This is a genomic window from Methylobacterium sp. WL119, from assembly GCF_008039875.1.
Lineage (GTDB): Bacteria > Pseudomonadota > Alphaproteobacteria > Rhizobiales > Beijerinckiaceae > Methylobacterium.
Map to the genome: position 1 here is coordinate 1 of NZ_VRUU01000027.1, position 51,913 is coordinate 51,913.

General features: G+C 70.8%; 57 protein-coding genes. 28 read left to right on the forward strand and 29 right to left on the reverse strand.

Going from position 1 to position 51,913, the window contains the following annotated elements; all coding sequences use genetic code 11:
• Positions 1-5: 5 nt before the first annotated feature.
• Genes FV227_RS12115 through cobJ form a run of 4 tightly spaced genes read left to right on the forward strand, consistent with a single transcriptional unit; the run spans position 6 to position 2,834 of the window.
• Positions 6-659 carry a hypothetical protein gene (locus FV227_RS12115; RefSeq protein ID WP_281407517.1) on the forward strand — a complete coding sequence of 218 codons (654 nt, stop codon included), beginning with the start codon at positions 6-8 and terminating at the stop codon, positions 657-659.
• The gene (locus FV227_RS12120) at positions 656-1,288 is read left to right on the forward strand and encodes a precorrin-8X methylmutase (protein WP_147859007.1); all 633 of its coding nucleotides are present in this window, start codon (positions 656-658) and stop codon (positions 1,286-1,288) included. The genes FV227_RS12115 and FV227_RS12120 overlap by 4 nt, the downstream gene beginning before the upstream one ends.
• Positions 1,288-2,082, forward strand: coding sequence for a precorrin-2 C(20)-methyltransferase (locus FV227_RS12125; RefSeq protein ID WP_147728991.1), 795 nt, complete (start codon positions 1,288-1,290; stop codon positions 2,080-2,082). Before FV227_RS12120 ends, FV227_RS12125 begins: the two co-directional genes overlap by 1 nt.
• Positions 2,079-2,834 (forward strand): precorrin-3B C(17)-methyltransferase, encoded by a 756-nt coding sequence (gene cobJ, locus FV227_RS12130; protein WP_147728990.1) that lies wholly within the window; start codon positions 2,079-2,081, stop codon positions 2,832-2,834. The genes FV227_RS12125 and cobJ overlap by 4 nt, the downstream gene beginning before the upstream one ends.
• Here the strand turns inward: cobJ and FV227_RS12135 are convergent.
• Complete coding sequence (locus tag FV227_RS12135) at positions 2,810-3,574, reverse strand: cobalt-precorrin-6A reductase (protein WP_147728989.1); 765 nt, start codon at positions 3,572-3,574, stop codon at positions 2,810-2,812. The two genes, cobJ and FV227_RS12135, sit on opposite strands and share 25 nt — an antisense overlap.
• Here FV227_RS12135 and cbiE point away from each other — a divergent pair.
• From cbiE to FV227_RS12155, 4 genes are read left to right on the forward strand one after another with little or no spacing between them, the layout of a single operon-like run.
• A complete protein-coding gene (gene cbiE / locus FV227_RS12140; protein WP_147859008.1) occupies positions 3,573-4,817 on the forward strand; it encodes a precorrin-6y C5,15-methyltransferase (decarboxylating) subunit CbiE in 1,245 nt (414 codons plus the stop codon). The genes FV227_RS12135 and cbiE overlap by 2 nt on opposite strands.
• Positions 4,814-5,350 (forward strand): cobalamin biosynthesis protein, encoded by a 537-nt coding sequence (locus FV227_RS12145; protein ID WP_348642523.1) that lies wholly within the window; start codon positions 4,814-4,816, stop codon positions 5,348-5,350. Before cbiE ends, FV227_RS12145 begins: the two co-directional genes overlap by 4 nt.
• A complete protein-coding gene (gene cobM, locus FV227_RS12150; protein WP_147859010.1) occupies positions 5,347-6,147 on the forward strand; it encodes a precorrin-4 C(11)-methyltransferase in 801 nt (266 codons plus the stop codon). The genes FV227_RS12145 and cobM overlap by 4 nt, the downstream gene beginning before the upstream one ends.
• Positions 6,144-7,460, forward strand: coding sequence for a cobyrinate a,c-diamide synthase (locus FV227_RS12155; protein ID WP_147859011.1), 1,317 nt, complete (start codon positions 6,144-6,146; stop codon positions 7,458-7,460). The genes cobM and FV227_RS12155 overlap by 4 nt, the downstream gene beginning before the upstream one ends.
• 77 nt (positions 7,461-7,537) lie before the next feature.
• Here FV227_RS12155 and FV227_RS12160 read toward each other — a convergent pair whose 3' ends face one another.
• A complete protein-coding gene (locus FV227_RS12160; protein ID WP_147727032.1) occupies positions 7,538-7,951 on the reverse strand; it encodes a helix-turn-helix transcriptional regulator in 414 nt (137 codons plus the stop codon).
• A gap of 407 nt (positions 7,952-8,358) precedes the next feature.
• Here FV227_RS12160 and FV227_RS12165 point away from each other — a divergent pair, with 407 nt between their 5' ends.
• Entirely contained in the window at positions 8,359-8,697 is a 339-nt protein-coding gene (locus FV227_RS12165; protein ID WP_147842240.1) for an antibiotic biosynthesis monooxygenase, read from the forward strand.
• Between the two features lie 543 nt (positions 8,698-9,240).
• Positions 9,241-10,746: an undecaprenyl-phosphate glucose phosphotransferase gene (locus FV227_RS12170; protein WP_147842239.1), complete on the forward strand. Its 1,506-nt coding sequence runs from the start codon at positions 9,241-9,243 to the stop codon at positions 10,744-10,746.
• 29 nt (positions 10,747-10,775) lie between these two features.
• Here FV227_RS12170 and FV227_RS12175 read toward each other — a convergent pair whose 3' ends face one another.
• Entirely contained in the window at positions 10,776-11,276 is a 501-nt protein-coding gene (locus tag FV227_RS12175) for a Fur family transcriptional regulator (RefSeq protein ID WP_147727035.1), read from the reverse strand.
• Positions 11,277-11,414: 138 nt separating this feature from the next.
• Between FV227_RS12175 and FV227_RS30325 the strand changes: the two genes are divergently transcribed.
• Genes FV227_RS30325 through FV227_RS12185 form a run of 3 tightly spaced genes read left to right on the forward strand, consistent with a single transcriptional unit; the run spans position 11,415 to position 13,269 of the window.
• Complete coding sequence (locus FV227_RS30325) at positions 11,415-11,549, forward strand: hypothetical protein (protein ID WP_279592978.1); 135 nt, start codon at positions 11,415-11,417, stop codon at positions 11,547-11,549.
• On the forward strand, positions 11,546-12,409 hold the full coding sequence (locus FV227_RS12180; RefSeq protein ID WP_246686445.1) for an ABC transporter ATP-binding protein: 864 nt from the start codon (positions 11,546-11,548) through the stop codon (positions 12,407-12,409). Before FV227_RS30325 ends, FV227_RS12180 begins: the two co-directional genes overlap by 4 nt.
• Positions 12,406-13,269 carry a metal ABC transporter permease gene (locus FV227_RS12185; RefSeq protein ID WP_147727036.1) on the forward strand — a complete coding sequence of 288 codons (864 nt, stop codon included), beginning with the start codon at positions 12,406-12,408 and terminating at the stop codon, positions 13,267-13,269. The genes FV227_RS12180 and FV227_RS12185 overlap by 4 nt, the downstream gene beginning before the upstream one ends.
• Before the next feature lie 22 nt (positions 13,270-13,291).
• On the opposite strand, the gene FV227_RS12190 is transcribed toward FV227_RS12185, so the two are convergent.
• Positions 13,292-13,894 (reverse strand): exopolysaccharide biosynthesis protein, encoded by a 603-nt coding sequence (locus tag FV227_RS12190; RefSeq protein WP_147727042.1) that lies wholly within the window; start codon positions 13,892-13,894, stop codon positions 13,292-13,294.
• A 331-nt stretch (positions 13,895-14,225) separates the two neighbouring features.
• Between FV227_RS12190 and bcsS the strand changes: the two genes are divergently transcribed.
• The 3 genes from bcsS (at position 14,226) to FV227_RS12205 (ending at position 15,715) form a co-directional block, all read left to right on the forward strand.
• Complete coding sequence (gene bcsS / locus FV227_RS12195; protein WP_246686446.1) at positions 14,226-14,969, forward strand: cellulose biosynthesis protein BcsS; 744 nt, start codon at positions 14,226-14,228, stop codon at positions 14,967-14,969.
• Positions 14,970-15,062: 93 nt separating this feature from the next.
• Entirely contained in the window at positions 15,063-15,311 is a 249-nt protein-coding gene (locus FV227_RS12200; protein ID WP_187274776.1) for a type II toxin-antitoxin system Phd/YefM family antitoxin, read from the forward strand.
• Positions 15,308-15,715 (forward strand): type II toxin-antitoxin system VapC family toxin, encoded by a 408-nt coding sequence (locus FV227_RS12205; protein WP_147842235.1) that lies wholly within the window; start codon positions 15,308-15,310, stop codon positions 15,713-15,715. The genes FV227_RS12200 and FV227_RS12205 overlap by 4 nt, the downstream gene beginning before the upstream one ends.
• Here the strand turns inward: FV227_RS12205 and FV227_RS12210 are convergent.
• Positions 15,705-17,279, reverse strand: coding sequence for a cryptochrome/photolyase family protein (locus FV227_RS12210; RefSeq protein ID WP_147859012.1), 1,575 nt, complete (start codon positions 17,277-17,279; stop codon positions 15,705-15,707). The two genes, FV227_RS12205 and FV227_RS12210, sit on opposite strands and share 11 nt — an antisense overlap.
• 5 nt (positions 17,280-17,284) lie before the next feature.
• Positions 17,285-18,019 carry an SDR family oxidoreductase gene (locus tag FV227_RS12215; RefSeq protein ID WP_147859013.1) on the reverse strand — a complete coding sequence of 245 codons (735 nt, stop codon included), beginning with the start codon at positions 18,017-18,019 and terminating at the stop codon, positions 17,285-17,287.
• A 153-nt stretch (positions 18,020-18,172) separates the two neighbouring features.
• Here FV227_RS12215 and FV227_RS12220 point away from each other — a divergent pair, with 153 nt between their 5' ends.
• Both FV227_RS12220 and FV227_RS12225 read left to right on the forward strand, forming a co-directional pair.
• Positions 18,173-19,039: a formyltransferase family protein gene (locus FV227_RS12220; protein ID WP_147859014.1), complete on the forward strand. Its 867-nt coding sequence runs from the start codon at positions 18,173-18,175 to the stop codon at positions 19,037-19,039.
• Between the two features lie 64 nt (positions 19,040-19,103).
• The gene (locus FV227_RS12225; RefSeq protein ID WP_147728565.1) at positions 19,104-19,244 is read left to right on the forward strand and encodes a DUF2256 domain-containing protein; all 141 of its coding nucleotides are present in this window, start codon (positions 19,104-19,106) and stop codon (positions 19,242-19,244) included.
• A 4-nt stretch (positions 19,245-19,248) separates the two neighbouring features.
• Here the strand turns inward: FV227_RS12225 and FV227_RS12230 are convergent, their stop codons facing one another.
• The 8 genes from FV227_RS12230 to FV227_RS12265 all read right to left on the reverse strand — a co-directional run bounded on the left by FV227_RS12230 (position 19,249) and on the right by FV227_RS12265 (position 26,234).
• The gene (locus FV227_RS12230) at positions 19,249-19,839 is read right to left on the reverse strand and encodes a nucleotidyltransferase family protein (RefSeq protein WP_147859015.1); all 591 of its coding nucleotides are present in this window, start codon (positions 19,837-19,839) and stop codon (positions 19,249-19,251) included.
• Positions 19,832-20,857, reverse strand: coding sequence for a molybdopterin-binding protein (locus tag FV227_RS12235; protein WP_147859016.1), 1,026 nt, complete (start codon positions 20,855-20,857; stop codon positions 19,832-19,834). Before FV227_RS12235 ends, FV227_RS12230 begins: the two co-directional genes overlap by 8 nt.
• Complete coding sequence (locus tag FV227_RS12240) at positions 20,854-21,555, reverse strand: XdhC family protein (protein ID WP_147859017.1); 702 nt, start codon at positions 21,553-21,555, stop codon at positions 20,854-20,856. The genes FV227_RS12235 and FV227_RS12240 overlap by 4 nt, the downstream gene beginning before the upstream one ends.
• 1 nt (position 21,556) lies before the next feature.
• On the reverse strand, positions 21,557-21,880 hold the full coding sequence (locus FV227_RS12245) for an XdhC family protein (RefSeq protein ID WP_147859018.1): 324 nt from the start codon (positions 21,878-21,880) through the stop codon (positions 21,557-21,559).
• A 183-nt stretch (positions 21,881-22,063) separates the two neighbouring features.
• Positions 22,064-22,930, reverse strand: a complete 867-nt coding sequence (locus FV227_RS12250; protein WP_147859019.1) for an NAD(P)-dependent oxidoreductase — start codon at positions 22,928-22,930, stop codon at positions 22,064-22,066.
• 71 nt (positions 22,931-23,001) lie between these two features.
• Positions 23,002-24,387, reverse strand: coding sequence for an ATP-binding protein (locus FV227_RS12255; protein ID WP_147859020.1), 1,386 nt, complete (start codon positions 24,385-24,387; stop codon positions 23,002-23,004).
• Positions 24,384-25,103, reverse strand: coding sequence for a response regulator (locus tag FV227_RS12260; RefSeq protein ID WP_147859021.1), 720 nt, complete (start codon positions 25,101-25,103; stop codon positions 24,384-24,386). Before FV227_RS12260 ends, FV227_RS12255 begins: the two co-directional genes overlap by 4 nt.
• Positions 25,104-25,295: 192 nt before the next feature.
• Positions 25,296-26,234 carry a glyoxylate/hydroxypyruvate reductase A gene (locus tag FV227_RS12265; protein WP_147859022.1) on the reverse strand — a complete coding sequence of 313 codons (939 nt, stop codon included), beginning with the start codon at positions 26,232-26,234 and terminating at the stop codon, positions 25,296-25,298.
• Positions 26,235-26,412: 178 nt separating this feature from the next.
• On the opposite strand from FV227_RS12265, the gene FV227_RS12270 reads away from it, so the two are divergent.
• Positions 26,413-26,808 (forward strand): VOC family protein, encoded by a 396-nt coding sequence (locus FV227_RS12270; protein WP_147859023.1) that lies wholly within the window; start codon positions 26,413-26,415, stop codon positions 26,806-26,808.
• A gap of 23 nt (positions 26,809-26,831) precedes the next feature.
• Positions 26,832-27,428, forward strand: a complete 597-nt coding sequence (locus FV227_RS12275; RefSeq protein WP_147859024.1) for a histidine phosphatase family protein — start codon at positions 26,832-26,834, stop codon at positions 27,426-27,428.
• 20 nt (positions 27,429-27,448) lie between these two features.
• Here the strand turns inward: FV227_RS12275 and FV227_RS12280 are convergent, their stop codons facing one another.
• From FV227_RS12280 to FV227_RS12290, 3 genes are all read right to left on the reverse strand, one after another.
• Positions 27,449-28,162 carry a hypothetical protein gene (locus FV227_RS12280; RefSeq protein WP_147859025.1) on the reverse strand — a complete coding sequence of 238 codons (714 nt, stop codon included), beginning with the start codon at positions 28,160-28,162 and terminating at the stop codon, positions 27,449-27,451.
• A 73-nt stretch (positions 28,163-28,235) separates the two neighbouring features.
• Positions 28,236-29,243, reverse strand: coding sequence for a nickel transporter (locus FV227_RS12285; protein ID WP_147859026.1), 1,008 nt, complete (start codon positions 29,241-29,243; stop codon positions 28,236-28,238).
• On the reverse strand, positions 29,234-29,902 hold the full coding sequence (locus FV227_RS12290) for a DUF1007 family protein (protein ID WP_147842258.1): 669 nt from the start codon (positions 29,900-29,902) through the stop codon (positions 29,234-29,236). Before FV227_RS12290 ends, FV227_RS12285 begins: the two co-directional genes overlap by 10 nt.
• Positions 29,903-30,194: 292 nt before the next feature.
• Here FV227_RS12290 and FV227_RS12295 point away from each other — a divergent pair, with 292 nt between their 5' ends.
• The 3 genes from FV227_RS12295 (at position 30,195) to FV227_RS12305 (ending at position 34,446) form a co-directional block, all read left to right on the forward strand.
• Positions 30,195-32,552: an Orn/Lys/Arg decarboxylase N-terminal domain-containing protein gene (locus FV227_RS12295; protein ID WP_147842259.1), complete on the forward strand. Its 2,358-nt coding sequence runs from the start codon at positions 30,195-30,197 to the stop codon at positions 32,550-32,552.
• Positions 32,552-33,193: a GNAT family N-acetyltransferase gene (locus tag FV227_RS12300; RefSeq protein ID WP_147725906.1), complete on the forward strand. Its 642-nt coding sequence runs from the start codon at positions 32,552-32,554 to the stop codon at positions 33,191-33,193. Before FV227_RS12295 ends, FV227_RS12300 begins: the two co-directional genes overlap by 1 nt.
• Positions 33,194-33,327: 134 nt before the next feature.
• Positions 33,328-34,446 carry an alkene reductase gene (locus FV227_RS12305; protein WP_147859027.1) on the forward strand — a complete coding sequence of 373 codons (1,119 nt, stop codon included), beginning with the start codon at positions 33,328-33,330 and terminating at the stop codon, positions 34,444-34,446.
• 48 nt (positions 34,447-34,494) lie between these two features.
• Here FV227_RS12305 and FV227_RS12310 read toward each other — a convergent pair whose 3' ends face one another.
• The 10 genes from FV227_RS12310 to FV227_RS12355 all read right to left on the reverse strand — a co-directional run bounded on the left by FV227_RS12310 (position 34,495) and on the right by FV227_RS12355 (position 43,836).
• Positions 34,495-35,223 carry an amino acid ABC transporter ATP-binding protein gene (locus tag FV227_RS12310; RefSeq protein WP_147725919.1) on the reverse strand — a complete coding sequence of 243 codons (729 nt, stop codon included), beginning with the start codon at positions 35,221-35,223 and terminating at the stop codon, positions 34,495-34,497.
• Positions 35,224-35,376: 153 nt separating this feature from the next.
• Positions 35,377-36,069 carry an ABC transporter permease subunit gene (locus tag FV227_RS12315; protein WP_147725908.1) on the reverse strand — a complete coding sequence of 231 codons (693 nt, stop codon included), beginning with the start codon at positions 36,067-36,069 and terminating at the stop codon, positions 35,377-35,379.
• The gene (locus FV227_RS12320) at positions 36,069-36,791 is read right to left on the reverse strand and encodes an amino acid ABC transporter permease (RefSeq protein ID WP_147725909.1); all 723 of its coding nucleotides are present in this window, start codon (positions 36,789-36,791) and stop codon (positions 36,069-36,071) included. Before FV227_RS12320 ends, FV227_RS12315 begins: the two co-directional genes overlap by 1 nt.
• A gap of 84 nt (positions 36,792-36,875) precedes the next feature.
• Positions 36,876-37,802 (reverse strand): amino acid ABC transporter substrate-binding protein, encoded by a 927-nt coding sequence (locus tag FV227_RS12325; RefSeq protein WP_187274777.1) that lies wholly within the window; start codon positions 37,800-37,802, stop codon positions 36,876-36,878.
• Between the two features lie 471 nt (positions 37,803-38,273).
• Positions 38,274-39,395 carry a branched-chain amino acid ABC transporter substrate-binding protein gene (locus FV227_RS12330; RefSeq protein ID WP_147859028.1) on the reverse strand — a complete coding sequence of 374 codons (1,122 nt, stop codon included), beginning with the start codon at positions 39,393-39,395 and terminating at the stop codon, positions 38,274-38,276.
• A gap of 87 nt (positions 39,396-39,482) precedes the next feature.
• A complete protein-coding gene (locus FV227_RS12335) occupies positions 39,483-39,848 on the reverse strand; it encodes a DUF6867 family protein (protein WP_147842262.1) in 366 nt (121 codons plus the stop codon).
• A 4-nt stretch (positions 39,849-39,852) separates the two neighbouring features.
• Positions 39,853-40,656 (reverse strand): ABC transporter ATP-binding protein, encoded by an 804-nt coding sequence (locus FV227_RS12340; RefSeq protein WP_147859029.1) that lies wholly within the window; start codon positions 40,654-40,656, stop codon positions 39,853-39,855.
• A complete protein-coding gene (locus FV227_RS12345) occupies positions 40,653-41,531 on the reverse strand; it encodes an ABC transporter ATP-binding protein (RefSeq protein ID WP_147859030.1) in 879 nt (292 codons plus the stop codon). Before FV227_RS12345 ends, FV227_RS12340 begins: the two co-directional genes overlap by 4 nt.
• Positions 41,531-42,919: a high-affinity branched-chain amino acid ABC transporter permease LivM gene (gene livM / locus FV227_RS12350; protein ID WP_147859031.1), complete on the reverse strand. Its 1,389-nt coding sequence runs from the start codon at positions 42,917-42,919 to the stop codon at positions 41,531-41,533. Before livM ends, FV227_RS12345 begins: the two co-directional genes overlap by 1 nt.
• Entirely contained in the window at positions 42,919-43,836 is a 918-nt protein-coding gene (locus FV227_RS12355) for a branched-chain amino acid ABC transporter permease LivH (RefSeq protein WP_147842264.1), read from the reverse strand. Before FV227_RS12355 ends, livM begins: the two co-directional genes overlap by 1 nt.
• Before the next feature lie 348 nt (positions 43,837-44,184).
• Between FV227_RS12355 and FV227_RS12360 the strand changes: the two genes are divergently transcribed.
• Positions 44,185-45,462: a dicarboxylate/amino acid:cation symporter gene (locus tag FV227_RS12360; RefSeq protein ID WP_147725916.1), complete on the forward strand. Its 1,278-nt coding sequence runs from the start codon at positions 44,185-44,187 to the stop codon at positions 45,460-45,462.
• 69 nt (positions 45,463-45,531) lie between these two features.
• A complete protein-coding gene (locus tag FV227_RS12365; RefSeq protein ID WP_147859032.1) occupies positions 45,532-46,443 on the forward strand; it encodes an amino acid ABC transporter substrate-binding protein in 912 nt (303 codons plus the stop codon).
• Between the two features lie 403 nt (positions 46,444-46,846).
• Here the strand turns inward: FV227_RS12365 and FV227_RS12375 are convergent, their stop codons facing one another.
• Positions 46,847-47,866, reverse strand: coding sequence for a gamma carbonic anhydrase family protein (locus FV227_RS12375; RefSeq protein WP_147859034.1), 1,020 nt, complete (start codon positions 47,864-47,866; stop codon positions 46,847-46,849).
• A gap of 142 nt (positions 47,867-48,008) precedes the next feature.
• On the opposite strand from FV227_RS12375, the gene FV227_RS12380 reads away from it, so the two are divergent.
• Both FV227_RS12380 and FV227_RS12385 read left to right on the forward strand, forming a co-directional pair.
• The gene (locus FV227_RS12380) at positions 48,009-48,512 is read left to right on the forward strand and encodes a molybdenum cofactor biosynthesis protein MoaE (RefSeq protein ID WP_147859035.1); all 504 of its coding nucleotides are present in this window, start codon (positions 48,009-48,011) and stop codon (positions 48,510-48,512) included.
• Positions 48,513-48,570: 58 nt separating this feature from the next.
• Positions 48,571-49,737, forward strand: a complete 1,167-nt coding sequence (locus tag FV227_RS12385) for an AI-2E family transporter (protein WP_147859036.1) — start codon at positions 48,571-48,573, stop codon at positions 49,735-49,737.
• A 15-nt stretch (positions 49,738-49,752) separates the two neighbouring features.
• Here the strand turns inward: FV227_RS12385 and FV227_RS12390 are convergent, their stop codons facing one another.
• Positions 49,753-50,988 (reverse strand): amidase, encoded by a 1,236-nt coding sequence (locus tag FV227_RS12390; protein ID WP_147859037.1) that lies wholly within the window; start codon positions 50,986-50,988, stop codon positions 49,753-49,755.
• A 208-nt stretch (positions 50,989-51,196) separates the two neighbouring features.
• Here FV227_RS12390 and FV227_RS12395 point away from each other — a divergent pair.
• The coding region (locus FV227_RS12395; RefSeq protein ID WP_147859038.1) for an extensin family protein at positions 51,197-51,913 on the forward strand (717 nt) is incomplete at its 3' end.

The window sequence follows — 51,913 nt, forward strand, 5'->3', positions numbered from 1 at the left end:
CCTCCGTGGGGGAAAGTGGCCCACCCTCCCCCACGGAGGGGGGCGGGAAACCCGCTTTGTCCGACCGAGCATCTTCGTGCCTTGAGATCGCGGCACCCTTTGGCCGCAGCACGGCGGCGATGCTGGATCGGCTGGCGGAGGTCGCGGACGGTCTCGGCATCGACGAGGTCCGCGTCTCGCCGACGCGCGGCTTCGTGCTGCCGATGCGTGGCGTGCCGTCACATCGCCGCGGCGAGGCCCTTGCCGACCTCGCCGCCGCCGGCTTCGTCACCGCACCGGACGATCCGCGTCGGGCGGTGGCGACCTGCCCCGGCGCGCCGGCCTGCGCCTCGGGCTCGACGCCGACGGGCACGGATGCCGCACGGCTCGCCGAGGCATTCCGGCCGTTCGCCGCGAGCGGGATGACCGCGCACGTCTCCGGCTGCACCAAGGGCTGCGCCCATCCGGCCCGCGCCGACCTGACGCTGGTCGCCCGCAACGGACGCTACGGCGTCGTCCTCGACGGCTCGCCCGGCGATGCGCCGGCTCTGGAACTGACTTTCGACGCGGCGCTGGAGCGCGTATGGAGGGCGAAATCCGGTACGCTGGCACAGGCGTTCGGCCCCTCCCCCTCCCCTCGGCAAGCCTTCGCCGAGCCAGCCATCGGGACCACGATATGAGCGCCCGCCACGAATACCTGCGCGACGGCGGCGCGATCTACGCCCGGTCCTTCGCGATGATCCGTGCCGAGGCCGACCTCGTGCGCTGGTCCGGTGCGGCCGAGCGCGTGGTCGTGCGGATGATCCACGCCTGCGGCATGACCGACCTGCCGGCCGACGTGGAGATGTCCGAGACTTTCGCCCAGGCCGGCGAGGCGGCTCTGCGCGCCGGCGCGCCGATCCTGTGCGACGTGCGGATGGTCGCCGACGGCTGCACCCGCGCCCGGCTCCCGGCCGAGAACCGCGTGATCTGCACGCTGACCGACCCGCGCGTGCCCGCGATGGCGGCCGAGATGGGCACCACGCGCTCGGCCGCCGCGATGGAGCTGTGGCGCGAGCACCTGCCCGGCAGCGTCGTGGCGGTGGGCAACGCGCCGACCTCGCTATTCCGCCTGCTCGAATTGCTCGACGAGGGCGTCGCGCCGCCGGCGGCGGTGATCGGCATCCCGGTCGGCTTCATCGGCGCGGCCGAGTCGAAGGAGGCGCTCGCGCGCGACGGGCGCGTGCCGTTCGTCGTCGTGCACGGGCGGCGCGGCGGCAGCGCCATGGCCGCGGCGGCCGTCAACGCGCTCGCCAACGAGATCGAGTGATGGACTCGGCCGAGAACCGCTTCGCGGAGGAGCCTGCCGAGCAGCCGGACAGGCCGATCGCGGTCGTCACCGGCACGCTGTTCGGCGTCGGCATGGGGCCGGGCGACCCGGACTACCTCACCGTTCGCGCGATGCGGGTGCTCGAGCGCGCGCCGGTGCTGGTCCACTTCTGCAAGAAGGGCCGGCGCGGCAACGCCCGCACCATCGCCGATGCCGTGCTCCCGCCGGACGCGACCCGCGAGTTCCCGCTGGCCTACCCCTACACCACAGAGCTCCACCCCGATCACCCGGACTACGTCGCGGCACTCGCCGCCTTCTACGACGACGCGGCCGGGCAGCTCGCCGACCACCTCGGCGCCGGTCGCGACGTGGCGATCCTGTCGGAAGGTGACCCGTTCTTCTACGGCTCGTTCATGCATCTGTGGCGGCGGCTCAAGGACCGCTTCCCGGTCGAGGTCGTGCCCGGCGTCACCGGCATGTCCGGCTGCTGGACCAAGGCCGGGACGCCGATCACCTGGGGCGACGACGTGCTCACGATCCTGCCCGCGACGCTGCCGGCCGCTGACCTCGCGGCCCGCCTCGCCACGACCGACGCCGCCGTGATCATGAAGCTCGGCCGGCACCTGCCGAAGGTCCGCGCCGCCCTGCACGAGGCCGGCCTTCTGGCGCGTGCGGTCTACGTCGAGCGCGGGACCATGGCCGGCGAGCATGTCGTGCCGCTGGCCGACAAGCCGGACGACGCGGCCCCGTACTTCTCGATGGTGCTGGTGCCGGGCGAAGGGCGCCGGCCGTGAGCGGAAGCCTCGCGGTCATCGGCCTCGGGCCGGGCGATGCCGGGTTGCTCACCGCCTCGGCGCAGGCCGCGCTCGATGCGGCCGAGGACCTGATCGGCTACATTCCCTACGTCTCGCGCGTGCCGGATCGGCCCGGCCTGACGCGGCACGCCAGCGACAACCGCGTCGAGGTCGACCGCGCCCGCCATGCGCTGGAACTCGCAGCCTCCGGCCGGCGGGTGGCCGTGGTCTCGGGCGGCGATCCCGGCGTGTTCGCGATGGCAGCGGCGGTCTTCGAGGCGGTGGAGCACGGCGATCCGGCCTGGCGCCACCTCGCGATCACCGTCGAGCCGGGCATCACCGCGATGCTGGCGGCCGCCGCGCGCCTCGGCGCGCCGCTCGGCGGCGATTTCTGCGCGCTCTCGCTCTCGGACAATCTCAAACCGTGGGAGGTGATCACGGCGCGGCTCGACGCGGTGCTGCGCGCCGACTTCGTGGTCTCGCTCTACAACCCGATCTCGTCGGCGCGGCCCTGGCAGCTCGGCAAGGCCCTCGGGATCGCCGCCGAGATCCGCGACCCCGACACGCCGGTGATCTTCGCCCGGGCCGTCACCCGGCCCGACGAGGCGATCCGCGTGATGACGCTGGCCGAGGCCCGCGACGCGACCGCCGACATGGCGACGATGGTCATCATCGGTGCCTCGACCACCCGGCTGATCGAGCGCGGGCCGGGCGAGCGGCCGTTCGTCTACACGCCGCGCAGCGTCGCATGATCGCGGCCCGCGCCGACGAGCCGCTCGACGGCCGCGGCGGCATCGGCGACCGCGTCGACCATCGGCTTCCACGGCTGGCGGACGATCACCACCGGCAAGCCGAGTGTCCGCGCAGCGGCGATCTTTCCGTAGGTCGCCGCCCCCCCGGCATTCTTCGTGACGAGCACGTCGACCGACGCGTCGCGCATCAGCACGATCTCGGCGGCGGCGTCGAACGGTCCGCGCGCGCGGATCGCCGTGAGGCGCGGGACCGGCAGCGCATCCCCGAGCGGCTCGATCGTGCGCACGACGTAGTCGTGCTGCGGCGCGGCCGCGAAGGCCGCGACTTCCATGCGGCCGACCGTGAGGAAGACGCGGCGCGGAACGTCCCCCAGCGCCGCGACGCAACCGGCCACGGTGTCGACCTCGGTCCAGGCGTCTCCAGGCTTCCGCGTCCAGGCCGGGCGGCGGATCGCCAGGAGCGGGACGCCGGCAGCTTCCGCGGCCCCATAAGCGTTTCTACCGATGCGTGCGGCGAAGGGGTGGGTGGCATCGACAAGCCGGTCGATCGCCTGCTCGCGCAGGTAGCAAGCCAAGCCCTCCGGGCCGCCGAATCCGCCGATGCGGGTTGGAACCACGTCGACGACCGGCGCCGCGGTGCGCCCGGCCAGCGACAACGTGACGGAGAGGCCGGAATGGGGGAGAAGGCCGCGGACGAGGGCGCTGGCCTCCGTCGTGCCCCCGAGGATGAGGATCCGCATGGCCGCCTTGTCCGATAGGCCCGAACCGGTGTCGAGGCCCGATCCCTGGCTCGCGATCGTCGGCATCGGCGAGGACGGCCGCGACGGGCTCTCCCCCGCCGCCGGCGCGGCGCTCGACGGCGCCCGCGTGGTCTATGGCGGCCGTCGTCACCTCGCGCTCGCCGGCCCGCTCGACGCGGAGCTGCGAACCTGGCCGAGCCCGATCTCCGACGCCTACCCTGAAATTCTGGCACGGCGCGGGACGCCGACCTGCCTGCTCGCGACCGGCGACCCGTTCCACTACGGCATCGGCGCCGAGATCGCCCGGATCGTGCCGGCCGCCGAGATTCGGGCGTTTCCGCAGCCCTCGGCCTTCAGCCTCGCCTGCGCCCGCCTCGGCTGGCCGCTCGCCGAGTGCGCCTGCCTGACGCTGCACGGGCGGGCGCTCGCGCAGATCGTCCGCCACCTGCAGCCGAACGCCCGCCTGCTGGTGCTGTCCTGGGACGGCACGACGCCGGCGGCGGTCGCCGCGCTGATGACCGAGCGCGGTTTCGGCGCATCGCCGATCACCGTATGCGAGGCGATGGGCGGTCCGCGCGAGACTGTTCGGACCCGATGCGCGCGCGATTTCGACCTCGGCGACGTCGACGCCCTGAACACCCTGGCGATCGAGGTGGTGGGCGAGCCCGGCTGCCGGCCGGTCGGCCTCGCCCCGGGGCTCGACGATGCGTGGTTCGAGAACGACGGCCAGCTGACCAAGGCCGAGATCCGCGCGGTGACGCTGGCGGCGCTCCGCCCGCTCGCCGGCCAGCTGCTGTGGGACGTCGGCGCCGGCGCCGGCTCGATCGGCATCGAGTGGATGCTGCGCCATCCCGCGATGCGGGCGACCGCGATCGAAGCCCATCCGTCTCGCGTCGAGCGGATCGCCCGCAACGCGCAGACCCTCGGCGCCCCCGGGCTGACCATCGTCCACGGGGTGGCGCCGGATGCGCTGACCGGGTTGCCGGCGCCGGATGCGATCTTCATCGGCGGCGGCGTCTCCGCGCCGGGCGTTCTGCCGGCGGCGCTCGGCGGCCTGCGGTCCCGCGGCCGGATCGTCGCCAACGCGGTGACGCTGGAGGCCGAGGCGGTGCTGCTCGCCGCCTTCTCGACCCGGGGCGGAACGCTGCGGCGCCTGTCGATCGCCCGCGCCGATCCGGTCGGCGGGCTGCACGGCTGGCGTGCGGCGATGCCGGTGACGCAATGGGCCTGGACCAAGCCGTGACCGGGACCCGCCTCGTCGCCGGCATCGGCTTCCGCCACGGCGTGCCCCCCGACGCGATCGTCGCGCTGATCCGGCGGGCGATCGCGCAGGCAGCGTGCGAGGGAGCGCTCGTCGCGATCGCCACCGCCGCCGACCGAGCCGATGAGCCGGCGATCCGGGACGCCGCCGGCGCGTTCGGCCTGACGCCCATCGCCGTCGATGCCGAAGCGCTTCGCACGGTCGACCCGCGCGTGCCGACGCGCTCGGCCCGGATCGAGCGATCGCGCGGCGTCGGCTCGCTCGCCGAGGCGGCGGCGCTCGCCGTCGCCGGCGAAACCGGACGCCTGATCCTCGCCCGCATCGACGACGGACGTGCCACCTGCGCGCTCGCGGCGCGGGGCCTAGCGAGCGACGAGGCGATGCGCGAGGCCGATGAGGCCAGCGCCCTCTTCCGTCCCCCCTCTGCGGGGGTAGGGAAGGATGCGGGCGCCGTTAGCCGATCGAAGACACCCATATCCCAGCGCGCCCGAACGGCGCAGATCGTGACCGCATGACCGTCCATTTCATCGGCGCCGGGCCGGGCGCTCCCGACCTCATCACCGTGCGCGGGCGCGACCGGATCGCGGCCTGTCCGGTCTGCCTCTATGCCGGCTCCCTGGTCGCGCCGGAGATCCTCGGCTGGTGCCCCCCGGGCGCGCGGATCGTCGACACCGCGCCGCTCGACCTTGACGCGATCGTCGCGGAGATCGAGGCGGCGCATGCGCGCGGCGAGGACGTCGCCCGGCTGCATTCCGGCGACCTGTCGATCTGGAGCGCGCTCGCCGAGCAGATGCGGCGGCTCGACCGGATCGGGATCGCCTACACCGTCACGCCGGGCGTCCCGGCCTTCTCCGCGGCGGCGGCCCTGCTGAAGCGCGAGCTGACCGTGCCGGGCGTGGCGCAGTCGGTCGTCCTCACCCGCACCTCCGGGCGGGCGAGCGCGATGCCGGCGCGCGAGACGCTGGCCGGCTTCGCCGCCACCGGCGCGACGCTGGCGCTGCACCTCTCGATCCACATTCTGGACAAGGTCGTCGCCGAGCTCGTGCCGTTCTACGGCGCGCCCTGCCCGGCCGCCGTGGTGTTCCGCGCCTCCTGGCCGGACGAGCGGGTGATCACCGGAACGCTCTCGACGATCGCGGGGCAGGTCGCCGGATCTGGGATCGAGCGCACGGCGCTGATCCTGGTCGGGCCGGCGCTCGGCGCCGAGGATTTTCGCGAGAGCGCGCTCTACGCGGCCGACTACGACCGCCGGTTCCGGCCCGGCGGGGCGGTCGGCAGCACGGGCATCGACAACGAGGACGCGAACGCATGAGCGTTCCCGGCATCCTCGTCGCCGCGCCGCGGTCGAGTTCCGGCAAGACCACGGTGACGCTCGCGCTCATGCGCGCGCTCGCCCGTCGCGGCTTGCGCGTCCGCGGGGTGAAGTGCGGGCCCGATTACATCGACCCGGCCTTCCACGAGGCGGCGACCGGCTTTCCGAGCGTCAACCTCGACAGCTTCGCGATGGGCCCTGCCCTCCTCGACGCGGTCGCCGGGTTCGCCGTGCGGGACGCCGACATCGTCGTGGCGGAAGGATCGATGGGCCTGTTCGACGGCGTCCGAGCCGGCGAGGGCCGCACCGGCGCGAATGCCGACATCGCCGCCCGCTACGGCTGGCCCGTGCTGTTGGTGCTCGACGTGTCGGGGGCGGCGCAGTCCGCGGCGGCGATCGCGCTCGGCTGCTCGCTCTACGATGCGCGCGTCAGAATCGCGGGCGTGGTGCTGAACAAGGTGGCCAGCGCCCGCCATCGCCGCCTCGTCGAAGCCGGGCTCGCCCGCGTCGGGATCCCGGTCCTCGGCGCGCTGATGCGGGATGCGTCGCTGGTCCTGCCGGAGCGCCATCTCGGCCTCGTGCAGGCGCGGGAGACCTCCGACCTCGACGCCCGTCTCGATCGCCTCGGCGATCTCGCCGTCGAAGGTCTCGATTGCGATGCGATCCTGGCTGCGGCCGGCGGCGCGGTTCCCGCCGGCGCGGGCGCCCTCCCCCGCCCGCCGGGGCAGCGCATCGCGGTGGCGGCCGATGCCGCGTTCAGCTTCCTCTATCCGCACCAGGCGGCAGGCTGGCGGGCGGCGGGCGCGGAGATCGTGCCGTTCTCGCCGCTCGCCGACGAGGCACCGAGCCAGGGGTGCGACGTGTGCTGGCTGCCCGGCGGCTATCCCGAGCTCCATGCCGGCCGGATCGCCGCGGCGACGACCTTCCTCGGCGGCCTGCGCAGCTTTGCCGAGACACGGCCGGTGCACGGCGAGTGCGGCGGCTACATGGTTCTGGGCGAGAGCCTCGAGGATGCCGCCGGCATGCAGCATCCGATGGCCGGGCTTTTGCCGGTCGCGACCTCGTACAAGTCGCGCAAGTTGCATCTCGGGTATCGCGTCGCACATCCCATCGCCGATGGGCTTCTGGGGCGGGCGGGGCTGCGCCTCGTCGGCCACGAGTTCCACTACGCGAGCGAGTCGACCCCGCCGCCCTCCGAGGACGAAGCGTTCTGTCGGGTCGCCGACGCGGAAGGGACGGATCTCGGGTTTGCCGGGCATCGGCGCGGCCGCGTCACCGGCACGTTCTTCCACCTGATCGCGCTCGACGACTGACGGACGACGACGGTGGGCCGGCAGCGCTCAGCGATCGGAGACGAGCGCCGCCCCGATCGGGGGCGGACCGTCCCGGCTCACTCGGCGGCTTCGGCCTCGGCCGTGTCCGCCTGGCCATGGCCGAGCTTGGCCACCGTCCGCACGATCGCGAGCACGTCGCGGCGCATCTGGTCGTTCTCGATCAGCGCGTAGGCCCGCAGCAGCTCGATTGCGCCGTGGGCGCTGAGGAAGCCGAACACGTCCTCCTTCGGCGCCGCGCCCTCCTCCTTCTCCTCGAAGAAGGCTGAGACCGGAACCTCGAGCAGGCGCGCGATCTCGCGCAGGCGCCCCGCGCCGACGCGGTTCTGCCCCTTCTCGTACTTCTGGACCTGCTGGAAGGTGACGCCCACCGCCGTCCCGAGGGCCGTCTGGCTCAGCCCTCGCGCCTTGCGGAGCGCGGTGATGCGGAGACCGACGAGGCGGTCGACGTCGGTGGTCTGTTTGGGCATCATCGTCAGACACAATCCCATTTCGCGGTCGCGACCGGGTGGGTGACCGTCATCCTCGGACGGTCGACACGCCGACCGGGAGATTGACAGCCGGTTGCGGAGGCCGCCACCTACCTCGCGCCCGTCACGGTGCCGTGCCAACGTCTTGTCAGAGCGAAGGGATAGCCACCTGAGCGCCTCAACTGAAGACAACTAGGACACGAAATAAATCTGAATGCAAGCTTAGATCGATCAGATCGAGGCCTTGTCACGACGTTTGCGCTGCGACGCTACGAGCCTGCGCTAAAACTATAGTATGTTGGTTCGACAGGTGGCGTCGGCCTACCGAAGCGGTCCTCGGTACGAATTACGCAGATTCGGGCGTTGGAATCAGGGTGGTGGCGAGATGCCACCACATCATGGAGACATTGATGTTCATTGCGATGAATCGTTTCAAAGTGGTTAAGGAATCGACAACGGATTTCGAGCAGGTCTGGCTCGGCCGCGACAGTCATCTCGGCGAGATGCCGGGCTTCGTCGAGTTTCATCTTCTGCGCGGACCCGAGGCGGAAGATCACGTGCTCTACGCCTCGCACACGATTTGGCGGTCGAAGGCCGATTTCGAGGCCTGGACCCGCTCCGAGCAGTTCCGCAAGGCGCACGGCCGCGTGCCGACGACGAAGCCGCTCTATCTCGGCCACCCGCAATTCGAGGGCTTCGAGACGATCCAGACCGTCGGCGGGGCGAGCGGCGACGTCGCAGCGGCCTGATCACACGGCCTCGGCGTCCCGAAGGCGGGACCGCCGAGGTTCCTCCATCCCGGCCGCCGGCTCGTCTCCTCCGGCGTGATGCGAGCGGGGCGCGATCGGCGCCCCCGCGTCGAAAACGGTTCCGGCACGCTCGAAGCCGAAGCGCGGCGGGCCGCCGACGCATGCACGCCAAAGCGCGTCTTCGGCACGCATCGCTGCATCCCACCGCGTCGGCACGAGGGGCGTGCCTCCGACCCGCACCGGAACCGCCATCACTCGAACGTGAAGCTTGACCGTGAAGCCGTCGGGTCCGTGACGGCGTAGGACGGCCGCTGCGACTCGATTGCGCGTGATCGACGCGATCCTGACGAAACCCTCTCTCAGTAGTTTGCTCGCGTTGCGAGGCGCTGGTCGGACCCTTAAGGCCGAGTCATCTCGCGCAAGGTGACGGGTGTCGTGATCGCGGCCCTACGCTTGCTCCATAGTCCAAGAGTGCTCTTCTCGACGCGCGATCCGTGTCGTTTCGGGACACCGTCCGGTTCAGTTCGGAACATGGCGCGCCAGATGTTTCAAGATCGCCTGCCTGAGACTTTCCAGCCGCTGCCGACTTCGGCGGAGCGGCGGCGCAATGTATGGACGGCGCTGCTCCCGCGTCGGAGCCGCGGCGCGTTCCGCATCGGCATCTCGGCCTCGGTGGCGATGACCGACATCCTGTCGATCGTCATCACGACGATGGTGGTCGAATACGGCTATTTCTTCCTTCTGAACGGCGAGATGATGCCGTTCTCGGCGAGCTGGGGCCTGCAGCTCTCCGGTCTGCTGGCGATCGTCATCGTCGCGACGTCCGCCCTGCGCGAGGAATACGCGATCGAGGCGATGCTGGCGCAGAAGGCGTCGCTGCAGAAGAGCGCGGCCCGGTGGGTCGTCGCCTGGGCTGCGGCGCTCGTGGTCGGCTTCATCACCAAGACGACGAACGAGGTCTCGCGCGTCGTCGCCCTCACCGTGTTCGTCTCGGGCCTGCCGGTCTTGATGCTGGCGCATGCGGCGATGATCGGGCTCGTGCGCCGCAGCGTGACGCCGGCTTCCGCCTCGGTGAGCCGCGTCCACCTCGTCGGCTTCGAGGACGACATCGCCCGATTCTACGCCAGCAACGAGGCCGATTCGCTCGGCCTGCGCGTCGTCGGCACCAGCTATCTCCGCCGGGTCGACGCCCGCGCGGACGAGGCCACCCGCCATGCGCAGATGTCGGAGGATCTCGACCTCGCGGTCTCCGTGGTGCGCTTCCTGCGCCCCGACGACGTCTTCATCCTCGTGCCCTGGGCCGACACCGCCGAGGTGGAGCGCTGCATCGACGCGTTCCTGCGGGTGCCGGCGGCGCTGCACCTGCGCCCCGGTTCCGTGCTCGACCGCTTCCCCGACATGCAGGTGTCCCGGGTCGGCCGCCTCTCCGGCATCAACATCGGCCGCCGTCCGCTGAGCATGGCCGAGGTGCTGCTGAAGCGCCTCCTCGACGTGACGCTCGCCACGATCGCCCTCGTCGCGCTGAGCCCGCTGCTTGCGGCCATCGCCGTGGCGATCAAGCTCGACAGCCCCGGCCCGGTGTTCTTCCGGCAGAAGCGCTACGGCTTCAATCAGCAACCCTTCGGCGTGTTCAAGTTCCGCAGCATGAAGGCCGAGGCGGAGGCGGTGTTCAAGCAGGCCTCGCGCAACGATTCGCGCATCACCCGCATCGGTGCCTTCCTGCGCCGGTCCAACCTCGACGAGCTGCCGCAGATCCTGAACGTGCTGAAGGGCGAGATGTCGCTCGTCGGGCCTCGCCCGCACGCGCTCGCGCACGACCGCAGCTTCGAGCGACGCATCGCCCTCTACGCGCGCCGACACAACGTCCGCCCCGGCATCACCGGCTGGGCGCAGGTCAACGGCCTGCGCGGCGAGACCCTGACCGACCTCGACATGGAGCGCCGGGTCAACCACGACCTGCACTACATCGACAACTGGTCGATCTGGTTCGACATCCAGATCATGTTCCAGACGGTGTTCTCGCGCCGCGCCTACCGCAACGCGTTCTGAGCCGGAGTTCCGCGAGCGGCGTCCCGGGATCAGTGGGCGCCGTCGGACTGCCGCCCGTGGCAGGCGCCGCACTCGCCCTCGACCTCGAGGATCCGGCTCGCCGGGCGGAACCCCGCCCGCTCCAGGGTGCGCCCGAGCCCGGCCTCGATCTCGGGCGAGGTGGTCTCGTCGATGCCGCCGCAGCTCCGGCAGATCAGGAACACCAGCCCCTCTCCCGCGCCGTGCTCGTGCGCGCAGGACACGAACGCATTGCGGCTGGCGATGCGGTGGACGAGGCCGTTCTCGGTCAGGAAGTCGAGCGCGCGGTAGACCGAGACGGCGGCCACCCGGCGATCCGGCCCGCTCAGGCGCTCGGCGATGTCGTAGGCACCCATCGGCTTGCCCGTCTCCGCGACGGCCTGCAGCACGTCGTGCCGCAGCTTGGTGAAGTGCAGGCTCCTGTCGCGGCAGAGCTTCTCGGCACGCGCCATCGTCGCGGCGGCGTGCTCCGCGTCGCACGCCTCCCCTTCGTGCCCGGCGTGATCGTGCATCCCGATCCTTGCGGCCGGGGCGCCCCGATTGAACGCCGCCGGTGTTACAGTGTATCACCACGGATTATAGGCCGCGCCACCGGTCCGGGCAACGGATCGGCCTTCGGCGCTCGCGCACCCTCGACGAAGATCGTCCCCTTGAGACCCAGATCCCGCCCGCCGGCTTCCTCGGCCGCATCGCTGTTCCAGAGCGGCCTGGCGTTCCGCCTCGGCCTCGCCGCCGCGCTTGCCGCGCCGCTCTGGCTGGCGATCGCCTGGACGCTGGGCGCGTGACCGCGCGCACGCCCGTGGCCGCCGGCGACATCCGCCTCGACGGACTGACGCTCGGCTACGACCGGCATCCGGCGGTGCACCACCTCGACGGCACCATCCACCGCGGCGACCTGCTGGCGCTGGTCGGCCCGAACGGCGCCGGCAAGTCGACCCTGCTGAAAGGGCTGATCGGCGAGATCCCCAGCCTCGACGGGCAGATCCACCGCGGCATGCCGGCCCGCACGCTGGCCTACCTGCCGCAGGCGGACGAGATCGACCGCAGCTTCCCCCTGAGCGTCCTCGATCTCGCCAGCATGGGCCTGTGGCGCCGATCCGGCGCCTGGCGGAGCCTGCTCGGGCATCGAGGCGCCGTGCTGAAGGCGCTCGACGCCGTCGGGCTGTCCGGCTTCGAGGCACGGCCGATCGGCACCCTCTCGGGCGGCCAGTTCCAGCGCGCGCTGTTCGCGCGCCTGATCCTCCAGGACGCGCAGGTGCTCCTGCTCGACGAGCCGTTCACCGGAGTCGACGCGCGCACCACCGCCGACCTGATCGCGCTGATCCGCACGTGGCACGTCGAGGGCCGGACCATTGTCGCGGCGCTGCACGACCTGGCGCAGGTCCGTGCGTACTTCCCGAAGACGCTCCTGCTCGCGCGGGAGCCGGTCGCCTGGGGCGCGACGGCCTCGGTGCTGTCGCCGCAGAACCTCGCCCGCGCCACCCGCCTGTCCGAGGCCTGGGACGAGGACGCCGCCATCTGCGCCCACGACCATGCCCAAGTCGCCCCGGCACCCGACGGGTCCGGGCACGACGATGGGCACGATCACACGCACGGGCATCACCATCGCCCGGCCCCACCCGAGCAGCACGAGACCGCGGCGTGATCGATCCCTTCGCGCCGTTCGTCGAGTTCGGCTTCATGCGCCGGGCGTTGGTCGGCTGCCTCGCGCTGTCGATCTCGGCGCCGCCGGTCGGCGTGTTCCTGATGCTCCGACGCATGAGCCTGATGAGCGAGGCGATGAGCCATGCCATCCTGCCCGGCGCCGCCGTCGGCTTCCTGGTGGCGGGCCTGTCGCTGCCGGCGATGACGCTGGGCGGGCTCGTCGCGGGGCTCGCGGTCGCCCTGCTCGCCGGCCTCGTCACCCGCTCGACCGTGATCCGCGAGGATGCGAGTCTGGCCGCGTTCTACCTGATCTCGCTCGCCGCCGGCGTGCTGCTGGTGTCGATGCGCGGCTCGCAGATCGACCTGCTGCACATCCTGTTCGGCACGGTGCTGGCGCTCGACGACCCGGCGTTGCTGCTGCTCGGCGGCATCGCGACGGCGACCCTGTTCGGCCTCGCGCTGATCTACCGGCCGCTGGTGATGGAATGCGTCGACCCGCTGTTCCTGCGCACGGTGAGCCGCAGCGGCGGTCCGGTGCACTACGCCTTCCTCGGCCTCGTGGTGATGAACCTCGTCGGCGGGTTCCAGGCGCTCGGCACCCTGCTCGCGGTCGGGCTGATGCTGCTTCCGGCGATCGCCGCCCGGTTCTGGGCGCGCGGGCTCGGCACGCTGATCCCGGCCTCGATGCTGATCGCGGTGGTGGCGAGCTTCTCGGGCCTGAGCCTGTCCTACCATCTCGACCTGCCGACCGGGCCGGCGATCGTGCTGGCGGCCGGCGCGCTCTATCTCGTGTCGATGCTGGCGGGCCCGCGCGGAGGGCTGCTCTACCGCTTGGTGAAGCCGCGGCATCTCGAGGCGTGAGGCGGAGCCGCACGATCGCGGTTCAGAGGTGGAACAGGCTCATGATCCCGGCGACGATCGCGTAGGCGAAGCCGGCATTGAGCAGCACGCCCAGGCTCCCGATCCCGAGACCGACCAGCACCAGGATGCCGTCGCGCTCGACCAGCCCGAGGCCGACGAGGCAGACGGCGAGCCCGAGCGGGATCTGGCCGATCACCGGCGCGGCGACGATCAGCGCCAGCGACAGCGTCAGCAGGGCGATGCCCATGCCGCGCATGCCGAGCGCCGTCTCGAACACGCTGAGCCGTGGCCGCGACCAACGCTCCAGCCGCCGCAGCACCGGCACGGCGCGCTTGACGGCCCGCTCGACGTCCTTCCGGGCGACCGATCGTCCCAGCAGCGCCTTCGGCAGCCAGGGCGACGACTTGCCGATCGCGATCTGCACGGCGACGAGCAGCAGCAGCAGGCCGCAGACCAGGGGGATCGGCGGCGGCATCGGCAGGCAGTTCGGCAGGCCGAGCAGCACCACGAGCAGCGCGAAGGCACGGTCCCGCAGCACCGCGACGATGTCGCCGACGGTCAGGCGGTCTCCCTCTTGGCTGGCGAGAACCGTGAGGACGTCGGACGTTCGGGCACCGGAATACAAAACGTGGCCGCAGGTTGCTGTCCCGGCGCGGGCTCTAGCCGAGTTCGGCACCGCCGCCAAGCATGGGCCTCGCCCCCTCCCCGGCGGCGCACCGTCCGCGGGAAACCGACAGGCCTAGAAGCTTCAGAAAGGACATTTTTCCTTCAGGTTGGCTGGGCGCTTCATGCGTAACTTGAAGTTATATACTCCAAGTTGCGGTTGATTGTTTCACGGCCGAATGGTGGAAAAATCGACGACCGTCTTCGAAACTGTCGCGACATCTCTCCTGAATCGCCCCATGTTGCGAGCCTTCGAGATATAAGATTTTCATCTTGTATTAGGAGTCATCGGCTTGGCACGGCTCGCGTCCCCGCACCGAAGGCGCCGTCTCGCGGCAGCGGTGGCGTGCCTGCTCTGCACCGTTCCAGCCGCATCCCCCACGGCTCGGGCCGGCGATCTCGACACCCTGCTGTTCGGCAGCCTAGATGCCGGCGCCGCGAATTTCCTGTCCATCGGCGCCAAGATCGCGCTGGACAAGCTCGACCGGCCGGGTTTCGTCGCGCTCGCCAGCCTCGGCGGCGGGCGCCGCAACGAGATGGCGTGCGGCTGCGATTCGTGGGGCAGCGCTCGCCTGTCGCGCTACACCGTGCTCGGCGCGGCGCTGGCGGGCTATCAGTGGTTCCCGGATTGGGGCGTCGTCGCGCTCTATGCCGGGCCGGAGGGTGCGTACGAAGCCCTGACGGACGGGCGCAGCGTGGCGACGCTTCCGATGCGTTGGGGCCTTCGCCTGCACGGCGAGGTCTGGGCGCGCCCGACCGACGAGAGCCTGGTTCAGGCGACCCTGGTCCTGGGCTCGGCGCGCGATTCGGCCTGGTCTCGGATCGCCCTCGGCTATCGCGCCTGGGGCTTCTACCTCGGCCCCGAAGTCAGCCTCTACGCCGACCGGACCGGCTATACGAAGTGGAATTTCGGCGCCCACGCCACCGATTTCGCAGTCGGCAGCTACAGTTTTCGCGTGTCGGGCGGCGTACAGGTCGAGAGTACCGAAAGGCGGCCGAGCCCGTACCTCGCGTTGTCAATCTGGACACCGTGGTGAGCGATGCTCGACCCATCCGCGGCTGGCCGAACCATGCTACGATTGCCAGCAGCAGACGCAGCGGAAACGCGACGTCGTTCGGTTGGTGATCGTATGGACGCAATCAGCATCTTCGACGCAGACAGTTCGCTCGGCTCACTTCTCGATGCGCTCGAGGCTGGCCAGGACGTGCTCGTCCTGCGCGACGGCAAACCCGTCGCACGGCTCGTCCCGCCGACCCGTGAGGATACCACGGCCCTGACGGTTGGCGGGCTGCGCGCGTTGCGCGATCGCATCGCCGCCCGCGGTGAAACGTTCAGCCCAGATGAGATAGAGATTTTTCGTGGCGAAGACCGCCGGTGAGCCTCTGCATCCTAGATGCGTCGATGGCCCTCGCTTGGGTCCTGCCGATCGAGAGCGATGCGAGCGATATTCTCGAACAGGTCGCGGCAAAAGGTGCGATCGTGCCTGGCCTCTGGGCTCTCGAGGTCGGGCACGTCCTTCTTACGGCTGAGCGGAAGCGCCGCATCGTAACGGCAGAGAGGACTCAGGCTCTCGAGCTTCTCGCAGCCCTACCGATCTCGATCGATACCGAGACCGCGCGACATGCCTGGTCGGCGACGATGACGCTCGCCGCCAAGCACGGGCTCTCGCTGTACGATGCGAGCTATCTCGAATTGGCGATTCGGTGTTCACGCCCCCTCGCCTCGCGCGATGCGAAGCTCCTTCGCGCCGCGTCCGCCTGCAGCGTTCCAGTTATCGTTTAATCTCGCCCGCCGGCGCATCGGCGCTCAGCCCATCGAGGAACGACGCCGCGTCCGCCGCGATCTCGGCCTTGCGTGCGGGCGGCATCGCGGCGAGCGTGCGATAGGGCATCGACAGGCGCGGGTTGCCTTCGAGGCGGCCGGCGTTGGCGATGAGGAAGTTCCAGTACAGGTAGTTGAACGGGCAGGCGTCCGTGCCGGCCTTCTTCGCGACGTCGTAGCGGCAGGCGCCGCAGTAATCCGACATCCGGTTAATGTAGGCACCGGAAGCCGCGTACGGCTTCGATCCCATCACGCCGCCATCGGCCCACAGCACCATGCCGTGCACGTTCGGCAGCTCGACCCACTCGTAGGCGTCGGCGAAGACGATCAGGTACCATTCCTCGACCTGCGCCGGCGAAAGCCCTGCGAGCAGGGCGAAGTTGCCGGTGACCATCAGGCGCTGGATGTGGTGGGCATAGGCATGGGCCCGCGTCTCGGCGACGACCTGCGCGAGGCAGTTCATCTCCGTCTCGCCCGACCAGTAGAACCACGGCAGGTCGCGCCGCGCGTCGAGGGCGTTGGTCTCGGCATAGGCCGGCATCCGCGCCCAGTAGAGACCGCGCACGTATTCGCGCCAGCCGAGGATCTGGCGGATGAAGCCCTCGACGCAGTGCAGCGGGGCCGCGCCCTCGCGATAGGCGCGCTCGGCGGCACGGCAGACTTCCTCCGCGGTGAGCAGGCCGGCATTGAGCGGCGGCGAGATCAGCGCGTGGTACAGGAACGGCGCGTCGGTCTTCATCGCGTCCTGGTAGTCGCCGAAGGTCGGCAGGCAGTCGGCGATGAAGTGCTTCAGGGCCTCGAGCGCGTCGCGGCGGGTCACCGGCCAGCCGAAGCCGTCGAGATCGCCGAAATGCCCGGCGAACGCGCGGGCGACGAGGTCGAGCACCGCGCGCGTCGTCGCGTCCGGCTCGAAGCGCAGGCGGCTCGGGACGGCATGGCCCCGCGGCAGCTTCTTGCGGTTGTCGGCGTCGAAGTTCCACTGGCCGCCGACGGGATCCTTGCCGTCCATCAGCAGGCCGGTGCGGCGGCGCATGCCGCGGTAGAACGTCTCCATGCGCAGCGCCCGGCGGTCCCCGGCCCAGTCGGCGAAATCGCGGCGCGGGCACAGGAAGCGGTTGTCGTCGCGGATCTCGACCGGGACGGCGAGGTCGTCGCGCCACGCCTGCATCATCGACCAGACCCGCCATTCGCCGGGTTCGGTCACGACGACACGGTCCGGCGCGTGCCGGGCCACCGCGCGCGCGAGCTCACCGGTGAAGCTGCCGCTGTTGCCGGGATCGTCGAGGCGGACGTAATCCACCGTGACGCCCTCGGCTTCGAGCTCCGCCGCGAAGTGGCGCATGGCCGAGAACAGGAAGGCGATCTTCTGCTTGTGATGGCGGACGTAGGTCGCCTCCGCCATCACCTCGACGATGAGCACCACGTCGGGCGCGTCGAGATCGACGAGGCTCGACACGCGCCGGTTGAGCTGGTCGCCCAGCACGAAGCGCAGGGTCTTCCGCCCTGCGGTGTTCCGCGTTGCCAAGCGCCTCAGCCCTTGGTGCGCAGCATCGAGCGGCCGCCGTCGGCGCCGATGATCTGCCCGGTGATCCAGGCGGCCTCGGCCGAGACGAGGAAGGCGGCGAGCCCTGCGATGTCCTCCGGCGTGCCGAGGCGCTGCAGGGCATGCATCGCGGCGATGCCCTGGGCCAGGGTGGCGTTGCCGGTGATCGCGGCGGCGAGCGGCGTCCGGGTCAGCGAGGGCGCCACCACGTTGATGCGCACGTGCGGCGCGAGCTCGGCTGCCAGCGACAGGGCGAGGCCTTCGACCGCCCCCTTCGCCATGGCGACCGAGGCGTGGGCCGGAAACCCCTGCGCCACCGCGACGGTGGAGAACAGGACGACGCCCGCGCCCGCCTCGCCGGCACCGGCCTTCAGCGTGCCGGCCGCTGCCTGAATCGCGGAAAAGGCGCCGAGCGCGTTGACCCGGAAATCGGTCTCGGCATCCGTCCGGGTCAGGCGGGCGAGCGGCCGCAGGTTGATGGTGCCGACCGCGTAGACGAGGCCGGCGAGGCGATCGCCTGCCTCCGCGGTAGCCTGAGCGAAGAAGTCGGGGTCGGCGACGTCGCCGGCCGTCACGGTGGTCTCGCCGAGTTCGGCCGCCGCGGCTTCGAGCCGGCCGCGGTCGCGCGCCGCGAGGTGGAGGCCGTAGCCGCGGTGGCGCAGCGCCTCCGCCGTCGCCCGGCCGATGCCGCCCGTGCCGCCGTAGATCAGAACCCGTTGCATGCTCGCCCCCGTCGCCGCCGAACGCCCCTTGCCGGTGGAGACGGTTCGACAAGATGAAGCTAAGGCGTCGTGGAGGACGGGGGAGTCGGCCGAGGCCGGCGCGGCCGTTCCACAAGGTCGCATCCCATCGAGACCGCCGGAGAATCCAGGTTCATGAAGTTCGCCTTCGCCGGCATCGATTTCCTCGGCGGCGTGTTCGAGGGCCTGATCGAGGCCGGCTGGACCCCGATCAAGCTGTTCACCCGCCCCTGCGATGGGCTCTACGATCACAACGACGTGGTGGTGGCGCGCGCCCGTCAGCTGCGCCTGCCGATCCAGCTCTCGCGGCTGAAGGCCCAGGATCTCGACGCGCTGAACGCCGCCCACGGCCGCGACTGGGCGCTCGTCGTCGCGGGCTATCCCTGGCTGATCACCGGATGGCGCACCCGCGCGGCCTTCGGCTTGAACATCCACCCCTCGCCGCTGCCGACCGGGCGCGGACCCTACCCGCTGTTCCGGGCGGTGGAGGAGGCCTACGAGACCTGGGGCGTCACCGCCCACGTGCTTGCCGAGGAGGGCTTCGACACCGGCGACATCCTCGCGCAGGACCTGTTCCCGCTCGACGCCCAGGAAGACCACGAGACGCTGCTGGCCAAGTGCCAGATGGCGGCGCGGCGGCTCGCGACCGGGCCGATCGGCCGCGATCTGCCGGCGCGGTGGCGGCGGCCCGAGCCGCAGGGCGACGGCTCGTACTGGGCGCGCGCGAGCGACGTCGACCGCACCCTCGACTTCCGCGCCGACGTCGCCGCGATCCTGCGTCGGATCCGCGCTTTCGGATCGATCGAGACGCTGGCGCGGCTCGGCGACGCTCGCGTCTACGTCGCGCAGGCCGGCGGCTGGCGCGAGGCGCACAAGCATCTGCCCGGCACCGTCGTCCATCGCCACAGGCGCCACGTCGTGGTCGCGGCCCGCGACGGCTACATCCAGATCACGCGGTGGTCGCCGGTGGGGCTGGCCGAAGCCGGACAGATCGGGCGCTGACCGGATGTCCAGGCGAAGCGGGGGCGATTCCGCAAACAAGAGTTCGGGCCGGACATCGGGGAAGATGATCCGCAAGGGCGACCTGCCGACCAAGCTGTGCGCGCAGTGCGGGCGGCCGTTCGCCTGGCGGAAGAAGTGGGAGCGGGTCTGGGACGAGGTCCGGTTCTGCTCGGATCGCTGCCGAAGCGAGGCGAAGAAGGCCTGAGCCTTCAGAGCCGAGCCAGCATCTCCGGCGTGTCGACGTCGAGCGCGGTCCCGGGCTCTCCCGGAATTTCCAGGACGTCGGCGCGACCCTTCAGCAGCGGCCCGGCGCCGTGATCGCCGGACAGGCTGGCGAGGGCGTCGCCGAGCACGCGCCGATCAAGCAGCACCGGGTTGCCGCGGCGCCCCGCGATCGTCGGCACCACGGCACTCGGAGCTGGCTTCGCGGCCCGGTAGGCGGCGGCAAGGCGATCGATCTGCGCCGGCGTCACCCGCGGCATGTCGCCGAGCAGGATCACCGCCGCATCGGTCTCGGCCGGCAGCGCGGCGAGTCCCGCCCGCAGCGAGGTCGAGAGGCCGGAACCGAACGCGGCGTTCTCGACGAAGACGAGGTCGAGATCGTGAAGGACCGCGCGCACGGCCACCGCATGGGCCCCGAGCACGACGACGACCGGACGGGCCCTGGACGCGAGGGCGGCTTCCGCGGCGTGGCGAACCAGCGGCGTCCCGTCTAGCCGCGCGAGCAGCTTCGGTTCGGCACCGAAGCGGGTGCCGCGGCCGGCGGCGAGCAGGACGGCACCGATTCCGATGTCAGGCATCGTCGGCGGCGCTCGGTTCGCCCGATCGCGGCTGCGGCCGCGACACGATCTCCATCAGCAGTCCGCCGACACCGAGCGCGACGATGTCGGCGCGGGTGACGGGCAGGTTCGCGAGCAGGCGGTGCAGCACCCAGTCGAATCCGTTCTCCTTGGGCGAGCGGGCGCAGCCCGGCGCGCCGATCACCGGAACGTCCCCCAGCGCTCCGAGCAGCAGCAGGTTCCCGGGATCGACCGGCATGCCGAAATGGATCACCGCGCCGCCCGCAGCCGCGATGCCGGCCGGGATCACGTCGCGGCGGTCGGCGATGGCCGAGGCGCCGAACACGATCGCCAGGTCGGCGCCGTCCTGCGCGGTCGCCGCGGCCAGCGCCTCGGCGACCGCGCCGGCCGCGTGCGGAACGCGACGGTCGGCAACGATCTCGGCGCCGGTCGGCGCGAGGCGATCCGCGAGGGCGGCCAGGGTTCGGTCGACGGTGGTCTCCTTCAGGCTCGGCAGCCGCGTCGAGACCACGCCGACCCGGCGGCGGCGATAGGGCGAGACCCGCAACGCGCCGGCCGGCGCGGCGGCGCACGCATGCGCCAGGACCGTTCCCGGCACCGCGTAGGGGATGATCTTGATCGTCGCGACCATCTCGCCGGCCACCACGGGCCTGAACGGCGGCAGCGTCGCCGCGGTGATCGCCTCGTCGACGCCGTTGACCGCATCGATGCCGGCTCGATCCACGACCAGAACGCCGGGCCCGACCGCGAAGAGGTTGCAGCGTCCGGTGAACGGCGGCTCGCACCGCAGGCCGGTCCCGGCGAGGTGCCGCGCCAAGGTCTCGGCGGCCTCGTCCTCGCCGACGTCGCCCGGCTCCAGGGAAACGGCCACCAGATCGCGCACGCCCTCGGCCGCGAGGCCTGCAATCGTTTCGGGCAAGATCGCCCGGCCCTTGCGCAGGGTCGCGCCGCCGGCCTTGATGGTGTGGGCGGCGATGAGGCCCAGCGCGGAGTCGACCGGAACCGGCCCGAACTTCACGAGGCAGCCTCGCGCGGCGCCCGACGCAGGGCGGCGACGATCTGCGCCATCACCGACAGCGCGATCTCGGCCGGGCTGACCGCGCCGATGGCGAGCCCGATCGGGGCGCGGACGCGCGCCAGCTGGGCCTCGGAATAGCCGGCCTCGATCAGCCGGACCGCGCGCGCCGCGTGGGTTTTCCGCGAGCCGAGCGCGCCGATGTAGAAGCACTCCGCCGAGAGCGCGGCCTTCAAAGCCGGATCGTCGATCTTGGGATCGTGGGTCAGCGCGGCGAGCGCGCAGTAGCGATCCAGCGGCGGCACAGCGCCGCCGAGGGCCGCGTCCGGCCAATCCGCCACCAGCGCGACGCCCGGAAACCGCTCGGGGCTGGCGAAGGCGGTGCGCGGGTCGATCACCGTCAGCGCAAGATCGAGCGCGGCGGCCATCGGCACCAGGGCCTGGGTGATGTGCACGGCTCCGACCACGACGAGCCGGACCGGCGGCACCTGGACCGTGAGGAACAGCGTCCGGCCGTCCGCCTCGACGAGGCCGCTCCGGCCTGCGGCGAGGTGCCGACCGAGCGGTTCGGCGAGGGCGTCGGCGGCGATATCGGCCTCCCGCACCAGGCGCTGCCCGCCGTCGGCGATGTCGGTGACGAGAATCGCGGCGCGGCGGGCGGCGCGCTCGGCGTTGAGGCCTTCGAGGATGTCGGCGCGCATGTCAGTCGATCCGCTCGACGAAGATTCGGATGCGGCCGCCGCAGGAGAGCCCGACCCGCCACGCGGTCTCGTCGGCGACGCCGAACTCGATCACCCGCGGCTTGCCGTCGGCGATGGCGTCGGCGGCTTCCGTGATGACGGCGCCCTCGACGCAACCGCCGGAGACCGAACCGAGAAAGTTGCCCTCGCCGTCGACGACGAGGTGGCTGCCGACCGGACGCGGCGCCGATCCCCAGGTCTCGATCACGGTCGCGAGCGCCACGTCGCGGCCGTCGCGTCGCCAGGACGCGGCGATGTTCAGGATGTCGGCTTCGGTCGAGATCATCGGCGTGCCTCGAAGGCCGCGCGCGCCGGCCTCAGGATGCGGGAGCCCGGTCGCGGGCCGAGAGGTTCAGGTATGGCATCGTGGGCGGGGCGCAAGGCGCGCGCAGCGGCGGTGTTGCACAGAACGCATGACGACCGACTTCACGCGTCGGTGCAAACGCCGGCCGTCGCCGCGTCGAAGCGCTCAGCGCCCGCTGCGCCGGGTCGCCACGGTGGCGAGCGCGGCCAGGTCCTTGTCGCCGTCGCCGTGCGCGATCGCGTCGATGAGGTTGTCCCGCAGGACGCTCGCGAACGGCATCGGCACGTTCACCGCCGCCGCGGCGCCGAGGGCGAGGCCGATATCCTTGGCGCCGAGGCGGAGGCCGAAGCCCGGCGGCTCGTAGCGGTTCGCGGCGATCGACGCGCCGTAGCCCTTGTAGACCGGCGAGGCGAACAGCGTGCCGGTGAGCATGTCCAGAAGGTCGGCGCCGGCCACCCCATGACCTTCGGCGAAGGCGGCGGCCTCGCCCATCGCCTCGATCGCCGAGACCAGCATGAAGTTGCCGGCGAGCTTCACGGCATTGGCCTGATGCGGCTCGGTGCCGAAGCGCCACGTCTTCATGCCCATCGCGTCGAGGAGCGGGGCTGCGCGGTCGATCGCGCCGGCATCGCCCGCGGCGATGATATTGAGGGCGCCCGCTGCGGCCGCGTCCGGCCGCCCGAACACAGGGGCGCCGACATAGGCGATGCCGGCGCGCGCATGGATCGCGGCCAGTTCCTGCGCCAAGGCGACGGAGATCGTGCTCATCGACAGGTGGATCGCCGGCCGGCCTGCGCTGTCGAGCAGCCCGCCCTCGACGATGACGGAGCGCAGCGCTGCGTCGTCCGACAGCATGGTGATCGCCGCGTCGCCCGCGAACGCCTCGGCCGCGCTCGCCACCGGCGTCGCGCCGGAGATCCCGTGCGCAGCATCCGGGGTCCGGTTCCAGACGCGGACGGTGTGCCCGGCCTCGACCAGCTTGGCCGCCATGGCGCACCCCATGCGCCCGAGCCCGATGAATCCGACGTCCATGCGCTTCCTGCCCTCCGATGCCCGCTCGGCCTCAACGCCGATCGCGCCGGTCCGATGCAAGGCTCGGCCGTTCATTCCGCCGCGGCGGCGATCCGGGTCTCGGCGGGTTCGGCCGGGATCGCGGCGGCCAGCGGCAGCTCGATCGCGGCGGAGAGGCCGCCTTCCGGGCGATTCGTCAGGGTGAGCCAGCCGTCATGCGCTTCGACGATGGCGAGGACGATCGACAGCCCGAGGCCGAAGCCGCTCGCGTCGTTGAGATTGCGGGCCCGGTCGCCGCGAACGAACGGCTGCAGCATCGCGTCGCGCTCGGCTTCGGGAATGCCGGGGCCGGTGTCGCCGACCACGATGCGGACGCCCCGCGGCGTCTGCTCCATCGAGAGGCGCGCGCCGCCGCCGTACTTGACCGCGTTGTCGACGAGGTTGGTGATCGCCCGCTCGAGCTCGTCGGGCTTTCCGCGGACGAGCACGTGGCGACTCTGCGTGACCACGACGTCGGCGCCGACGTCGCTGAACCCGTCGCAGACCGTCTGCACCACCGAGGCGAGGTCGATCAGCGTCCGCGCGCTCGACGCGCCGCCCTGGCCGTCGCGGACGAAGGACAGGGCCGCCTCGACGAGCGCGTTCATCTGGTCGAGATCGCGCAGCGTCATGATGCGGGTGTGGTCGTCGTCGATGAACTCCGCGCGCAGCCGCAGCCGGGTGATCGGCGTGCGCAGGTCGTGGCTGATCGCGGCCAGCATCTGCGTGCGGTCGTCGATCAGGCGTCGCACGCGGTTGCGCATCCGGTCGAGGGCGCGGGAGACCGCGATCACCTCCCGCGGGCCGGCCTCGGGCAGCGCCACGTGGTCGTCCCCGGTGCCGAACGCCTCGGCGGCGCCCGCGAGCCGCGCCAGGGGCGCCGTCAGCGCCCGCGTCGCCCACACCGAGAGCAGCGCCAGCGTCAGGGCGAGGAAGATCACGGTGAAGATGATCGCGCCCTCGTGCGGCGGCCTGAGCGGGTCGTCGGGCAGGCTCGCCTGCAGCCGCGCACCGTTCGGCGTCACGATCCCGAGGCGGAGGTAGCCGTCGGCGCGCATCTCCGGCCCGCCGATCTCGACCACGGTCAGCGCCCGGCCGAAGCCGTTGCGCAGGCGGCGGACGACCGGGCGGTTGAGGCCTTCGCCCTCGGCAGCGGTCCCGGTCCAGGGTGCGATCTGAAGGTTCGGCACGCTGCGTGCCGCATTCGCCAGCAGGGCGTCGCGGTCCGGCACGGGAGCGTTGTCGAGGAGGCGGGCGACGATCGCGAGGCGCCCTGCCGCGACGCCGGGATGGTCGTCCGGCTTCCAGGGCTCGCGCAGGAGCACGAAGGCCGTGGTCGCGACCGCGTGCGCGACGACGATCGCAGCCACCACGAGCAGAGCGATCTGCCCGGCGACGCTGCGCGGGCGCAGGCGGGTCCGGATCCGGCCGAACCTCATGAGCGCGTCACCTCCGGCGTGAACAGGTAGCCGCCCGAGCGGATCGTGCGGATGATCTCGGGGTTGCGCGAATCGCGCTCGATCTTCTGGCGGATCCGGCTCACGAGCACGTCGATGCTGCGCTCGAACGGGCCGGCGCTGCGCCCCTGGGTCAGGTCGAGGAGCTGGTCGCGCGAGAGCACGCGGCCCGGGCGCAGGCACAGGGCGTGGAGCAGGTCGAACTCCGCGCCGGTGATCGAGATGCGCGCGCCCTCCGCGCTCAGCACCTGCCGCAGCGAGACGTCGAGCGTCCAGCCGACGAAGTGCATCCGGCGCGCGCCCTCCTCCCCCGCCACCTCGTTGCCGGTGCGGCGCAGGACGGCGCGGATGCGGGCCAGCAACTCGCGCGGGTTGAACGGCTTGGCGAGATAGTCGTCGGCGCCGATCTCGAGGCCGACGATGCGGTCGATCTCCTCGGCCTTGGCGGTGAGCATCAGGATCGGGATCGCCGAGCTCGCGCGCAGGCGCCGGCACAGGCTGAGGCCGTCCTCGCCCGGCAGCATCAGGTCGAGGACGATGAGGTCGACCCGGCCGTCGGCCAGCGCCCGATCCATCTCCGCGCCGTCGCCGGCGAGGGTGACGCGGCAGGCGTTGCCGCGGAGGTAGCGCGCGACCAGGTTCGCGATCTCGCGGTCGTCCTCGACGATCAGGATATGCGGGCTGGCGGGCGCGTTCATCGGCGGTCGTCTTCGGTCGCGTCCCGACGGGACTTCGCGGCTCCTTATGGCCCGAGACGCGCGACAATCGAAGATGGGGGGCGGCGGCAAATTTGTAACGGCGTGTTTCCCATGCGCGCTTCGGTGTGCGGCATCTCGAAGACGCAAGACGTTGCGTCCGCGAAACCACGCGACAGCTTGCGGCGACGGTGATCAGTACCCGCGGGCTCTGTCCACACCCGCCGGCACCCGTCCGGTGCTGCGGAAGGCCGCCACGGCCCCGGCGACGATCGCGGCCGCCGAGGCTTCGTCGGTCGGCGCCGCGACGTGGGGCAGGACCGTGACGTTCGGGTGGTCCCAGGCCGGGTGGTCGCGGGGCAGCGGCTCCTGCGCGAACACGTCGAGCACCGCGTGCCCGACCCGTCCGTCATCGAGCGCCTGCCACAGGTCGGCCTCGACGAGGTGGGCGCCGCGGCCGAAGTTGATCACGCCGGCACCCGGCGCCAGCCGGGCGAAGCAGGCGCGATCGAGGATGCCGCGTGTCTCGGCGGTGAGCGGCAGCAGGTTGACGAGGTAGGCCGCGCCGTCCAGCGCCCTGCCGAGGCCGTCGCGGCCGGAATGCGCAATCAACCCCGGAATCGCGGTGCCCGATCGGCTCCAGCCGCGGACGGGAAAGCCGAGCCCGAGCAGCAGCTCGGCCGAGGCCCGCCCCATCTCGCCCATCCCGAGGATCGCGACCGGGCACGCGCCGGCCGCGCGGGCCGGGTGCTGGCGCCATTCGCGGCGGCGTTGCTGCGCGGCGTAGAGCGGGAGATCGCGGTGCAGCGCGAGCACGCAGGGCGCGACGGTCTCGGCCATCGTTCGCGCCAGCGTCGGATCGACGAGACGGACGACGGGGACGGGCGGCAGCGTCGCGTCCTGCAGCAGGCGCTCGACGCCGGCCCACAGGCTGTGCACCCAAGCGAGCGCCGGCAGTCCGGCCAGCGCTCCCGGAACCGGGTTGGCGACGATCGCGATCGCGACCGTCGAGCGATCGAACTCGTCGGCAGCCGTCACGATGCGCTCGCCCGGCATCGCGTGGGCGAGCGCGTCGCGCCAGATCGCTTCCTCGGCGGGCGATTGGCTGGTGGCGAGCAGGATGGGCTCAGGCATGAGGGCGCCTCGATCGGTCGACAGGGTTGCAGATAGCCTCGGCATCGGCTTCGAACGGGCCTCCGTGGCCATCGGCGCGGGGCTGCCTGCGGTTCGGCGCAGGGCTCCCGGCCTTTTCGGATCGGTTCTTCGCGCCAGATATCGGTTTCACTCCATCGATCCGACCTGTGAGCGAAGAATGGCCAAGCCCGTCCATGCGATGATCCGCGTCCGCGACGAGGCGCGCTCGGTCGCCTATTACGAGGCGGCCTTCGGGCTCGCCATCTCCGACCGCTTCGACTTTCCCGATTTCACCCTGGTGTACATGCGCGCGCCGGACTCGCCCTTCGAGATCGAGCTGACGGTCAACAAGGACCGGACCGAGGCCTACGATCTCGGCGACGGCTACGGCCACGTCGCCGTCACCGTCGCGGATCTCGCCGCCGAGCACGCCCGCTTCACCCGCGAGGTGCTTTCGGCGACGGACATGAAGACGCTCAAGCACGGCGACACCGAGCTGGCGCGGTTCTTCTTCGCCACGGACCCCGACGGCTACAAGATCGAGGTGATCCAGCGCGGCGGCCGCTTCGCCTGACCCCGACACGAACCGACGAGACCATGACACGCATGAACGGCCCGACCCGCATCGTCTGCCTCCGCCACGGCGAATCGACCTTCAACGCCGCCCACCGCGCGACCGGCCGCGATCCCGACCATCGCGACGCCCGCTTGACGCCGCGCGGCCGGGAGCAGGCGCGCGCGGCGCGGGCGGCGCTCTCCGAGATCCCGTTCGACCTCGTGGTAGTCTCGCCGCTGACCCGCGCGATCGAGACGACCGCGCTGGTCTTCGCCGACCATCCGGCCGAGCCGAAGCTCCTCGTCGAGGTGCTGCATCGGGAGTGCCAGGAGAGCAGCTGCGACGTCGGCCGGGTCGCCTCCGAGATCGCGGCGGAGTTCCCGCATCTCGACGTGGGGCACCTGCCCGAGGTGTGGTGGCACGCCGAGGAGGGGTCCGACGTCGGCGGTCATCCGGTCGAGCCGCGGCACCTGTTCGACCAGCGCGTCGCCGGGTTTCGGGAATGGCTGCGCGCGCGGCCCGAGCGGACGATCGCAGTGGTCGGCCACGGCACGTTCTTCTTCCACCTCACCGGCCTCTGGCTCGACAACTGCGAGACCGTCGAGCTCGATCTCGACGCGGCTTCCGTCGCCGCCTGACGCGTACGCGTGATCGCGGCTCAGGCGTGCGCAGCCGATCGGGCGGCGTCGAGGCGGTCGCGTGCGGCGAACAGGTCGATGTCGGGCGCCTGCCGCCCGATCCGCAGCGCGCCGTCGAGGATCACGGCCGCCCGCGCCCACGTGCCCGGGGCGAACGGCGCCGCCCCCTCGGCGATCTCGGCCGCGCAGCGCGGATCCTCCGCTGCGCGGATCGCCGCGCTTGCGGTGCGGGAGACCGCGGCCGCCAATGCTCCGGAGACCCAGGCGCGCTGACCCGATGCGGCCTGCGCTCGCGCTCCACCCGCCCAGGCGGCCGAACGCGCGGCCGCCAGCGCCTCGTCGAGATCCGCCGCGGCGGCGCAGCGGGTGGCGAGGGCGGCGAATCCGGCCCGCTCGAGCAGCGGCGGGAGAAGGCTGCGGATGCTTTCGAGGGCCAGAAAGGCCGTCCGCTTCGCCTCGACCGCCGGCGTGTCGGCGGAGCCGGACAGGCGCAGGACGAAGGCCATCAGGCGGTGGCGCTCGCCGTCCGGCATCGCGTCGTTGAGGCCGAGCGCGTAGGCCGCGAGCGGGCGCGAGAAGCAGGGCGGGCATTCGTCGCTCGACCGGATCGCGCGGTAGGGCAGCCCCGCGGCGACGAGGGCCGCCTCGTTGATGCAGGTGCCGCCGTCGGGTCCCGGAAACGGGTGCGAGCCCGAGAGCAGCCGCCAGTTCAGGATGTGGTCGAACCCTGCCATGCGGCGCCTCGCGTGCCGGGCTCCCCGCCCGGACCGGAGCGTGGCATGGCGGCGTGCCGTTGGCGAGGGGCGATCAGCCGCCGATGTCGAGCGCGAGGCCCGACAGCATCGCCAGCCCGAGCACCAGCACGAAGGCGCCGGCCAGCAGCTCGAGCGCGCCGATCGCCACGACGCCCGCGCGTCCGCGACCGCCGGCGATCCGCAGGGCGGCGCCCTTGGCAAAGACCGCGAGGCTCGCCAGCGCGCCGGTGGTGAGCGCCGTGCCGAGCGACATGGCGAAGACCGCGAGGACGCCCGCAGCCAGCATGTTCTGCGCGGCGGCGAAGACCAGGATCAGCACCGCTCCGGCGCATGGCCGCGAACCGGCGGCGACGACCACGCCGGCGCGCTCCCGCCAGGTGTCGAGCGTTTCGAGCGCCCGCGCGTCGGCGAGGCGGGCATGGCCGCATTCGGGGCCGCAGGCGGCGGGCGCGCCGAGGTCGGCGAGGCGCCCGGCCTTGCGCCACGTCACCGCCAGCCCGATCGCGGCGACGAGGGCGAAGCTGACGATCTCGATGGTGTTGCCGGCCCGCGTCATTCCGGCGGCGGTGGCGCCGAGCACGAGGCGGCCGGTCCCGACGATCGCGATCGCCACCAGCGCCTGCAGGATCGCGGCGGCGAAGCTCAAGCCGAAGCCGCGGCGCAAGGCCCGCTCGCCGGCGAACAGGTAGCCGGCGATCACGGCCTTGCCGTGCCCGGGGCCGGCGGCATGGAAGATGCCGTAGGCGAAACCGAGCGTGACCAGCGGCATCCAGTCGCCGCCGCCCTTGATCGCGGCGAGCGCGGCCTGAAGGCTGCGCGAAAAGCTCGACTGGATCGCCAGGAGCCAGCCGCCGAGCCCGGTCGCCGACGGCGCGGCCTCGCGGAAGCCGATGCCGAAGGGCGAGCGCGGCGGCGGCGCCGAGAGGCCGGGCGCCGCGAGCCAGACCAGGCCGACGAGGATCAGGGCCGCGACCGCGACCGCGACGGCGGCGGCGACCAGCATCAGCCGCAGCGGCCGGCGGCGTGCAGGCTGGATGGCGAGCGTGGCGCCTACGGACATGCGACGAGGATCCGGTTCGCGAACTGCACCCCGTAGCCGGAAGCGGCCGTCAGCGCCTCGAAGAACGCCTCGCTCATCCCGGGGGCGCCGGCCTCCGCCGTCTTGGGCTCGGGGGTCTTCGGCCGCGTCACCGTCGCCGCGCAGCCGCTCGGTGCACCGACGAGCGTCGCGGCATCCGGCGCCTCGGACAGGCCGAAGGACACGAAGTAGGTCGGGTCATAGACCTCGAGCGCGAGCACGCCGCGCCCCTGCGCGGGCGGCGTCTTCAGCGGCAGGCGGAAGCTCAGGGTGAGCGTGTCGCCCTCCATCGCCATCCGCGGCTCGACCGGGTCGGCGAAGGCCTGCTCCTTGCCGCCGACCTTCAGCTTGGTGAAGTAGCCGAACTCGGCGAGATTCCCGGTGTTCTCGGCGGCGAGGGTCTGAAGCTCGTCCGGCGTCAGCTTGCCGTCCTTGTTCGCGTCGAGCCCCTGGGTGACGAAGGCCGTGTAGGCCGCGTCGAAGGTCCAGACGTGGCGCACCGCGACCACCTTGCCGCCCGCGTACCCGATCTCGGCCTTCGCGGTCACCCAGACGTGCGGGTGGGCCGCTGCGGGCGCGACGGCGGAGGCCAGCCATGCGGCGGCCAGTGCGGGACGAAGGATCGCGGCTGTCGGCTTCATGCGTTTGGGACGCTCGCGGCGCTGTGGTGAAGGATCCGTTAAGCGCGGGCCACCTTGTCCGCAGGCGCTGGGGCGAAAGCGAGGCGGAGCGCGACGCGGCCGATGCGCGGAGCGGTCGAGCGGGTGACCCGAGGCATCGTCGTCATGGCCATGGCGGGCCGATCGTATTACCCGAGCGGACCGAAGGTCGGCCGCCGCCCCGGCAAGATCCCGCGCCGTTCGCCCGCACCGTCATCCAACCGTCATGATGGCGTCGCAGGCAGGCGCCGACCCGTCAGGCCAGAGGCTTTCCATGGACTTTCACCGCCGCTTCACCGTGCTGATGTGCGCGCCGGCCTTCGATCCGGACGACCTCGAAGGCGTCCGCGTCGCGCAGATCGTCACCGCGGTCGAGGGGCGCGGCTTCGAGGTGATCCGGGCGCGGCGCGTCGAGGACGCGGCGATCGCCGTGCAGACCGACGCGGCGATCGGCTGCATGGTGGTCGACTGGGGCAAGCGCGGCCTCGACGGCAAGGCGGCCTCGCTGATCGACATGATGCGGCGGCGCGGCCTCGAGATGCCGATCGTCATCCTCGTGCGCCGCAAGCGGCTTGAGGACATCCCGGTCGAGCTGCTCGACTTCATCGACGGCTACATCTTCCTGGCGGAGGAGACGCCGGAATTCATCGCCCGCGGCCTCGTCTCCCGCGTGACCCAGTATGCCGAGACCCTGAAGACGCCGTTCTTCGGCGCGCTCGTCGACTACGCCGAGAAGGGCAACCAGCTCTGGACCTGCCCGGGCCACAACGGCGGCATCTTCTACAACCGCTCGCCGATCGGGCGGATCTTCGTCGAGCATCTCGGCGAGGCGATCTTCCGCGACGACCTCGACAACTCGGTCCTCGACCTCGGCGACCTCCTGACCCACGAGGGGCCGGCGCTGAAGGCGCAGAAGGAGGCGGCGCAGATCTTCGGGGCGGAGAAGACCTACTTCGTCCTCAACGGCACCTCGGCCTCGAACAAGGTGGTGCTCGGGTCTCTGGTCGCGGAGGGCGACCTCGTCCTGTTCGATCGCAACAACCACAAGGCCGCCCATCACGGCGCCCTGATGCTCGCCGGCGGCATCCCGATCTTCCTCGAGACCGACCGCAACGCCTACGGGCTGATCGGGCCGATCTACCACGAGGCCCTGGACGAGACCGCCATCCGCGAGAAGATCCGCCGCAACCCGCTGGTCGAGGACAAGGAGGCGTGGCGCCGCGAGCGTCCGTTCCGCGTCGCGGTGATCGAGCAGTGCACCTACGACGGCACGATCCTCGACGCGCAGGGCGTCGTCGAGCGGATCGGGCACCTGTGCGACTACATCCTGTTCGACGAGGCCTGGGCCGGCTTCATGAAGTTCCACCCGCTCTTCGTCGGCCGCTTCGCCATGGGCCTGAAGGGGCTCGACGAGACCTCGCCGGGCATCATCGCCACGCAATCGACCCACAAGCAGCTCGCGAGCTTCAGCCAGGCCTCGCAGATCCACACCAAGGACGGGCACATCCGCGGCCAGACCCGGCGCGTCGAGCACCGCCGCCTCAACGAAAGCTTCCTCGTCCACGCATCGACCTCGCCGTTCTACCCGATCTTCGCCTCGCTCGACGTCGGGGCGCAGATGATGAAGGGCCGCTCGGGCATGATCCTGTGGGACGACACGATCCGTCTCGGGATCGAGTGGCGCAAGAAGGTCCGCGCCATCCGCCGCGAGTTCGAGGAGAAGGAGGGCGATCCGAACCGGCGCTGGTTCTTCGACGCCTTCGTGCCCGACGTGACCCCCGGCCCGGACGGCGTCAACGTGCCGTGGGAGAGCCTGACGACGGACGTGCTCGCCTCGGACCCGAAGCACTGGGAGCTGCGCCCCGGCGCGCGCTGGCACGGCTTCACCCATGTCGGGCCCGAAACCTCGCCCGGCTACGCGATGACCGACCCGAACAAGCTGACGGTGCTGACGCCGGGCTTCGACCGGGCGACCGGGGAATACGCCGCCCACGGCGTTCCGGCCCCGATCGTCGCGCAGTACCTGCGCGAGAACCGCATCGTCGCCGAGAAGAACGACCTGAACTCGCTGCTCTTCCTGCTGACCCCCGGCGTCGAATCCTCGAAGGCCGGCACGCTGATCTCGGGCCTGGTCGCCTTCAAGCGCCTGCACGACGACAACGTGCTCCTGGAGGACGCGATGCCGGAGTTCGTGCGGCGGCGCCCGAACCGCTACCGCGGCGTGCGGCTTCGCGACCTTTGCGCCGACTTCCACGCCTTCCACCGCGAGCACGGCACCTCGATGCTCCAGCGCAAGCAGTTCCAGCCCGAGCACCTGCCCGAGATGGTGATGGCGCCCAAGGCCGCGGCGCAGATGCTGACCCGCAACAACGTCGATTTCGTCCCGATCGCCGAAGCCGAGGGGCGTGTGGCGACGACCTTGCTTCTGGTCTACCCGCCCGGGATCGGCACGGTGCTGCCCGGCGAGCGGATCGATGAGCGGGCCAAGCCGATGCTGGACTATTTCAAGATGTTCGAGCGCTCCGCGAACCTGTTTCCAGGCTTCGAGGCCGAGATCCAGGGCGTGTACCGTCAGGTCGAGCCGGACGGGCAGATCCGCTTCCACACCTACGTCATGCGCGAGGCGCGCTGATGGAGGACGCGGGCCCGGCGGGCGACTTCGCGATCCCAGAGCCGGCCGCGTCCTGCGCCGACATCGTCATCCGCCCGTCGTCGGACGCGGACCTCGCAGCGATGGTGGCGATCTACGAGCACCACATCCGCCGCGGCGTCGGCGACGTCGGCGACTTCGAGGAGGATCGCCTCCTCCCCGACGACCTGCGCCGGCGCCGCAAGACCATGCGCAAGAAGCGCCTGCCCCACCTCGTCGCCGACCGGAACGGCCAGGTCGCGGGCTACGCCTACGCGGTGCCGTTCCGGAAGCGGCCGGCCTACCGCTACACGCTCAAGCACTCGATCTACGTGCATCCCGAGCACCTGCATGCCGGGATCGGCCGACGCCTGCTGCCGGCGCTGATCGAGGCCTGCGCCGCGGGCGGCTACCGTCAGATGATCGGCTACATCGATTCCGAGAACGCGGCTTCGCTGCGCCTGCACGAGGCCTGCGGCTTCGTCCGCGTCGGCCACCTGCCCGCGGTCGGCTACAAGTACGGCCGCTGGAGCGACAGCGTGATGGTGCAATGCGCCCTCGGCTCCGGCTCCGACGACCAGCCCTCGACGTGGCGGAAGCCGGTGGAGGCGCTGGTGGCGGGGCACGACTGGACCGGCAAGTAGCCGGGGCCCGACGCCCGCCGGTGCGCTGCGGCGAACTCCCGCCGGCGCGGCACGTTGTCGGACACCCGCGCTCGCGGCCCGGCGGACCGTCCATCGCCGTGAGCCGCGCGACCGCCTGCGACAAAGGACCCGGCATGCCCCGCTCCGACAGCCCCGTGCTGCAGCCCTACACCCTCGGCGACCTCACCCTCAGCAACCGCATCGTGATGGCGCCGCTGACCCGGAGCCGTTCCTCGACCGACGGCGTGCCGCCGGACTTCGCCGCCGATTATTACGGCCAGCGCGCCACCGCGGGGCTGATCATCTCGGAGGCGACCAACATCTCGCCGCAGGCCGTCGGCTACGCCTACACGCCGGGGATCTGGTCGGAGGCGCAGGTCGAGGCCTGGCGCCGGATCGTCAGCACGGTGCACGCCAACGGCGGCCGCATCTTCCTGCAGCTCTGGCACACGGGCCGGATCTCGCATCCCGACCTGCAGCCGGAACATCGGCCGCCGGTCTCGGCCTCGGCGATCCGGCCGGATGGCACCGCCTTCACCGAGGAGGGCATGAAGGCGCACGTGACGCCGCGCGCCCTGGAGGCCGACGAGATCCCGGGAATCGTCGAGGATTACCGGCGCGCCGCCGAGAACGCGAAGCGCGCCGGGTTCGACGGCGTCGAGATCCACTCGGCCAACAACTATCTGCTCGAGCAGTTCGTCCGCGATTCGACGAACACGCGCACCGACGCGTATGGTGGATCGATCGAGAACCGGCTGCGGTTTCCGCTCGCGGTGGTGAAGGCGGTCACGGACGTCTGGGGCGGCGGTCACCGTGTCGGCATCCGCCTCTCGCCGGCGACGACCGAGCCCGGCAAGACGCCCCTCGACAGCGATCCGCACGCGACCTTCGGCGCCTACGTCGATGCGCTGTCGAAGTTCGGCCTTCTCTACATCCACACCATCGAGGGCGTGACCCAGCAGACCCGCGACGTGCCCAACAGCGTCGACTTCCTCGACCTGCGGAAGCGCTTTTCGGGGGCCTATGTCGGCAACAACCAGTACACGCTGGAGCTTGCCGAGAAGGAGCTCGCGGATGGGCACGCCGACCTGTTCAGCTTCGGCCGGCCCTACATCGCCAATCCCGACCTCGTGGGACGGCTGGCGTCCGGTGCCCCTCTCGCCGAGGCGCCGAAGCCGTACTGGTATGGCGGCGGTGCCAACGGCTACTCGGATTGGCCCGGCATGAATGGGCCGGTAGCGATCAAGCGCTGACGCTCGGACCCGGCGCGCTCACGGGGCGCGTTGGGCCGCGCGCGAGGATCAGTGCTGCAGGATCTTCGACAGGAACTGCTGCGCGCGCTCGCTGCGCGGCTGGCCGAAAAAGTCGTCCTTGCGGGCGTCCTCGACGATCTCGCCGCGATCCATGAAGATGACCCGGTCGGCGACCTTGCGGGCAAAGCCCATCTCGTGGGTCACCACCATCATGGTCATGCCCTCCTTGGCGAGCTCGACCATCACGTCGAGCACCTCGCCGACCATCTCGGGGTCGAGCGCCGAGGTCGGCTCGTCGAACAGCATCACCACCGGGTTCATCGCCAGCGCGCGGGCGATCGCCACGCGCTGCTGCTGACCGCCGGAGAGCTGGCCGGGATACTTGTTGGCGTGCGCCGACAGGCCGACGCGGGCGAGCAGGTCGAGCCCCTTCTTCTTCGCCTCCTCGGCCGGGCGCTTCAGCACCTTGCGCTGGGCGACGGTGAGATTCTCGGTAATCGAGAGGTGCGGAAACAGCTCGAAGTGCTGAAACACCATCCCCACGCGGGAGCGGAGCTTCGGCAGGTCGGTGGCCTTGTCGACGACCTTGGTGTCGTTGACCGTAATCTGGCCCTTCTGGATCGGCTCCAGAGCGTTGACGCACTTGATCAGGGTCGACTTGCCCGAGCCCGAGGGGCCGCACACCACCACGACCTCGCCCTTGGCGACCTGCGTGGTGCAGTTCGTCAGCACCTGAAAGTCGCCGTACCACTTGCTGACGTTGTCGATGGCGATCATCGGCGCGCCGGTCGCGAGCTTCGGCGGCGGGCTCGACAGCGGGCCGGACTGCAGGCCGGCATCCATTGGCGCGACGGAGCCGGGAGCGACGGGGGTCTTGGCGGTGGAGGCCGGCATCGGCGTCGAGGTCATAACGCGGTCCTTGTACGGCGATCAGCGGATGATGGCGACGCGGCGCTGCAGCCGGCGCACCAGGAACGAGGCCGAGAAGCACACGGCGAAGTAGACGACCGCGGCGAACAGGTACATCTCGACCAGGCGCCCGTCGCGCTGGGCCACCTTCGAGGCCGCCCCCAGGAAGTCGGTCAGCGACAGCACGTAGACCAGCGAGGTGTCCTGGAAGAGCACGATCGTCTGCGTCAGCAGCAGCGGCAGCATGTTGCGGAAGGCCTGCGGCAGCACGACGGTGATCATCGTCTGCGCGTAGGTCATGCCCAGCGCGTAGGCCGCCCCGGTCTGCCCCTTCGGGATCGACTGGATGCCGGCGCGCATGATCTCGGAGAAGTACGCCGCCTCGAACAGCGTGAAGGTGATGAGCGCTGAGGAGAAGGCGCCGACCTGGATCGGGCGCGAGGCGCCGGTGAGGTAGGCGCCGATATAGGGCACCAGAAAGTAGAACCAGAAGATCACCAGCACGAGCGGCAGGGAGCGCATCAGCTCGACATAGACCTTGGCCACGTGCTTGAGGCCGGGCACGCCCGAAAGGCGCGCCATCGCCAGCAGGGTCCCGAGGATGACGCCCATGCCGGCGGCGAGCGCGGTCAGGGTGACGGTGAAGACCATGCCCTGACCGAACAGGTAGGGCAGCGATCCGAAGACGACGCCGAAATCGAAGTTCGAGAACATCAGCGCTGCCCGGGAACCGCCACGCTGCGCTCCAGGAGGGACGCGAGCAGGATGACGACGAGGTTGATGAGGACGTACAGGATGGTCGCCGCCGTGAACGCCTCGAACACCTGGAACGAGAATTCCTGCATCGAGCGCGCGCGGGCCGTCAGCTCGAGCAGGCCGATGGTGAGGGCGACGGAGGTGTTCTTGAGGTTGTTCAGGAACTCCGAGGTCATCGGCGGCAGGATGATCCGGTAGGCATTCGGCAGCAACACGTAGCGATAGGTCTGGTAGACCGTGAAGCCCATCGCCGTGCCGGCGAGGCGCTGGCCCCGGGGCAGCGACTGGATGCCGGCGCGGACCTGCTCGGCGACGCGGGAGGCGGTGAAGAAACCGAGGCAGACGACGCCGGTGTAGAACGGCGCGTTCGGCAGCTGCTTCAGCGCGTTGCCCCACGCCTGCGGCAGCACCTCCGGAAGCACGAAGTACCACAGGAACATCTGCACCAGCAGCGGGATGTTGCGGAACAGCTCGACATAGGCCGTGCCGACGGCATTGGCGCCCTTGGAGGGCAGCGTCCGCATCACGCCGATCAGCGAGCCGAGAAAGAAGGCGATGATCCAGGAGCAGAGCGCGGTCGCGATCGTCCAGACCAGGCCCGAGAGCAGCATGTCGGCGTAGGTGCCGGTGCCTTCGGGCGATTGTTCGAAGAAGATGCCCCAATTCCAGTTGTAGTTCATCGCCCGCGCTTCACCGTTCTCGTTCGTTCGATCCGTGGCGCGGATCCCGGGCGGCAGCGCCGCCCGGGATCCGCCGGCTCAGGCTCAGTAGGCGGCCGGGTCGGCGCTGTCGCTCGGGCTCTTGAACTGCTTGGCCATCGCCTCGCTCATCGGAAGCTTGAGGTTGATGTTGCGCGGCGGGATCGGCTTCTCGAACCACTTGCTGTAGAGCGCCTTGCCCTCGGGGCTCTCGTACAAAGCCTTCGTCGCGGCATCCGCCACCGCCTTGAACGGCGCGTCGTCCTTGCGCAGCATGATGCCGTAGGGCTCGGGCTTCGACAGGGCTTCCGTCGAGATCTCGTAGGCGTCGGGGGTCTTGGAGCCTGCGACCAGCGAGGCGAGCAGCACGTCGTCCATCACGAAGGCGACGGCACGGCCGGTCTCGACCATCAGGAACGCCTCGGCGTGGTCCTTGGCGGGCAGGATCGTCAGGCCCATGCTCTTGGCGGTGTTGGCCTCGTTGATCTGCTTGATGTTCGTCGTGCCCGAGGTCGAGACCACGGTCTTGCCCTTGAGGTCGTCGATCGTGTGCAGCTTGGCGTCCTTCTTCGAGACGTAGCGCGTCGCCGTCAGGAAGTGGGTGTTGGTGAACGCCGCCTGCTTCTGGCGGTCGGCGTTGTTCGTCGTCGAGCCGCACTCGAGATCGATCGTGCCGTTGGCGATCAGCGGGATGCGGGTCGCGGAGGTGACCGGGTTGAGCTTCACCTCCATGCCCGGGAGCTTGAGCTCCTTCTTCACCGCCTCGGCGATCTTGAGGCAGATGTCCATCGCGTAGCCGACCGGCTTCTGGTCGCCGTCGAGGTAGGAGAACGGAACCGAGGAATCACGGTAGCCGATGGTGAGGGCGTTGGTGTCCTTCACCTTCTTCAGCGTGCCGGTCAGTTCCTGGGCCTGCGCGCCGGCGGAGACCACGGCCGCGCCGAGCGCGAGGGCGGCCACGATCCCGCGACGATCGAACTTGGATTGCGTCAAAACGAAACTCCCGAAACGAGCCGCACGAACATGGCGGCGTGTGGCGGACGCGCAGAAAGCGGCCGGCGCTGGCCGTGCCTCTGCAATGATGGTGCCGGAACGGGGGCGGGCGAAGCAAGCTTGGCCGATATGGTGGGGACAACTCTCGCGAGCATCGGGACCGGGTCGTCCCGCACCGTCGCCAGACCGGGACCGATTTCGGTCTCCGTCCGTGAGCGGTCTGCCCGCATGGAGCGAGGCCGTCGCGCGTCGGCGTTCACAGGTTCCACCCGGTTGTCGATCCGAACCTCGGAGCCGGGCAATTTCGCCCATGCAGGGTGCAGTGTGCACGTTTCGTGAGCGGGCGCACCGGGAATCCGGGGTTCGGCGACGATTATGCCTGAAAAGCCGCCGATCTGTCTCGCCGCGTAGGCATGAAAGAGCCGCCCCGCGTGGTGTGGGACGGCTCGGACGCGGCGACGCGAGGACGCGCTACTTGGTCAGCTCGTTGCCGGCGTAATCGATGTTGCCGGCCGCGTTCTTCTTCCACTGGTACATCACGTAGTCGGGCTTCGTGATGTCGCCCTTCTTGTCGTAGGCGATCGGGCCGACGACGGTGTCGACCGGCTTGCCCTGGTGCAGCCAGTCCGCGAGCTTCTTGCCGTCGGTCGACCCGGTCTCGGACATGGCCTTGGCCAGCACCTGGACCGCGGCGTACGAGTAGAGGGTGTAGCCCTCCGGATCGATGCCCTTCGCCTTGAAGCCGGCGAGCGCGTCCTTGGCGTTGGGGTTCTTGCGCGCGTCCGGCGGGAACGTCGTCAGCGTGCCCTCCGCCGCCGGCCCTGCGATCGCCACCAGCTCCTTGTCGACGAGGCCGTCGCCGCCCATCAGCGGCGCCTTCAGGCCCTGGTCGCTCATCTGGCGCAGGATCAGGCCGGCTTCGGTGTAGTAGCCGCCGAAGTAGACCACGTCGATCTTGGCGGATTTCAGCTTCGACACGAGCGCCGAATAGTCCTTCTCGCCCGGGTTGATGCCCTCGTAGATCGCGTCCTTGCCGCCCTTGGCCTTCAGCGCCTTCAGGGTCTCGTCGGCGAGACCCTTGCCGTAGGGGGTCTTGTCGTGGACGAAGGCGATCTTCTTGCCCTTGAAGTGCGTCGCGAGATAATCGCCCGCGACCGCGCCCTGCTGGTCGTCGCGGCCGCAGGTGCGGAACACGTTCCAGAGGCCGCGCTCGGTGAACTTCACCGCCGTCGAGGCCGGCGTGACCTGGATGATGCCGGCGTCCTGGTAGACGTCGGAGGCCGGGATCGAGACGCCGGAATTGTAGTCGCCGACCACCACCTTCACGCCGTCGGAGGCGAACTTGTTGGCGACCGAGACGCCCTGCTTCGGATCGGACGCGTCGTCGCCGACGAGGACCGAGAACGTCGTGCCCTTCACCGCCCCGGACTTGTTCAGGTCCTCGACGGCCTGGGTGGCGCCGTTCTTGAGCTGCGTGCCGATCGCGGCGCTGTTGCCGGTGATCGGCGCGGCGATGCCGAGCTTGACCTCGGCCGCCTGGGCCGCCGCGAGCATGGCACCGAGCCCGAGGCCCGCCAGTAGTAACGCTCTCATCTCAAATCCCCTTGGTTGTGATCTGAATTCGGACCGTCGGCGCCGGGCAAGAATCGTGCGCTCGGCACGCACGCGCGCCGATTGAGATCACGGCCCGCCGGCCGCCGGCTCGCGTGTCCGCCACGTCAGCGGCGAAGTCCGCTCGTAGAGCCAGCGATACTGGGTCGTCATCTGCCGCGTCCGCGTCCATCGGTAGCCCGCCGCGCCGACGATCATGACGACGATGGCGTCGACCGCATAGTATTGGGCTGACAAAAGCGTGCCGCCGAATAGCGCGAAGTGGATGAATCGCACCGCCGCCGCCACCGCGAGGAGCGCCGGCACGATCTGCCAGAACGGGCGCCATGCCTTGGCCAGGCCGCGGGCGGCCATCCACCCGGCCCAGCCGCCCATCGCGACGGTGACGAGGAGGAAGAGGCCGATCGACTCCTCTTCGTAGATCAGGCCCTGCATCGCGTCAGACCTCCACCGGGGCGCCGTGGCCGCCCTCGAGATAGGCGGCCTTGATCGCGGGGTCGGCGAGCAGCGCCCGGCCGGTGCCGCTCATGGTGATGCGCCCGTTGACCAGCACGTAGCCGCGATGCGCCAGCTTCAGCGCGTGGTAGGCGTTCTGCTCCACGAGGAAGATCGTCATGCCGTCGCGCCGGTTCAGGTCGCGCACCGCGTCGAAGATGCCCTTCACCACCAGCGGCGCGAGCCCGAGCGAGGGCTCGTCGAGCAGCAGGAGGCGCGGCCGGCTCATCAGCGCGCGGGCGATGGCCAGCATCTGCTGCTCGCCGCCGGACATGGTGCCGGCGCGCTGGGTCAGCCGCTCCTTCAGGCGGGGAAACAGGGCGCAGACGCGCTCCAGGTCCTGGGCGAAGTACCGCCTGTCGTGGAGCGCGGCGCCCATCTGCAGGTTCTCGTGCACGCTCATGCGCGGGAAGACCCGGCGGCCCTCCGGCGACTGCGCGATCGCGAGCCGCGCGATCTCGTGGGTCGGCAGGCGGGTGATGTCGCGCCCGTCGTAGGTGATGGTGCCTTCGCGCGCCTGCGGCGCCCCGAAGATCGTCATCATCAGGGTCGACTTGCCGGCGCCGTTGGCGCCGATCAGCGTGACGATCTCGCCCTCGGTGACGTCGAGATCGACGTCGCGCAAAGCCGCGACGCTGCCGTAGTAGGTCGAGACGCCGCGCACCGCGAGCAGGGTCTTGGCCGGAGCCTTCCCCGCCGCGAGCGCCCGGGTCTCTTCCACGAGCACGTTGATCCCGGCGACGCTCAAGCCTCGACCTCCAGATGGGTGACGGTGAGGCCGACCTCCGCCTCGACGGCCTCGACCTCCTCGTCCTCGACGCCGAGATAGGCGGCGATGACGCGCGGGTCGGCCCGGACCTCGCCGGGGGTGCCGTCGGCGATCTTCACGCCGTAATCGAGCACGACGACGTGGTCGGAGATCTCCATCACCACGGACATGTCGTGCTCGATCAGCAGCACGGAGGTGTCGTGCGCGTCGCGGATGTGGCGCAGCAGCGCGTTGAGCTCGCCCGATTCGCGCGGGTTGAGGCCGGCGGCCGGCTCGTCGAGGCAGAGCAGCACCGGCTCGGTGCACATCGCGCGGGCGATCTCGAGCCGGCGCTGGGCGCCGTAGGGCAGATCGCCGGCGGGGTCGTCGGCCCGCTCGATCAGGCCGATGCGGACGAGCCACTCCTTCGCCCGCTCGATCGCCGCGGCTTCGGCCCGGCGGTAGACCGGCAGGCCGAGCAGCCCGAGCACGGTCATGCCCGACGCCCGCATCAGCGGCGCGTGCTGGGCGACGAGAAGGTTCTCCAGCACCGTCATCCCCTGGAACAGGCGGATGTTCTGGAAGGTGCGCGCGACCCGGCTGATCCGGTTCACGGCATGGTTCGGCAGGCGCTCCAGCAGATGCTTCGAGCCGTCGGCATGGGCGAGCGTCAGCATCCCCTCGGTCGGCTTGTAGAAGCCGGTGATGCAGTTGAAGACGGTGGTCTTGCCGGCGCCGTTCGGCCCGATCAGCGCGGTGATGTCGCCGCGATGGGCCTGGAACGACAGGTCGCCGACGGCCGTCAGCCCGCCGAAGCGCATGGTCAGGTGGTCGACGGTCAGCACGGCGTCGGCGCGGGTGGTCGGCTCGGTCATCAGCCGTGGCCCTCGCTGACATGCGCGCCCGAGATCGCGCGGCGCTCGCCCAGCGCCACCGAGGGCGTTCGCTCCGAGATCAGCCCGCGCGGGCGCCAGACCATCATCGCCACCATTGCGAGGCCGAACAGCAGCAGGCGGTACTCGTTCGGGTCGAAGCCCTGGCCGAAGATGGACTTCAGGAAGCCGAGGTTCCGCAGCATCTCGGGGCCGCCGACCATCGCCACCGCGGCGATGGCGACGCCGACCTGGCTGCCCATGCCGCCGAGCACCACGATCGCCAGGATGATCGCGCTCTCCAGGAAGTTGAAGCTCTCCGGGGAGATGAACCCCTGGCGCACGGCGAAGAACGAGCCGGCGAAACCGCCGAAGGCGGCGCCGAGGGCGAAGGCCGTCAGCTTCGTCGTGGTGGTGTTGATGCCGAGCGAACGGCAGGCGATCTCGTCCTCGCGCAGGGCCTCCCAGGCGCGGCCGATCGGCAGCCGCCGCAGCCGCAGCGTCACGACGTTGGTGATCAGGGCGAGCGCGAGGATGAGGTAGTACAGGAACACGACCCGGTGCATCGAGTCGAAGGTCAGCCCGAAGCGGGCGGCGAACCCGTCCTCGCCCGCGGTGAAGGGGATGCCGAAGAAGGTCGCGCGCGGGATCGACGAGATGCCGGCGCCGCCGCCGGTGACGTCGACCCAGTTGATCAGGACGAGGCGGATGATCTCGCCGAAGGCCAGCGTCACGATGGCGAGGTAGTCGCCGCGCAGGCGCAGCACGGGGAAGCCGAGCAGCATGCCCCACAGGGCGGCGAACAGGCCCGCGAGCGGCAGGCAGATCCAGAACGACAGGCCGAAGGTGGTGGAGAGCAGCGCGTAGGAGTAGGCGCCGACCGCGTAGAAGGCGACGTAGCCGAGATCGAGCAGGCCGGCGAGGCCAACGACGATGTTGAGGCCCCAGCCGAGCATCACGTAGGTGAGGATCAGGATGCCGAGGTCGATCCAGTAGCGTCCCTCCCCGAGGCTGCCGCTCGCGAGCGCGGCAACGACGGGCAGCGTCAGCGCCACGCCGATGAACAGCCACAGGGCCAGCATCGAGACCCGCTGCCCGGCATTCGGCGTGCCGGAGACCGCTTCCGTCGCCTGGGACCGCGACGGCCTGAGCGCGCGGCGGGCGTCGCGGCGCATCAGGACCAATCGCTGCGCGAGGCGAGCCAGGAAGATCGCGGCGCAGAGCCCGGCGACGAGAACCCAACGCGGCGTCAGCTCGAGCCCGCCGGTGGCGCCGGCATCGGTCCGGAAGCTGACCACGGGCACGCAGAGCGCGAAGGCTCCGAGCGCGTAGATGGCGGCATCCTTCAGGATGCCGGTGAGGCCGTCGGCCCCGCGGGTGGCAGCGGCCATCAGACCTTCTCGACCTCGGCGCGGCCGAGAATCCCCGACGGCATGAAGATGAGCACCACGGCGAGAATCGAGAACGCGGCCACGTCCTTGTACTCGATCGAGAAATAGGCCGACCAGAACGTCTCGATCAGCCCGATGATCAGGCCGCCCAGCACCGCGCCCGGCAGCGAGCCGATGCCGCCCAGCACCGCGGCGGTGAAGGCCTTCACGCCGGGCACGAAGCCGTCGGAGAACGAGACCACGCCGTAATACATCAGGTAGAGCACGCCCGCGACGGCCGCGAGCGCGGCGCCGAGCACGAAGGTCAGCGAGATCGTGCGATCGACGTCGATGCCCAGCAGCGCCGCCATCTTGCGGTCCTGCTCGCAGGCGCGCTGCGCCCGGCCGAAGGGCGTGCGCTGCACGAGGTACCAGAAGCCGGTGAGCAGCACCGCGGTCACCGCCATGATCAGGCACTGCTTGTAGGACAGGAACACCTGGAACCCGTCGGTCTCGAACAGGGTGATCCCGCCCGAGAGCATCGGCGGCAGCGGCTTGTTGCGCGCGCCCTGCGTCACCTGGACGAAGTTCGAAAGGAAGATCGAGACCCCGATCGCCGAGATCAGCGGCGCCAGCCGGAACGACCCGCGCAACGGCCGGTAGGCGACCCGCTCGATCGCCCAGCCCCAGAGCGCGGTCAGCACCATCGAGACGACGAGCACGATCAGGAAGGCCAGGGCGATCGAGGAGACGCCGAGCCAGGCGGTGAGAATCAGGAAGCCGATCAGCGCGATGAAGCTCGACACCATGAAGACGTCGCCGTGCGCGAAGTTGACCATGCCGATGATGCCGAACACCATCGTGTAGCCGATCGCGATCAGGCCGTAGATCGACCCGAGCGTCAGCCCGTTGATCAACTGCTGTACGAAGACATCCATCGCGTGTCCGTCTCTCTCGCCCGCGGCCGGCGGCGCATGGCGTATGGGGCAAGGCCGGGCAGGGCAAGTCCCGAACCGGCAGATCCCGGACGCGCAAGTCCCGTACCGCACGAGCGGCGCCGCCGCCACACCGTGCGACGCCCCTCAACCGCAACCGGCGGCGCCCGTGCCGGAGCATAGCCCTCGGCGCAACGAAAACGCCACGCCGGAAAATCCAATCCCCGCGAAAAACAAAAGTCGCGGACCCACGGATTAAACCGTTCTGGCCGCTTGCGCATGGCGCGCTTCCTGCTTCACATTCGTTAACGCGAAGTCTCGTGCCGGCTCGCTTTCGCCCAGGAGTTCCCGATGACAGGTTCGCGGCTGACCACCTTGATCTTCGTCGGGATGCTGCTCGGCATCGTCGTCGGATACCTGTGCAGCATCACCTGGCCGGACCCGCAGACCTCCAAGGAGATCGCCGGCTACATCGCGCTGATCAGCGACATCTTCCTGCGGCTGATCAAGATGATCATCGCCCCGCTCGTGTTCTCGACCCTCGTCGTCGGCATCGCCCATCTCGGCGACACCGCCAGCGTCGGCCGCGTCGGCGGCAAGGCGCTGCTGTGGTTCGTCGGCGCCTCGTTCTGCTCGCTGATGCTCGGCCTCGTGCTCGTCAACATCATGCAGCCCGGCCACAACCTGAACCTGCCGCTGCCCGACGTCGGCGCCGGCACCGGCCTCAAGGCGGCCTCGCTGTCGCTGAAGGAGTTCGTCACCCACCTCGTGCCCAAGAGCGCAGTCGAGGCGATGGCCAACAACGAGATCCTGCAGATCGTCGTGTTCTCGATCTTCTTCGGCGTGGCGCTCGCCGCGCTCGGCGAAAAGGGCGCGTTCCTGGCCAAGGGCATCGAGGGCCTCGCCGACGTGATGCTCAAGGTCACCGGCTACGTGATGCTGTTCGCCCCCGTCGCGGTGTTCGCGGCGATCGCGGCGACGATCACCACGCAGGGCATCGGCGTGCTGGTGACCTACGGCAAGTTCCTGGTCGAGTTCTACATCGGGCTGGGCGTGCTCTGGGGCGCGCTCATGGGCGTCGGCTTCCTGCTGCTCGGCGGAGCCGGGATCAAGCGGCTGTTCAACCTGATCAAAGAGCCGTTCGTGCTCGCCTTCTCGACCGCGTCGAGCGAGGCGGCCTACCCGAAGATGCTGACCAACCTCGAGCAGTTCGGCGTGCCCAACCGCATCACCTCGTTCGTGCTGCCGATGGGCTACTCGTTCAACCTCGACGGCTCGATGATGTACTGCACCTTCGCGGTGATGTTCATCGCGCAGGCTTACAACATCCCCCTCACCTGGGGTCAGCAGCTGACGATGCTGTTCCTGCTGATGGTGACCTCGAAGGGCATGGCCGGCGTGCCGCGCGCCTCGCTCGTGGTGATCTCGGCGACGCTGACGCAGTTCAACATCCCCGAAGCCGGGCTGCTGCTGATCATCGGCATCGACCAGTTCCTCGACATGGGCCGCTCAGCCACCAACGTGCTCGGCAACAGCATCGCCACCGTGGCCGTCGCCAAGTGGGAGGGGCAGCTCTCGACGAGCGACCAGCGCCTCGACCACGTCGGCGCCGTGGCGGCGGCCGAGTAGGCGGTCGTCCGATCCGGGGCCGGCCGCCGGTCCCGATCCCTTCCCGCTGCCCGGATCAGGAGTTTCGCGATGGCGTCAGGCACGGTGACGGCGGCGTTGGCGGCGGGGCTGCTGGCGATCGCGGGGCCTGCGGGCGCGGTCGACGTTCTCACCGGCTCCCTGAAGACCATCGCCGCGAAGGGCGAGGTGGTGATCGGCTATCGCACCAGCTCGGTCCCTTTCTCCTTCGTCGAGGGCAAGCAGGCCGACGGCAGCCCGCGCCCGATCGGCTACGCGATCGACCTCTGCGGCGAGATCGTCGACGAGATCGGCCGCGAGACCGGACGCACCGACCTGAAGGTGCGCTACGAGCCGGTGACCTCCGAGACGCGGTTCGCGGCGGTGTCCGGCGGCAAGGTCGATCTCGAATGCGGCTCCACCACCGCCAACGCCGAGCGCCGCCGCACGGTCGCGTTCTCGCCGGTGACCTTCATCAGCGCGACGAAGCTCCTCGTGGCCTGGGCCTCGCCGATCGCGTCCTATCGCGACCTCGGCGGCAGGAAGGTCGTGGTCACCGCCGGCACCACCAACGAGGCCGCCGTCCGCGACATCCTCGCCAAGCTCAAGCTGCAGGCCGAGATCCTGAGCGGAAAGGACCACGCGGAATCCTACGCCATGGTCAAGGACGGCCGCGCCGACGCCTTCGCCACCGACGACATCCTGCTCTACGGCCTGATCGCCAACGATTCCGCCGACGGCGCGAAGTACACGGTGCTGCCGGACAAGCTGTCGTTCGAGCCCTACGGCATCATGTTCCGCAAGGACGACCCGGAGCTGGCGGGCGCCGTCGCCGCGACCTTCGCGCGGCTGGCCGAAAGCCGCGAGCTGCGCTGGACCTACGAGCGCTGGTTCCTCAAGCGCCTGCCGAACGGCGAGCGGCTGAACGTGCCGATGTCCAACGACCTGCACACCAGCTTCCAGCTGATCGGGCTGGAGGATTGACGCGGCCTCGATGGCGGCTGGTCGCGTCGTCATTCACCGACGCGAGCGAACGAACGAGATGCGGGCACCTTTTCCGTCCAGGCTGACGTAGCGAAGAAATGACACGTGTCTCCCCTCCCCCCCCTCTGCGGGGGGAGAATGGCCCGCGCAGCGGGTCGGGAGAGGGGAGCGCGCTGTCCGGATACGGCGCTCCCCTATCACGACCCTCGCTGACGCGAGGCCCACCCTCCCCCACAGAGGGGGGAGGGAAGGCGCGCTCATCAGCGACCGTTTGTGATGTGCGATTATCGTAGGCGTGGTGGGCCTGGGGCTTCTCGCCGTTCGAACCGGCACGCGCGGACGCGTCAGGGCCCTCTCGAAACCATGGCGCGTCTTCAATTAGCGCGACGCGCGCGACGCAAGCTCACCCGTGCCCGGCCTCGGCCTTGCGGTACTCGCGCCCGTGCTCGCAGTAGCCCTCGACGATGCGCACCATCATCGCGCGCTTGTCGGCATCGAGCGGGCCGAGAATGCGGGCCGGGCGGCCGCCCCAGAGATAGCCGCCCTCAAGCAGCTGGCCGGGATCGGTCGTGGCCCCTGCGGCGAGCATGACGTCGTCGGCGATCACCGTGCCGGGCGCGACCGTCGCGCCGATGCCGATCAGCGAGCGGGCGCCGATGCGGCTGTCGCCGATGCGGACGTTGTGGCCGATCGTGGTGTCGCGGCCGATGACGACGCCCTCCCCTCGGGTGCGGATCACCGTGTTGTCCTGGATGTTGGTGTCGGCGCCGACCACGATCGGCCCGACCTCAGCATGGAGGTCGCACGAGAACAGCACGCTCGATCCGGCGCCGAGCCCGACGCGGCCGCGGATGCGGGCCGTGCTGGCGACGTAGACCGTCTCGTCGACCTCGGGCGGGTCGCCGGCGGCGACCGCGGCCGGATCGCCCGCGGCCTCGCGCAGGCGCTCGGCGCGCTCGTCGATCTCGGCCCGATCGATCGGGCGCTGCGGCTTGGCCGGGCTGCCGGCGTAGACGAAGCCGCCGGCGAGCTGGGCGCGCGGAAACACCGTCGCGCCGGCCTCGATCACGACGCCGTCGCCGACGCTCGCCCCGTCGAGGATCACCACGTCGTCCTCGATCACCACGTCGGACCCGACCGTGCAGGCATGAACCACGCTGTTGCGCCCGACCGTGACCCGGTCGCCGACGCGGGTGCCGTGGGTGAAGGTCGCGATGTGGACGGTGGAGCGGTGGCCGAGCCAGAACCGGTCGCCGAGCGTCACCGGCTGCCCGTCGGCGCGGATCACGCCGTCGTCGCCGATCCAGGCCTGGCTGCCGAGGCGGACGGCGCCGATCGCCGTGCTGCCGCGCCCGCACCAGACGGGGCGGCTCGCGAATTCCGGCAGGACGCCATCGTAGGGCAGGATCAGTTCAGGCGTCACGTCTTCGTCCTTCGGCGCGGATCGGCCGCCCCCCGCGGAGAGCGGGCCGATATGCCATATAGGCGCAGGCGGTGGCCGAGTCAGGCGCAAGCGTGTTTCGTCGTCACGCCGCCGTCACCCGCGTCGCCGCGATGAGAGACCGATGCCCGCTGCTTCCCTGCCCTCCGTCAGCATCCAAGCCGAGCCCTTCGACGTCGCCGCCGAGATCGACGCGCTGAACGCGCGGCTCGCCGGTCGCGCCGGCGCGGTCGTCACCTTCACCGGCCTGTGCCGCGACGAGGGCGGCCGGCTGACGGCGCTGGAGCTCGAGCATTATCCCGGCATGGCCGAAGCCGAAATCGGGCGCGTGGCGGCGGCGGCCGAAGCGCGCTGGCCGCTCCAGGCGGTCCGGGTGATCCATCGCTACGGCCGCGTCGCGCCGGGCGCGGGCATCGTGCTGGTGCTGACCGCATCGAGCCACCGCGTCGCGGCCTTCGAGGCGGCGAGCTTCCTGATGGACTACCTCAAGACGCGCGCCCCGTTCTGGAAGCGCGAGCATCTCGTCGACGGGACCACCGGCGGTTGGGTCGAGGCGGCGGAGGCGGACGACGCGGCCGCCGCGCGCTGGGCCGCGATCCTCGGTGCAGAGGCGGCGCCCGAGGGTTGACCCGGGCGGCGCGGGGGCGCTCGTGAGCGCCGACGCCGCACCAATTTCGAAGGACGACATGGCCGAACCCAAGACCGAAGCGTTCGCCGGGCCCGTCGGCCCCTGGCGAGGGACGCTACCGCTCGCCGCATCCGGCATCGCCGTGGTGTCGTTCGTGGCGCTGCTGGCCCTGGCCTGGATGTCGGTGGCGACGCTGTTCCTGGTCTTCGCCGGGGTGCTCCTCGGCGTCTTCCTCGACGGGCTGACCCGTGGCCTCGGCCACGTCCTGCCCCTGCCCCGCGGCCTGCGGCTGACGATCGCCAGCCTCGCGGTCGCGGCGGCGGCCATCGGCCTGATCGGCTTCGGCGGCGCGACCGTGGTGCAGCAGGGGCGCGACCTCGGCCAGACGATCAAGAGCCAGGCGGGCACGGTCACGTCGTGGCTGTCGTCCTACGGCATCGACCTGCCGATCCTCGACTCCGTCGGCGGCCCTGACGGCAAGGGCAAGGACGAGAAGCCCGCGCCCAAGGACGACGCCAAGAAGCCGGAAGGCCTCGGCGGCCTCGCCTCGAGCGCGATCAAGAGCCCGGGCTCGCTCCTGTCGGATGCGGGCAACGTTCTGGGCCCGGCGGCGGCGGTGATCATCGGGCTGTTCAGCGCGCTCGGCAACGTGCTGGTGATCGTCTTCCTCGGCCTGTCCTTCGCCGCCGATCCGGCGAGCTACCGCGACGGGGTGCTGCGCTTCATCCCGCCCAGGAAGCGCGATCGCTGGTCGAAGGTGCTCGACGGGGCCGGCGAGACCCTGCGGCATTGGCTGTTCGGCCAGCTCATCACGATGACGGTGATCTTCCTGTGCATCTGGGGCGGCCTCGCCTTCCTCGGCATCGGCGGCTCGCTGATTCTCGGGCTCCAGGCCGGCCTGCTGGCCTTCGTGCCGACGGTGGGTCCGCTCGTCGCCGGCGTGATCATCCTGCTGGCGAGCCTCGCCTCGGGGGTGAACGCGCTGCTCGGCGCGCTCGGCGTCTACCTGCTGGTGCAGTGCCTGGAGAGCTACGGGCTGACGCCGTTCATCCAGAAGCGTGCCCTCGACATCCCGCCGGCGACGATCTTCGCCGGGCAGCTCGTGCTCGGCGTGATCTTCGGCCTGTGGGGCATCGCGCTGGCCCTGCCGATGATGGCGTTGATCAAGGTGCTGCTGGAGCAGCTCTACGTCGAGGACACGCTCGGCGAGGACGCCACCGTCTGACGCGCTGTGGGCGCCCTACCGTTCCAGGGCGCCCTCGATCATCGCGGCGACGGCGAGGGCCCGCCCGTCGTCGCCGAACCGAGCGATCACCTGCACGCCGACGGGTAGTCCGTCCCCTGGCACCGGCACGTTCACGCAGGGCACGCCCATCAGCGTCCACAGGCGGTTGAAGCGGGCGTCGCCCGTCGAGGCCAGCGTCCGCGGCGCGAAGCCGGGGGCCGAATAGGTCAGGATCGCGTCGAAATCCGAGAACAGCGTCTTCAGCAGGCGCCGCGCCCGGTGCGCCTTGCGGCGGGCGTCGTCGTAGGCGGCCGCGTCGAGCCCCTGCGCGGCGTCGAGCTGCGGACCGAGCCGCGGGCTCAGGGCGTCGCGATGGTGGGCGTATTCCCAGGCCAGCGCCTGGCGCGCCTCGAAATCCTGGATCGTCCCGTGGCTCTCGAACGCCGCGGCGAACTCCGCCGGCAGCGCGAAGTCGCGCACCAGCGCGCCCGCGCGCTCGGCCGCCTGCCGCGCACGGTCGAGCGCTCCTTGCGCCTCGGGCGCCGGGGCTTCGGCGTAGTCCTGCGTCACGACCATGACCCGCGGCGTGCCGGGCGCGGTGCCGCCGAGGTCGATCGCCGGACGGCCGGCGATCAGCGCCAGCGCGTGGGCGACGTCGCCGATGCCGGCCCCGAACAGGCCAAGCGTGTCGAGCGCCCACGAGAACGTCTTCACGCCCACCGTCGGCAGCAGCCGGAACGACGGCTTGATCGCGGCGCAGCCGCAGAAGCTCGCCGGCCGGATCACCGAGCCGCCGGTCTGGGTGCCGAGGGCCAGCGGCAGCATCCCGGCCCCGACCGCGGCGGCGGAGCCCGCCGAGGAGCCGCCGGGCGTGTGGTTCGAATCGTGCGGGTTCGTGGTCTCGGTCGGGTCGACGCTGGCGAAGGACGAGGTCGTGGTCTTGGCCAGCGCCACCGCGCCCAGCGCCTTGAGCCGCATGACGATGGCGGCGTCGGCCTTCGGGCGCCAGCCGTCGTAGATCGGCGAGCCCATCTGCGTCGGCATCGCGGCGGTGTCGATGATGTCCTTGACGCCCACCGCGATCCCGGCGAGCGGCCCGGCATCGGTGACGGCGGGCGCGGGATCGGTAACGACGGTGGCGCGCACCACCGGATCGCGCGCGAGGATCGCCTCCTGCGACAGGCGGATTGCGCCCTCCGGCGTGAGGGTGCCGGCTTCGATGCGGCGGCGCAGGTCGACCAACGAGAGCATCACGCGTCCTTGACTTGAGGGCCCATCGCGAAGGCCGCCGGTTTCGGGGCGGGTCCGACGACGACCGCCGCGGGCGCCGGTGCAGGTTTCGTGCGCGGATGCGCGAAGGCCCGGCCGGCGGTGTCCGGGGCGTAGCACGCGCAAGGCCCCGCCGCGACGGCGGCAGCGTTAGCATCGCGTTTACGCGTCCGTGATCATTCTCCGCGTCATGTGGCGTAGCGTTCTCGCATTCTCCGCCCTTGCGCTGTTCGGCGCGGGGCTCACCGGCTGTGCGATCAACAAGTTTGAGCGCCGCGACGCATGGCGCGACCAGGCCGAGCAGGTGTGCCTGGCCAAGAAGCTCGTCGAGCCGACCGAGTTCGTCGTCCCATCCAAGGAGATCGACGGGCCCGGCCCCTGCGGCATGACGCAGCCGTTCCGGGTGACGCGGCTCGGCGGCGGCGCCGTGGTCCTGAAGCAGCGCATGACGCTCGGCTGCCCGGCGCTCGCCGAAGCCGAGGCCTGGCTCGCCGACACGATCCAGCCGGCGGCGAACCTGTATTTCGGCCAGCCGGTCGCCGAGATCAACGCCGGCTCCTACGCCTGCCGCGGGCGCAACAACCAGGTCGGCGCCAAGCTGTCCGAGCATTCCTTCGGCAACGCCATCGACGTGATGTCGTTCAAGCTCGCCGACGGCTACGTCATCACCGTCAAGGGTGGCTGGCGCGGCACGGAGGCCGAGCAGGGCTTCCTGCGCGAGGTCTTCATCGGAGCCTGCCAGCGCTTCACCACCGTGCTGGCGCCCGGATCCAACGTGTTCCACTACGACCACATCCACGTCGACCTGGCGCGCCACGACCCGCGCGGGCTGAAGCGGATCTGCCAGCCGCTGATCAAGTTCACGCCACAGCTCGGCTCGGACAGCCCGCGGCCGATGTCCCGCCCC

Excerpts from the sequence above, each read along its gene's own strand:
- FV227_RS12120 (WP_147859007.1), top strand. The coding sequence starts at position 656 with ATGAGCGCCCGCCACGAATACCTGCGCGACGGCGGCGCGATCTACGCC.
- FV227_RS12125 (WP_147728991.1), top strand. The coding sequence starts at position 1,288 with ATGGACTCGGCCGAGAACCGCTTCGCGGAGGAGCCTGCCGAGCAGCCG.
- cbiE (WP_147859008.1), top strand. The coding sequence starts at position 3,573 with ATGGCCGCCTTGTCCGATAGGCCCGAACCGGTGTCGAGGCCCGATCCC.
- FV227_RS12135 (WP_147728989.1), bottom strand. The coding sequence starts at position 3,574 with ATGCGGATCCTCATCCTCGGGGGCACGACGGAGGCCAGCGCCCTCGTC.
- cobM (WP_147859010.1), top strand. The coding sequence starts at position 5,347 with ATGACCGTCCATTTCATCGGCGCCGGGCCGGGCGCTCCCGACCTCATC.
- FV227_RS12155 (WP_147859011.1), top strand. The coding sequence starts at position 6,144 with ATGAGCGTTCCCGGCATCCTCGTCGCCGCGCCGCGGTCGAGTTCCGGC.
- FV227_RS12160 (WP_147727032.1), bottom strand. The coding sequence starts at position 7,951 with ATGATGCCCAAACAGACCACCGACGTCGACCGCCTCGTCGGTCTCCGC.
- FV227_RS12165 (WP_147842240.1), top strand. The coding sequence starts at position 8,359 with ATGTTCATTGCGATGAATCGTTTCAAAGTGGTTAAGGAATCGACAACG.
- FV227_RS12170 (WP_147842239.1), top strand. The coding sequence starts at position 9,241 with ATGTTTCAAGATCGCCTGCCTGAGACTTTCCAGCCGCTGCCGACTTCG.
- FV227_RS12175 (WP_147727035.1), bottom strand. The coding sequence starts at position 11,276 with ATGCACGATCACGCCGGGCACGAAGGGGAGGCGTGCGACGCGGAGCAC.
- FV227_RS12200 (WP_187274776.1), top strand. The coding sequence starts at position 15,063 with ATGGACGCAATCAGCATCTTCGACGCAGACAGTTCGCTCGGCTCACTT.
- FV227_RS12215 (WP_147859013.1), bottom strand. The coding sequence starts at position 18,019 with ATGCAACGGGTTCTGATCTACGGCGGCACGGGCGGCATCGGCCGGGCG.
- FV227_RS12220 (WP_147859014.1), top strand. The coding sequence starts at position 18,173 with ATGAAGTTCGCCTTCGCCGGCATCGATTTCCTCGGCGGCGTGTTCGAG.
- FV227_RS12225 (WP_147728565.1), top strand. The coding sequence starts at position 19,104 with ATGATCCGCAAGGGCGACCTGCCGACCAAGCTGTGCGCGCAGTGCGGG.
- FV227_RS12230 (WP_147859015.1), bottom strand. The coding sequence starts at position 19,839 with ATGCCTGACATCGGAATCGGTGCCGTCCTGCTCGCCGCCGGCCGCGGC.
- FV227_RS12240 (WP_147859017.1), bottom strand. The coding sequence starts at position 21,555 with ATGCGCGCCGACATCCTCGAAGGCCTCAACGCCGAGCGCGCCGCCCGC.
- FV227_RS12245 (WP_147859018.1), bottom strand. The coding sequence starts at position 21,880 with ATGATCTCGACCGAAGCCGACATCCTGAACATCGCCGCGTCCTGGCGA.
- FV227_RS12250 (WP_147859019.1), bottom strand. The coding sequence starts at position 22,930 with ATGGACGTCGGATTCATCGGGCTCGGGCGCATGGGGTGCGCCATGGCG.
- FV227_RS12255 (WP_147859020.1), bottom strand. The coding sequence starts at position 24,387 with ATGAGGTTCGGCCGGATCCGGACCCGCCTGCGCCCGCGCAGCGTCGCC.
- FV227_RS12260 (WP_147859021.1), bottom strand. The coding sequence starts at position 25,103 with ATGAACGCGCCCGCCAGCCCGCATATCCTGATCGTCGAGGACGACCGC.
- FV227_RS12265 (WP_147859022.1), bottom strand. The coding sequence starts at position 26,234 with ATGCCTGAGCCCATCCTGCTCGCCACCAGCCAATCGCCCGCCGAGGAA.
- FV227_RS12270 (WP_147859023.1), top strand. The coding sequence starts at position 26,413 with ATGGCCAAGCCCGTCCATGCGATGATCCGCGTCCGCGACGAGGCGCGC.
- FV227_RS12275 (WP_147859024.1), top strand. The coding sequence starts at position 26,832 with ATGACACGCATGAACGGCCCGACCCGCATCGTCTGCCTCCGCCACGGC.
- FV227_RS12280 (WP_147859025.1), bottom strand. The coding sequence starts at position 28,162 with ATGGCAGGGTTCGACCACATCCTGAACTGGCGGCTGCTCTCGGGCTCG.
- FV227_RS12285 (WP_147859026.1), bottom strand. The coding sequence starts at position 29,243 with ATGTCCGTAGGCGCCACGCTCGCCATCCAGCCTGCACGCCGCCGGCCG.
- FV227_RS12290 (WP_147842258.1), bottom strand. The coding sequence starts at position 29,902 with ATGAAGCCGACAGCCGCGATCCTTCGTCCCGCACTGGCCGCCGCATGG.
- FV227_RS12295 (WP_147842259.1), top strand. The coding sequence starts at position 30,195 with ATGGACTTTCACCGCCGCTTCACCGTGCTGATGTGCGCGCCGGCCTTC.
- FV227_RS12300 (WP_147725906.1), top strand. The coding sequence starts at position 32,552 with ATGGAGGACGCGGGCCCGGCGGGCGACTTCGCGATCCCAGAGCCGGCC.
- FV227_RS12305 (WP_147859027.1), top strand. The coding sequence starts at position 33,328 with ATGCCCCGCTCCGACAGCCCCGTGCTGCAGCCCTACACCCTCGGCGAC.
- FV227_RS12310 (WP_147725919.1), bottom strand. The coding sequence starts at position 35,223 with ATGATCGCCATCGACAACGTCAGCAAGTGGTACGGCGACTTTCAGGTG.
- FV227_RS12315 (WP_147725908.1), bottom strand. The coding sequence starts at position 36,069 with ATGTTCTCGAACTTCGATTTCGGCGTCGTCTTCGGATCGCTGCCCTAC.
- FV227_RS12320 (WP_147725909.1), bottom strand. The coding sequence starts at position 36,791 with ATGAACTACAACTGGAATTGGGGCATCTTCTTCGAACAATCGCCCGAA.
- FV227_RS12330 (WP_147859028.1), bottom strand. The coding sequence starts at position 39,395 with ATGAGAGCGTTACTACTGGCGGGCCTCGGGCTCGGTGCCATGCTCGCG.
- FV227_RS12335 (WP_147842262.1), bottom strand. The coding sequence starts at position 39,848 with ATGCAGGGCCTGATCTACGAAGAGGAGTCGATCGGCCTCTTCCTCCTC.
- FV227_RS12345 (WP_147859030.1), bottom strand. The coding sequence starts at position 41,531 with ATGACCGAGCCGACCACCCGCGCCGACGCCGTGCTGACCGTCGACCAC.
- livM (WP_147859031.1), bottom strand. The coding sequence starts at position 42,919 with ATGGCCGCTGCCACCCGCGGGGCCGACGGCCTCACCGGCATCCTGAAG.
- FV227_RS12355 (WP_147842264.1), bottom strand. The coding sequence starts at position 43,836 with ATGGATGTCTTCGTACAGCAGTTGATCAACGGGCTGACGCTCGGGTCG.
- FV227_RS12360 (WP_147725916.1), top strand. The coding sequence starts at position 44,185 with ATGACAGGTTCGCGGCTGACCACCTTGATCTTCGTCGGGATGCTGCTC.
- FV227_RS12365 (WP_147859032.1), top strand. The coding sequence starts at position 45,532 with ATGGCGTCAGGCACGGTGACGGCGGCGTTGGCGGCGGGGCTGCTGGCG.
- FV227_RS12380 (WP_147859035.1), top strand. The coding sequence starts at position 48,009 with ATGCCCGCTGCTTCCCTGCCCTCCGTCAGCATCCAAGCCGAGCCCTTC.
- FV227_RS12385 (WP_147859036.1), top strand. The coding sequence starts at position 48,571 with ATGGCCGAACCCAAGACCGAAGCGTTCGCCGGGCCCGTCGGCCCCTGG.
- FV227_RS12390 (WP_147859037.1), bottom strand. The coding sequence starts at position 50,988 with ATGCTCTCGTTGGTCGACCTGCGCCGCCGCATCGAAGCCGGCACCCTC.